The 56961-nt window shown below is 72.8% G+C and carries 45 protein-coding genes and 1 riboswitch; of the genes, 22 read left to right on the forward strand and 23 right to left on the reverse strand.

What is annotated here, in order from left to right; translation table 11 throughout:
- Window positions 1–266: 266 nt before the first annotated feature.
- The gene (locus VF746_15825) at window positions 267–1394 is read right to left on the reverse strand and encodes a S8 family serine peptidase (protein HEX8693891.1); all 1128 of its coding nucleotides are present in this window, start codon (window positions 1392–1394) and stop codon (window positions 267–269) included.
- Between the two features lie 316 nt (window positions 1395–1710).
- Between VF746_15825 and mprF the strand changes: the two genes are divergently transcribed.
- The 3 genes from mprF to VF746_15840 all read left to right on the forward strand — a co-directional run bounded on the left by mprF (window position 1711) and on the right by VF746_15840 (window position 5911).
- Window positions 1711–4320 carry a bifunctional lysylphosphatidylglycerol flippase/synthetase MprF gene (gene mprF / locus VF746_15830; GenBank protein HEX8693892.1) on the forward strand — a complete coding sequence of 870 codons (2610 nt, stop codon included), beginning with the start codon at window positions 1711–1713 and terminating at the stop codon, window positions 4318–4320.
- Between the two features lie 282 nt (window positions 4321–4602).
- Window positions 4603–5328 (forward strand): AcvB/VirJ family lysyl-phosphatidylglycerol hydrolase, encoded by a 726-nt coding sequence (locus VF746_15835; GenBank protein ID HEX8693893.1) that lies wholly within the window; start codon window positions 4603–4605, stop codon window positions 5326–5328.
- Between the two features lie 268 nt (window positions 5329–5596).
- Complete coding sequence (locus VF746_15840; GenBank protein HEX8693894.1) at window positions 5597–5911, forward strand: hypothetical protein; 315 nt, start codon at window positions 5597–5599, stop codon at window positions 5909–5911.
- Between the two features lie 82 nt (window positions 5912–5993).
- On the opposite strand, the gene VF746_15845 is transcribed toward VF746_15840, so the two are convergent.
- Window positions 5994–6992 (reverse strand): M23 family metallopeptidase, encoded by a 999-nt coding sequence (locus tag VF746_15845; protein ID HEX8693895.1) that lies wholly within the window; start codon window positions 6990–6992, stop codon window positions 5994–5996.
- A gap of 257 nt (window positions 6993–7249) precedes the next feature.
- Between VF746_15845 and VF746_15850 the strand changes: the two genes are divergently transcribed.
- The 14 genes from VF746_15850 (at window position 7250) to VF746_15915 (ending at window position 25663) form a co-directional block, all read left to right on the forward strand.
- Window positions 7250–8461 (forward strand): MFS transporter, encoded by a 1212-nt coding sequence (locus tag VF746_15850; protein HEX8693896.1) that lies wholly within the window; start codon window positions 7250–7252, stop codon window positions 8459–8461.
- Between the two features lie 906 nt (window positions 8462–9367).
- Window positions 9368–10096, forward strand: a complete 729-nt coding sequence (locus VF746_15855; protein ID HEX8693897.1) for a hypothetical protein — start codon at window positions 9368–9370, stop codon at window positions 10094–10096.
- Window positions 10093–10905, forward strand: a complete 813-nt coding sequence (locus VF746_15860; protein ID HEX8693898.1) for an alpha/beta hydrolase — start codon at window positions 10093–10095, stop codon at window positions 10903–10905. The genes VF746_15855 and VF746_15860 overlap by 4 nt, the downstream gene beginning before the upstream one ends.
- 255 nt (window positions 10906–11160) lie before the next feature.
- Window positions 11161–13545: an Ig-like domain-containing protein gene (locus tag VF746_15865; GenBank protein HEX8693899.1), complete on the forward strand. Its 2385-nt coding sequence runs from the start codon at window positions 11161–11163 to the stop codon at window positions 13543–13545.
- 676 nt (window positions 13546–14221) lie between these two features.
- Window positions 14222–16615: an FdhF/YdeP family oxidoreductase gene (locus tag VF746_15870; protein HEX8693900.1), complete on the forward strand. Its 2394-nt coding sequence runs from the start codon at window positions 14222–14224 to the stop codon at window positions 16613–16615.
- Complete coding sequence (fdhD, locus tag VF746_15875; GenBank protein ID HEX8693901.1) at window positions 16612–17499, forward strand: formate dehydrogenase accessory sulfurtransferase FdhD; 888 nt, start codon at window positions 16612–16614, stop codon at window positions 17497–17499. The genes VF746_15870 and fdhD overlap by 4 nt, the downstream gene beginning before the upstream one ends.
- 14 nt (window positions 17500–17513) lie before the next feature.
- Window positions 17514–18182 (forward strand): hypothetical protein, encoded by a 669-nt coding sequence (locus VF746_15880; GenBank protein ID HEX8693902.1) that lies wholly within the window; start codon window positions 17514–17516, stop codon window positions 18180–18182.
- A 235-nt stretch (window positions 18183–18417) separates the two neighbouring features.
- Complete coding sequence (locus VF746_15885) at window positions 18418–18930, forward strand: hypothetical protein (GenBank protein HEX8693903.1); 513 nt, start codon at window positions 18418–18420, stop codon at window positions 18928–18930.
- Window positions 18931–18935: 5 nt separating this feature from the next.
- Complete coding sequence (locus VF746_15890) at window positions 18936–19451, forward strand: hypothetical protein (GenBank protein HEX8693904.1); 516 nt, start codon at window positions 18936–18938, stop codon at window positions 19449–19451.
- Window positions 19452–19488: 37 nt separating this feature from the next.
- A complete protein-coding gene (locus VF746_15895) occupies window positions 19489–20001 on the forward strand; it encodes a hypothetical protein (protein HEX8693905.1) in 513 nt (170 codons plus the stop codon).
- 277 nt (window positions 20002–20278) lie between these two features.
- A complete protein-coding gene (locus VF746_15900) occupies window positions 20279–20917 on the forward strand; it encodes a hypothetical protein (GenBank protein ID HEX8693906.1) in 639 nt (212 codons plus the stop codon).
- A gap of 112 nt (window positions 20918–21029) precedes the next feature.
- Window positions 21030–21428 (forward strand): hypothetical protein, encoded by a 399-nt coding sequence (locus VF746_15905; protein HEX8693907.1) that lies wholly within the window; start codon window positions 21030–21032, stop codon window positions 21426–21428.
- Window positions 21429–22423: 995 nt separating this feature from the next.
- Window positions 22424–24628 carry an EAL domain-containing protein gene (locus VF746_15910; protein HEX8693908.1) on the forward strand — a complete coding sequence of 735 codons (2205 nt, stop codon included), beginning with the start codon at window positions 22424–22426 and terminating at the stop codon, window positions 24626–24628.
- A 276-nt stretch (window positions 24629–24904) separates the two neighbouring features.
- Complete coding sequence (locus VF746_15915; GenBank protein ID HEX8693909.1) at window positions 24905–25663, forward strand: TIGR04255 family protein; 759 nt, start codon at window positions 24905–24907, stop codon at window positions 25661–25663.
- Between the two features lie 956 nt (window positions 25664–26619).
- Here VF746_15915 and VF746_15920 read toward each other — a convergent pair.
- Window positions 26620–27666, reverse strand: coding sequence for a hypothetical protein (locus VF746_15920; protein HEX8693910.1), 1047 nt, complete (start codon window positions 27664–27666; stop codon window positions 26620–26622).
- A 118-nt stretch (window positions 27667–27784) separates the two neighbouring features.
- Between VF746_15920 and VF746_15925 the strand changes: the two genes are divergently transcribed.
- Both VF746_15925 and VF746_15930 read left to right on the forward strand, forming a co-directional pair.
- Window positions 27785–28528 (forward strand): DUF72 domain-containing protein, encoded by a 744-nt coding sequence (locus VF746_15925; GenBank protein ID HEX8693911.1) that lies wholly within the window; start codon window positions 27785–27787, stop codon window positions 28526–28528.
- A gap of 29 nt (window positions 28529–28557) precedes the next feature.
- Window positions 28558–28800 carry a hypothetical protein gene (locus VF746_15930; protein ID HEX8693912.1) on the forward strand — a complete coding sequence of 81 codons (243 nt, stop codon included), beginning with the start codon at window positions 28558–28560 and terminating at the stop codon, window positions 28798–28800.
- Window positions 28801–28963: 163 nt separating this feature from the next.
- Here VF746_15930 and VF746_15935 read toward each other — a convergent pair whose 3' ends face one another.
- Together VF746_15935 and VF746_15940 are read right to left on the reverse strand one after the other, a co-directional pair.
- A complete protein-coding gene (locus tag VF746_15935) occupies window positions 28964–29719 on the reverse strand; it encodes a metallophosphoesterase (GenBank protein HEX8693913.1) in 756 nt (251 codons plus the stop codon).
- A gap of 77 nt (window positions 29720–29796) precedes the next feature.
- A complete protein-coding gene (locus VF746_15940; GenBank protein HEX8693914.1) occupies window positions 29797–30546 on the reverse strand; it encodes a hypothetical protein in 750 nt (249 codons plus the stop codon).
- 133 nt (window positions 30547–30679) lie between these two features.
- Between VF746_15940 and tnpA the strand changes: the two genes are divergently transcribed.
- A complete protein-coding gene (gene tnpA, locus VF746_15945) occupies window positions 30680–31081 on the forward strand; it encodes an IS200/IS605 family transposase (GenBank protein HEX8693915.1) in 402 nt (133 codons plus the stop codon).
- 174 nt (window positions 31082–31255) lie between these two features.
- On the opposite strand, the gene VF746_15950 is transcribed toward tnpA, so the two are convergent.
- From VF746_15950 to VF746_15970, 5 genes are read right to left on the reverse strand one after another with little or no spacing between them, the layout of a single operon-like run.
- On the reverse strand, window positions 31256–32314 hold the full coding sequence (locus VF746_15950; GenBank protein ID HEX8693916.1) for a hypothetical protein: 1059 nt from the start codon (window positions 32312–32314) through the stop codon (window positions 31256–31258).
- 16 nt (window positions 32315–32330) lie between these two features.
- Window positions 32331–34493: a TonB-dependent receptor gene (locus VF746_15955; GenBank protein HEX8693917.1), complete on the reverse strand. Its 2163-nt coding sequence runs from the start codon at window positions 34491–34493 to the stop codon at window positions 32331–32333.
- The gene (locus VF746_15960; GenBank protein ID HEX8693918.1) at window positions 34483–35325 is read right to left on the reverse strand and encodes an ABC transporter ATP-binding protein; all 843 of its coding nucleotides are present in this window, start codon (window positions 35323–35325) and stop codon (window positions 34483–34485) included. The genes VF746_15955 and VF746_15960 overlap by 11 nt, the downstream gene beginning before the upstream one ends.
- Window positions 35322–36308, reverse strand: a complete 987-nt coding sequence (locus VF746_15965) for an iron ABC transporter permease (protein HEX8693919.1) — start codon at window positions 36306–36308, stop codon at window positions 35322–35324. Before VF746_15965 ends, VF746_15960 begins: the two co-directional genes overlap by 4 nt.
- Window positions 36305–37252: a helical backbone metal receptor gene (locus VF746_15970; GenBank protein HEX8693920.1), complete on the reverse strand. Its 948-nt coding sequence runs from the start codon at window positions 37250–37252 to the stop codon at window positions 36305–36307. Before VF746_15970 ends, VF746_15965 begins: the two co-directional genes overlap by 4 nt.
- A 162-nt stretch (window positions 37253–37414) precedes the next feature.
- A riboswitch (cobalamin riboswitch) is annotated at window positions 37415–37549 on the reverse strand.
- A 488-nt stretch (window positions 37550–38037) separates the two neighbouring features.
- Here VF746_15970 and VF746_15975 point away from each other — a divergent pair.
- Window positions 38038–38694 carry a hypothetical protein gene (locus tag VF746_15975; protein HEX8693921.1) on the forward strand — a complete coding sequence of 219 codons (657 nt, stop codon included), beginning with the start codon at window positions 38038–38040 and terminating at the stop codon, window positions 38692–38694.
- A gap of 628 nt (window positions 38695–39322) precedes the next feature.
- Here VF746_15975 and VF746_15980 read toward each other — a convergent pair.
- From VF746_15980 to VF746_15990, 3 genes are read right to left on the reverse strand one after another with little or no spacing between them, the layout of a single operon-like run.
- Window positions 39323–40132: a hypothetical protein gene (locus tag VF746_15980; GenBank protein ID HEX8693922.1), complete on the reverse strand. Its 810-nt coding sequence runs from the start codon at window positions 40130–40132 to the stop codon at window positions 39323–39325.
- Window positions 40133–40142: 10 nt separating this feature from the next.
- Complete coding sequence (locus VF746_15985) at window positions 40143–41129, reverse strand: Gfo/Idh/MocA family oxidoreductase (protein HEX8693923.1); 987 nt, start codon at window positions 41127–41129, stop codon at window positions 40143–40145.
- Window positions 41129–42751, reverse strand: coding sequence for a GMC family oxidoreductase (locus tag VF746_15990; GenBank protein ID HEX8693924.1), 1623 nt, complete (start codon window positions 42749–42751; stop codon window positions 41129–41131). The genes VF746_15985 and VF746_15990 overlap by 1 nt, the downstream gene beginning before the upstream one ends.
- A 273-nt stretch (window positions 42752–43024) precedes the next feature.
- Here VF746_15990 and VF746_15995 point away from each other — a divergent pair, with 273 nt between their 5' ends.
- Entirely contained in the window at window positions 43025–43174 is a 150-nt protein-coding gene (locus VF746_15995) for a hypothetical protein (protein ID HEX8693925.1), read from the forward strand.
- Between the two features lie 328 nt (window positions 43175–43502).
- Here the strand turns inward: VF746_15995 and VF746_16000 are convergent, their stop codons facing one another.
- The 10 genes from VF746_16000 to VF746_16045 form a co-directional block, all read right to left on the reverse strand.
- Window positions 43503–43598: a zinc-binding dehydrogenase gene (locus VF746_16000; GenBank protein ID HEX8693926.1), complete on the reverse strand. Its 96-nt coding sequence runs from the start codon at window positions 43596–43598 to the stop codon at window positions 43503–43505.
- 30 nt (window positions 43599–43628) lie between these two features.
- Window positions 43629–44648: a cellulase family glycosylhydrolase gene (locus VF746_16005; protein HEX8693927.1), complete on the reverse strand. Its 1020-nt coding sequence runs from the start codon at window positions 44646–44648 to the stop codon at window positions 43629–43631.
- Window positions 44649–44957: 309 nt separating this feature from the next.
- Window positions 44958–45974, reverse strand: a complete 1017-nt coding sequence (locus VF746_16010) for a zinc-binding dehydrogenase (protein ID HEX8693928.1) — start codon at window positions 45972–45974, stop codon at window positions 44958–44960.
- 171 nt (window positions 45975–46145) lie between these two features.
- A complete protein-coding gene (locus VF746_16015) occupies window positions 46146–46424 on the reverse strand; it encodes a type II toxin-antitoxin system RelE/ParE family toxin (GenBank protein ID HEX8693929.1) in 279 nt (92 codons plus the stop codon).
- Window positions 46409–46612 (reverse strand): hypothetical protein, encoded by a 204-nt coding sequence (locus VF746_16020; GenBank protein HEX8693930.1) that lies wholly within the window; start codon window positions 46610–46612, stop codon window positions 46409–46411. The genes VF746_16015 and VF746_16020 overlap by 16 nt, the downstream gene beginning before the upstream one ends.
- A 103-nt stretch (window positions 46613–46715) precedes the next feature.
- A complete protein-coding gene (locus VF746_16025; GenBank protein HEX8693931.1) occupies window positions 46716–47657 on the reverse strand; it encodes a hypothetical protein in 942 nt (313 codons plus the stop codon).
- Between the two features lie 533 nt (window positions 47658–48190).
- Window positions 48191–51424, reverse strand: a complete 3234-nt coding sequence (ppk1, locus tag VF746_16030; GenBank protein HEX8693932.1) for a polyphosphate kinase 1 — start codon at window positions 51422–51424, stop codon at window positions 48191–48193.
- Window positions 51425–51642: 218 nt separating this feature from the next.
- Window positions 51643–54219 (reverse strand): BamA/TamA family outer membrane protein, encoded by a 2577-nt coding sequence (locus VF746_16035; GenBank protein HEX8693933.1) that lies wholly within the window; start codon window positions 54217–54219, stop codon window positions 51643–51645.
- On the reverse strand, window positions 54216–55469 hold the full coding sequence (locus VF746_16040; GenBank protein HEX8693934.1) for a metallophosphoesterase: 1254 nt from the start codon (window positions 55467–55469) through the stop codon (window positions 54216–54218). Before VF746_16040 ends, VF746_16035 begins: the two co-directional genes overlap by 4 nt.
- 35 nt (window positions 55470–55504) lie before the next feature.
- Entirely contained in the window at window positions 55505–56662 is a 1158-nt protein-coding gene (locus VF746_16045; protein HEX8693935.1) for a DUF4956 domain-containing protein, read from the reverse strand.
- Window positions 56663–56961: the final 299 nt, after the last annotated feature.

Genomic DNA, 56961 nt, shown 5'->3' on the forward strand with positions numbered 1-56961 from the left:
GGGGCGAGGCATGCCTCGCCCGCTGCCAGTTGCAACGTCAAAGTTCGTCGAAGCGGGCCGGGCATGTCGCCGCGTGATGGCCTTCGGCCATCCGGGCGAGGCATGCCTCGCCCCTACGGGAACTTCGATCGCGAATACCGAGCAAGATCGTCAATCAGCATCAGCCGCTCGCGGCCCCCCGCACTCGCGCGCGGCGCTCGCCAACGAAACAGCCGGGGCCCTCGCGAGCCCCGGCTGTCGTCGTATCCGCCTGCTCCCGAAGACGATCAGCGGCTGGCGATCGGGTCGGGGTTGCCGTCGGGGTCGCACTTGGCGGAGCCGCTGGTGCGGATGCTCCCCAGCAGCAGGATCCCCGCCACGTGCGGCGCCGCCATCGAGGTGCCGCTCATGCTGGTGGTGCCGCCGCCCTTGCGGGTGGAGACGATGCTCACGCCCGGCGCGGCGTAGTCCACCGGCGGGTTCCCCCAGTTCGACCAGCTGGGCATGCAGTCGCTGCTGTTGATGGCCGAGATGGTGTAGACGTTCGCCGCGTTCAGGCGGGCCGGCGTCTCGTTCCCCGCGAAGTCGCCGCTGTTGCCGGCGGCCAGCGCGAACTTGATCCCCTTGCCGGCGGCGTCGCGCACCGCGTTCTCCAGGGTGGCGTTGGAGCCGATGCCGGTGAGGCTCATGTTGGCCACGTCGCCGTTGGCGCCGTGCGCGGCCACGTAGTTGACGCCGTTGACGATCCCCTCGTAGCTGCCGCTGCCGCTGTTGCCCAGCACGCGCACCGAGCAGACGTAGGCGTTGGCCGCCACGCCCACCACGTCGATGCCGTTGTTCTTCGCCGCGATGGTGCCGGCCACGTGCGTGCCGTGCCCGTTGCCGTCGGCGGGGCTGGTGCCCGCGAAGTAGGTGTGGCAGGCCTTGCTGGTGTTCAGGTCGGCGTGCGCCATGTCGATCCCGGTGTCCAGGATCCACGCCGTCTTCCCCGTGCCGTCGCCGGCGCCGCCCACGCGGGTGATCCCCCACGGCGTCACCTGGCCGCCGCTCCCGCCGCCGCCCGGCCGCGCCTGGATCTCGATCGGCCGGATGAGCTGCACGAAGCCGTCCCGCTCCACCAGCTTCACCCGCGGGTCGCTGGCGATGGCCGCGACGCGGTGCTCGGGGATGGCGGCCGAGAAGCCGCGCGCCGCGAACTCGCGGACGAAGCGCACCCCGAAGCCGTGCTCGCGGGCCAGCTCGCCGGCCGTGCCGGCCACGTCGGCCACGTTGTCCTGGAAGGTGACCAGGTAGATCGGCGCGTTCTCGGAGCGGGCGGCCAGCGGGCCGCCGGGCGCGGCCACGGGGGTGCCGCCTTCGCAGGCGGCCAGGCCGACGGCCGCGGCGAGCGCGGCGAGCGGGATGGAGCGGCGCATGGACGTTCTCCTCCTCTGCGGTGTCGCCGTGCGGCAGGGAGACGGGATGCCCGGGCCCCGCGCGGGGGTGCACCGGTGCCGCTCGCTGCCGCGGGAACGCCCGCCGCGTGCGGCAACCGCGGTGCCCGCGCGCCGTCTTTTCGCAACAGGAAGCGGTCAAAACACTTGGCACTTTCCGGGGCGCCGGGGGCCGCGCACCCGGCTGCACCAGAACGGTGCGGGCGGTAACGAGATGATGCACGCCGCGCGGCTTCCTCGCCGGTTGCGGCCCGCAGCTTGCCGCTCCCCGGGCCGACGCCTCCGACCCAGACCCGCCGTGGACCACGCCGCCCCCGCCCCCGAGCCGCTCGCCGCCGAGCAGCCCGCCCCGCCGCCGCGCTGGGGCGCGCTGCGCCGGTGGCTGCCGCCGCTGATGGGGCTCGCCCTGTTCGCGGCGGGGATCGCGGTGCTGCACGCGGACCTGCGCCAGGTGAGCTACGCCGAGGTGCGCTCGACGCTCCGCACCCTGCACCCGTCCGCGCTCCTCCTGGCGGCGCTCTTCACCGCGCTCAACTTCGCGGTGCTGGTCGGATTCGACTGGCTGGCCTTCCGCTACATCGGGCGGCGGGCGGCGGCGTGGCGGGTGGCGGTGGTCTCGTTCACCGGCTACGCCATCAGCAACGCCGTGGGGTGGGCGCTCGTCTCCGGCACCAGCGTGCGCTACCGCTTCTACTCGCGCTGGGGGCTCACCGCGGGCGAGATCTCGCGCATCATCGTCTTCTACTCGGCCTCGTTCTGGCTCGGCCTCCTGGTCCTGGGCGGCTACGGGCTGGCGTTCGACCCCCACCCGGGGATGGCGGAGCTGGCCGGCGGCACGGCGGTGAGGCTCCTGGGCGCGCTCCTGCTGGCGCTGGCCCTCGCCTACGCGGCGCTCGTGCTGATCCGCCGCAAGCCGGTCCGCGCCGGCCCCGTGGAGCTGCCGCTGCCGCCCGCGTGCACGGTCTTCCTCCAGTACCTGCTCTCGACGGTGGACTGGGCGCTGGCCGGGGCGGTGCTCTACGCGCTGCTGCCGGAGACGGGGCTCACCTTCCCGGAGCTGCTCTCGGCGTTCCTGGCGGCGCAGCTCGTCGGGCTGGTGAGCCACGTCCCGGGCGGGGTGGGCGTCTTCGAGGGGACGATGGCGTTCCTGCTGCGGGGGCACCTGGCGCCGGAGCAGCTGGTCTCCTCGCTGCTCCTCTACCGCCTGGTCTACTACGTGGCCCCGCTGGCCCTGGCGCTCGCCATCCTAGTGGCCGACGAGGTGCGGCTCCGGCGGCACGTGCTGGCGCGCTGGGGGAGCGCGTTCGGGGCGCTCACCGGGCAGGTGACGCCCAAGGTGCTGGCCGTCTTCACCTTCCTGGCCGGCGTCGTCCTCCTGGTGTCGGGCGCCACCCCGGCCGAGCGCGAGCGGATGCAGGTGCTCGACCGCTTCCTCCCGCTGGTGGTGCTGGAGGCGTCGCACTTCCTGGGGAGCGTGGCCGGGGTGGGGCTGCTCTTCATCTCCAACGGCGTCTTCCGGCGGCTCGACATCGCCTGGTACATGGCGGTGGGGACGCTCGTGGCGGGGATCGCGGCGTCGCTGCTGAAGGGGGCGGACTACGAGGAGGCGGCGTTCCTGGCCGTCGTCCTGGGCGGGCTGGTGGTGAGCGGCCCGGCGTTCGACCGGCGGGCGCGCTTCTGGGCGGCGCGCTTCTCGGTGGGGTGGCTGCTGGCGGTGGTGGCCGTGGTGGGCGCGTCGATCTGGCTGGGGACGTTCGCCTTCAGCCACGTGGAGTACTCGAGCGACCTGTGGTGGCGCTTCGCGCTCAACCAGGACGCGCCCCGCACCCTGCGCGCGTCGGTGGGGGCCACGGTGGCGATCCTGGTGTTCGGGGTCCTGCGCCTGATGCGTCCCGCGCCGCCCGACGAGGTGCAGCCGACCGACGGGGAGCTGGAGGAGGCGGGGCGGCTCCTGGCCAGCCAGTCCTCCACGCCGCCGTACCTGGTGTACCTGCGCGACAAGGCGCTCCTCTTCAACCCCGAGCGCACGGCGTGCCTGATGTACGCGGTGCAGGGGAAGACGTGGGTCGTCTACGGCGACCCGCTGGGCGACCCCGCGGCCACCCCCGGGCTCATCCGCCAGTTCTTCGGCCGCTGCGACGACTTCGGCGCGATCCCCGTCTTCTACCAGGTGCCCAAGGAGAGCCTGCACCGCTACGCCGACTTCGGGCTCACCTTCGTGAAGCTGGGCGAGGAGGCGTGGGTGCCGCTGGACGCCTTCTCGCTGGACGGGGCGGAGAACAAGCCCTTCCGGCTGGTGCTGAACCGCTTCGCGCGCAGCGGGATGACGTTCCGCGTGGCGCCGCCCGGGGAGGTGCCGGCGCTGCTGGCGCGCGCGCGCGAGGTGTCGGACGACTGGCTGCGCGGCAAGGCGGCGGGCGAGAAGGGGTTCTCGCTGGGGTTCTTCGCCGAGGACTACCTGCGGCGCTTCCCGATGGCGCTGGTGGAGGACGGGGACCGGCTGGTGGCGTTCGCCACGGTGTGGCCGGGGCCGGACGGGACGGAGCTCTCGGTGGACCTGATGCGCTACCGCTCCGACGCGCCGAAGAACGTGATGGAGGTGCTCCTGCTGCAGCTGATGCTGTGGGGGAAGGAGCGCGGCTTCCGGCGCTTCAACCTGGGGATGGCGCCGCTGTCGGGGCTGGAGATGTCGGCGCTGGCGCCGGTGTGGACGCGGGTGGGGAGCTGGCTCTTCGAGCGGGGGGGCGCGCTCTACAACTTCCAGGGACTCCGGACCTACAAGGAGAAGTTCCACCCCGTGTGGGAGCCGCGCTACCTGGCCTACCCCGGCGGCCTGAACCTGCCGCGCATCATGGCCGACGTGTCGGCGCTGATCGCGGGCGGGTACCGGCGGATTTTCAGGAGATGACCGACGAGTGCGAAGTGCGAAGTGCGAGTGCGAAAGTGCGAAAGTGCGAAAGTGCGAGAGTGATCGGATGAGCGCGTGAGACAGGCTCGGGCCGAACGAGGGACCCGCGATCCGCATCGGCGTCATCCCGAGGGGCGCGGTAGCGACCCGAGGGATCTACTCGCCGCCGCGCGTGGGTTGCTCCCGGCGCGAGAGCTTGCTCGCCACCGATCCGTCACCCGGCGCGGACGCGGGTTCGTCGCGAGGCGGCTCGGGGGCGCCGCGGCGGCGGCGGCGCTGTCCGTGGCGACGGGGTGCAGCAGCGTGCGCGTCCCCCTGGTGCCGGGGGACTCCGCGGCGCCGGTGCGCTCGCTGCCGGTGCGCGAGATGCCGGCGCGGCGCGGGGCGGGCGAGGGGGCGGTGTTCGCCGTCGTGCTCACGGGCGACGGGCCGGTGCGCGGGCTGGGCGACCGGCTGGGGCGGGAGCTGGCGCGGGAGGGCTTCCCCGCGGCGGTGTGGAGCAGCCTGCGCTACTACTGGAGCCCGAAGACGCCGGAGGAGGGCGCGGCGGACCTGGACCGGCTGATCCGCCACTACGCGCGGGTCTGGGGGAAGGCGCGCGTGGTGCTGGTGGGGTACTCGATGGGCGCCGACGTGCTCCCCTTCCTGGTCAACCGCCTCCCGCCCGACACGCGCGCGCGGGTGGCCGGCGTGGCCCTGCTGGCGCTGGCGGGCGACGCGGTGTTCCAGTTCCGCGTGGAGCAGTGGTGGGGCCCCACCAGCGCGCCGACGCTGCCCACGTGTCCCGAGCTGGAGGGCCTCGCGGGCCTCCACGTGCTCTGCGTCTACGGCCGCGGCGACCCGATGACGGTCTGCCCGGCGCTGCGCGGCACCCCGGTGACCGTGGTCGAGCTGAGGGGCGGCCACCACTTCACCGCGGACCACCGGCGCCTGGAGCACGTCGTCGTCCGCCTGGCGCGCGAGGCGGAGGCGGCGGGCGGCCCCGAGCGCGATCCCACGCTCCCGTAGGGGCGAGGCCTGCCTAAGGCCTGCCTCGCCCGTTTCGGGCGGCGAAGCCGCCGGGAGGCCCCCTCCCCCGCGCGACTGACAAGGTGGAGCGAGACGCGGTTGAAGCCTCGCGGGATTCGCGAGGCTTTCCGTGGTTCCAGCGGGTGTCTTCAGGCACCCGCGCGTCGGGCGGCCGCGATGGGACCGGGGGGCGCACGAAGCTTGCATTGCCCGCGGGCGCTGTGTGCCCTCGGGGTGATCGTACAAATCTTCAGAACCGGGAGGACCCATGCGGAAGGTGCTGATCCTGGCCGCCGCGCTCGTGCTGTGCGCGGGGCCCGCTCTCGCCCAGCAGCAGGCGGACGCCGCGGCCACGCCCGCCCAGGTGGCCGTGAAGGCCGCGCAGGCGCCGGTGGCCGACGCGCCCACGCAGCCGGTGCCGCAGCCGTCGCTGTTCCTCACCACGGAGCAGATCCGGCAGCAGGTGCAGGCCGCCCAGGCGGAGCGCGAGGGGCGCGAGGCGCAGCTCGGCAGCACGAGCTGGTGGTACCTGGTCGCCGCCATCGCGATCGGCGTCATCGTCGCCCTGCTGATCCTCGACTGAAGCACGCGGGAGGCCCCGCCGGTGCCCGGGCCCGGCGGGGGCCTTTCGCGTCTGCCTCGTCTTCTGCCCCGGGCCCGTCCGCTCAGCGCGGGCGGATCGTCTGCCCCTTCACCGGCTCGCCGCGCTCGACGGGGCGGCCGTCGGCCACGTAGCCGGTGAACTGGGCGGGGAGGCCTTCGCCGCGCCCGAACTCGCCCGCGTTCTGCAGGTGGTAGTGCAGGTGCGGCTCGCTGGTGTTGCCGCTGTTGCCGCACTCGCCCAGCTTCCGCCCCGCCTCGACCCGCTCTCCCGCCCGCACGGCCACGCTCCCCCGCTTCAAGTGCGCCAGCAGCGAGAACTCGCCGCCTCCGTGGTCCAGGATCACGTGGTTCCCCGCCGGGTGCGCGCGGTCCATCCGCCCCGGCGCCTGGTCCGCCAGGCTGTCGACTGCGGTGACGACGGTGCCCGCGGCGGGCGCCAGGATCGGCCGGCCGAAGCAGTAGTACTGCTCCAGCGCGCTCCCGTCGCCGTCGTGCGTCTTGCCGCCCCGCATCACCACCAAGTCGTAGGCGAAGCGCTGGTCGGCGGCGATCACGTGGTAGTTCTGCTCCTCGGTGCGCCCGCCCCAGAAGACGTACCACTCGCCCTCGAACGGCAGCCGCAGCGTCGTCTTCGTCGCGTAGTCCAGGAAGCGGCTGGGCGCGGCGTCGCGGTGGGGGCGCACCATGAAGCCGGCGATGCGGCCCTCGCGGTCGGTGGACCAGCGGAGCTGCAGCTGCGGCCCCTGCTGGAAGCGGACCACGCGCACGTAGGTGACGATGCCGTCGTCCTCGCGCGCGCTCTCGCGCACGACGGCGGCCTCGGCGCCGAGCTGGCCGGCGAGCTGCTCGCGGGCGGCGGCGAGCTGTGCAGCCGTGGGGACGGCGGCGCGCATGGCGGGGGTGAAGAGCGCCCACAGGGTGTCGGTCTTCCCCTCGTAGAACCACTGCGTGTAGGTTCTGCCCGTGCGCATCCGCGCGGTGTCGGCGGCGGCGCCGTCCTGGGCGGCGGCGGGGGCCGCGGCGAGCAGGGCGGCCAGCAGGCAGGGGGTCACGTGGCGCATCGGCGTCTCCCGGTGGATTCGGTCCCGGTCTTCCTCTACAGTACGTCCGTTCCTCCTCGCCGGGGAACGGTCTCGTTCGCCGCCCGGCGGAAGGACACGCCGTTTCGTCCGCTTCCTGCGCCCGGCCTCTCCTTCTCATGCCCGAAAACCCCCGGGCCTCACGCAGAGTCAGCAGAGTTAGCTGAGAAAACCCTTCCCGTGACTCTGCTGACTCTGCGTGAGAAAAAGCTTTTGCCGGCTTCTGGTGGCGGATGCCGGTGAGCGCGCGGGAGGCCTCGCCGCCGCGGGGCGGGGTGCTGCGCGGCAACGTGCTGTGGCTGAGCGTGGTCTCGTTCCTGAACGACGCGGCCAGCGAGATGATCTACCCCCTGCTGCCGCTGTTCCTGACCGGGACGCTGGGCGCGGGGGCGGCGTTCCTGGGGGTGGTGGAGGGGGTCGCGGAGAGCGCGTCGAGCCTGCTGAAGCTGGTGAGCGGGTGGGTGGCGGACCGGGTGGGGCGGCGCAAGGCGCTGGTGGCGTGGGGGTACGGGATCGCCGCGGTGGGCCGCCCGCTGATCGCGGTGGCGGCGGCGCCCTGGCAGGTGCTGGCCGTCCGCTTCGCCGACCGGGTGGGGAAGGGGCTGCGCACCGCCCCGCGCGACGCCATGCTGGCCGAGTCGGTGGCGCCGGAGGTGCGCGGCCGCGCCTTCGGGGTGCACCGCGCGGCGGACCACGCGGGCGCGGTGGCCGGCCCCCTGCTGGCCGCCGGGCTCCTGCTGCTGCTCCCCGGGCGGCTGCGCCTGGTCTTCGGCCTGGCGCTGGTCCCCGGGCTGGTCACCCTCCTGGTGGTGCTGTGGAAGGTGCGCGAGCCGCCGCGCGCGGTGGCCGCGGCCGCGGGGGCGGACCGGCCGCCCCTGCCGAAGCTGAAGGACCTGGGGCCGGTGCTGCCGCGCTACCTGGGGGTGCTCGTCCTCTTCACGCTCGGCAACGCCTCGGACGCCTTCCTCCTCCTGCGCGCGAGCGACCTGGGGGTGGCGGCGGCGCTGGTGCCGCTGCTGTGGGGGGTGCTGCACGTGAGCAAGGCGGCGTGGAGCGTGGTGGGCGGGCGCCTCGCGGACCGGGTGGGGCCGCGGCCCGCCATCGCGGCGGGGTGGCTGGTGTACGCGGCCGTCTACGCCGCCTTCGCCGTGGCGGGCGCCGAGTGGCACGCGTGGGCGCTCTTCGCGGTCTACGGCCTCTTCTTCGGGCTCACCGAGGCGCCCGAGAAGGCGCTGGTGGCGGCGCTGGCGCCCGTGGGCGCGCGGGGGAGCGCCTTCGGGGCGTACCACTTCGCCATCGGCCTGGCGGCGCTGCCGGCCAGCATCCTCTTCGGCGCGCTCTGGCAGGGGGTGAGCCCCGAGGCGGCCTTCCTCACGGGCGCCGGACTGGCGCTCGCGGCCGCCGCCCTGCTGCCGCTGGCGGTGCCGGCGGCGCGGGTCGAAGGCGGCTGAAGCCGCGGCTACAACGGCAGAAAGCCTCGCCGGCCGGCTCGGTGCCGCCGTGGGTTCGGCGCGCGCGAGGCTTCAACCGACCCGGGGCGGGCACCGGCGCCGACCACCGGCCGCCGCTCGACACGACCAGGCGTGAGGCGGAGACGGCGCGGGCTCCGGAGCTGCGCAGCCGTCCGCCGGTGTCCATCAATTGACAGGCAGGCTCCGTCCACCGCGTTCATGCGCCGCTCCTCTCTTTCCCGGAGGTCCCTATGCCCCGGCTCCCTCTCTTCGGCAAGCTGAAGGCGAACGTCGTCGACCTGGCGAATCGGACCGCCAGCCTGTTGCGCCCGCCACGGGAGCAGCGCGTGGACAGCGGCCCGCGCCCCGACGCGCTCACACCGGAGCTGGAGGCCGCGCTCCGCAGCGTGGACGTACGGGACCGCATCGACTACGTCCTGCGCCCCGCCGTCGGGACCGCGCTCATGGTGGCCTCGGCCGTCCGGAAGGTGCTGGCTCCCGGAGACGCGGACCCGGAGTGGCTGGGGGTCAGCCGCGGCGACACCGGAGTGATGCAGTGGCACCTTCCGCACGTGGAAGAGAAGGGGAATACGGGCTTCCACGTGTGGCTGCGGAACTGGAAGGAAAAGCGCCGGGATGCCGTCCTCGTCAGGCTGGCCGACTTTTCGCTCGAGGCGGCCGAGGCGATCGAGCGTGCGACCAAGACCGACGGCATCAAGCTCGTCCCTCCGAACTTCACCCTCGACGGGCCCGTGCTGAACCCCGGCGAATTCCCGTCCGGGGAGCGCGCGGTGCTGCTGATCCACGGCTTTTTCGACCGGCTGTTCGGGTTCATCTTCCTCCCGCTGTACGACCCGCGGAACGGCGCCCCTGCTGAAGTTCCTGCACCAACATTACCCGGGGCGGGTGTTCGGATACGACCACTACACGGTCACGGTCGATCCCGTCACGAACGCAACGAGGCTCGTCGAACTCCTCCCGCGGCGCGCGCAGCTCGACATCATCTGCCACAGCCGGGGCGGGCTGGTGACGCGCGCGCTACTCGAACATCCCCAGGTCCGCCCTCAACTCGATGCGAAGGAGATCACCATCCACAAGGTGGTCTTCGTTGGCTGTGCGCTGCAGGGCACGGAGCTCGCCCGCAGGGAAAAGCTGGCCCACCTGCTGACGATGTTCTCCACCCTGACGCTGCAGCGGCGGGACGCGGCGGCGCCGCCGGAAACCCACAGGACCCACGTCATGCAGCTGCTCCTGAGCGTGGCGCAGTCCGCCGTGGCGCCGGTAGTGGGGCTACCCGGCGTCGAGACGCTGCGGCCCGGGAACCGGTTGATCGAAATCCTCAACGCGTCGGCGGCGGAGCGGATGGGCCGCTATTCCTACGTCCGGTCGAGCTTCGGCGCGGGAGCGGGCTTTCCCGACAAGGAGCTGGCGCGCATCGCCGGCCTGGTGTTCGGCGAGAAGGCCAGCGACCTGGTGGTCCCCTTCGACGGGATGGCGAGCCTCGGCCCCGCGCGCTCCGATCCCGAGCCCGACTGCTGCGACCTGGGCGACACGGACGACTGCAACCACCTGGAGTACTTCTGCTTCCCGAAAGTGCAGGCGTTCGTCCAGGACAGGCTCTCGAGGGGGGATTGACCGCACGGGCGGCGGCGGTGAGGGAGGACGGCTTCCTCCGCGCCGGGGGGAAGCGGCTGGAGTACGCGCGCTGGGCGGCGGCCGGCGAGGGGGCGCCCACGCTCGTCTTCCTGCACGAGGGGCTGGGCTCCGTCTCGCTCTGGCGCGACTTCCCGGCGCGGGCGGCACAGGCCACCGGGTGCGGCGCGCTCGCCTACAGCCGCGCCGGGTACGGGCGCTCGGACCCCGGGCCGGGCCCCTGGGGCGTGGACTTCATGCACCGCGAGGCGGAGGTCCTCCCCGAGGTGCTGGACGCCGCGGGGGTCGGGGACGCCGTGCTGGTGGGGCACAGCGACGGGGCGTCGATCGCGCTCATCCACGCCGGGAGCGCCCCCTCGCCGCGCCTTCGCGCGCTCGCGCTCCTGGCGCCGCACGTGTTCGTGGAGGACGTAACGGTGGCGAGCATCGCCCGGCTGGCCGAGGCGTGCCGCACCACGGACCTCCCCGCCCGCTTCGCCCGGCACCACGGCGCCAACACCGCCGCCCTGCTGGACGCCTGGACCGGGATCTGGCTCGCGCCGGAGTTCCGGGCCTGGAACATCGAGGAGCACCTCCCCCGGATCGAGGTCCCCGTCCTGGTGGTCCAGGGCGAGGCCGACGAGTACGGCACCGCGCGGCAGGTGGAGGCGGTGCGGCGCGGGGTGTCCGGTCCCGTGCGCGCGCTCCTCCTCCCCGGGGCGGGGCACTCGCCGCACCGCGACGCGCCGGAGGCGGTGCTGGCCGCGCTCGCCGCCTTCGTGGCGGAGCCCGGCGCACGGGAAGTGCCCTGAACAACCGTTCCCGGGGCGCGCGCCCAAGCGGTCCATCCGGGGGGCGGGGAACGTTTGACGGGTGCGGGGAGCCGTTTCCTGGACAAACTGCTGCCCGCGGCGGATCGACAGACTTGCGACGCCCTTGCGGGCCGACCATATTCGACACTCCTCCCCGCCGGGCCTGCCGTTCGGCCCCCGGCGCCTTCCGTCCCGCTGGCTTCCTCCTGGCCTATGCGACCCAACCGCCAAGCCGGCCTGAACCGACTGCTCTTCGTGGCGCTCGCGTTCGGGGCCGCCGTGTTCGCTGCGTGCAGCGACCGCAACCCCCTGCTGCGCGACGGCGCCGTCGGGCCCCCGCCGCCCGTGCTGGCGGCGGTCCAGTGCCACGTGAGCGTGGCCTCCAAGCGCTTCACCTGCGACGTGCCCGTGGCCAGCTCCAACGCGCGGGGCGACGTGATCGTGGGCGGCCAGAACCTGTTCGTGCGGCTGACCTCCACGAACGTGTCGTTCGACGTCGACACGCTGCGCGCCGACGTCACGCTGCAGAACCTGATGTTCCAGCCGATCGGCACCACCGACAGCACCACCATCGACGCCGGGGGGAACAAGATCTTCTTCCACTCCGGGCCCACGGTGACGGCCGGCTCGGGGACGGTGGAGGTGGTGACTCCCGACACCGGCACCTTCACGGCCACCAACCAGCCGTTCTACCGCTACGTGGGGATCCTGCGGCAGAACGAGACCAGCGGGCCGGAGGAGTGGAAGTTCCACCTCTCCCCCGGCGTCGAGGGCTTCTCCTTCATCGTGTACGTCTCGGCGCCGATGCCGCGCGAGGACGGCTACATCGACGTGACCCCCGCGCACCCTTCGCGTCCGGTGGGCGGCACCGTGCAGCTCACCGGGGTGCCGCGCACCGCGGCCGGCACGCTGTGGACCGACACCATCACCTGGAGCTCGCAGGACCCGTCCATCGCCACGGTGAACCCCACCACGGGGCTGGTGACGGCGGTGGCGGTGGGGACCACCCGGATCATCGCCACCAGCACCTCGCGCCCGGGCCGCACGGGGTACACGCAGTTCACCACCAGCCCGGCCGGCGCCGCCGACCAGACGCCGCCCACGCTCACGACGCTCTCCATCACGCCGCGGGTGGTGGCCGGGGCGGACTCGTCGTCGACGGTGGTCGTCACCTTCTCGGCTACCGACGCGGGCGGCACCACCCCCTCGGGGATGGCCACGGTGATCAGCGCCGTCACCTTCATCACCCCCAGCGGCTTCTTCGTGGGCGACGCGGGATGCCTGCGCACCGCGGGGACCGCCAGCAACGGCACCTGGCAGTGCACGGTCAGCGTGCCGCAGTTCAGCGACCCGGGGAGCTGGAAGATCTACTCGCTGGTCCTCACCGACCAGCAGAGCAACGTGCGGGTGTACTCGGCCGAGGACCTGCGCGCCGCGGGCTTCCCGCAGACCGTCCTGGTGAGGGGCGTCACCGACGCGGCGGGGCCGTCGCTCACGGCCTTCTCCTTCGCCCCCGACACGGTGGACGTGACCTCCACCCCCGACACCACCATCGTGACGCTCTCGGTGACGGACCCGATCGCGGGCGTGGGCTCGCTCTCGATCTTCCTCACCAGTCCCACCGACAAGAACTCCGCCGTGAACTCCGCCTGCACGCTCGCCAGCGGCACCGAGAAGAACGGCACCTACACCTGCCCGGTGGTGATCCCGCAGTTCGTGGAGGCGGGCGACTGGACCGTGACCGAGGTGGCGCTCCAGGACAAGGCGGGCAACGACTCGATCTTCGACACGGCCGCGCTGCAGGCCCGAGGGTTCGAGACCGACCTGCACGTGCTCAGCAACGAGGACGACACCGCGCCCTCGCTCACGGCGTTCTCCTTCGCGCCCGACTCGGTGGACGTGCAGAACGCCCCCGACACGGTGACCGTGACCCTGACGGCCACCGACGCGCAGGCGGGAGTGGGCAGCGCCTCGGTCGAGTTCCAGAGCCCGGGCGGCGGCGGGGTGATCCTGTCCAGCGGCGCCTGCACCCTCACCAGCGGCACCGCCCAGAACGGCACCTACTCCTGCCAGGTGATCGTGCCCGAGGACGCGCTGGACGGTACCTGGACGGTGCGGCAGGTGACGCTCACGGACAACGCGGACAACACCGCCGTCTTCAACACCGCCGCGCTCACGGGGGCCGGCTTCTTCGTGGAGCTGGAGGTGGTGGGCTCCGCCGAGAGCTCGCCGCCGTCGCTGGTCGACTTCAGCTTCTCGCCGGACACCGTCTTCGACATCGACGTGGCGCCCGACACGGTGACCGTGCTGGTCACGGCGAGCGACCCGGGCTCCGGGGTGGACAGCGTCTCGGTGTCGTTCACCAGCCCGAGCGCCGCCACCACGATCACGGTGGCCGACTGCCCGCGGATCAGCGGCACCGACGCCAGCGGCACCTGGGAGTGCCTGGTGGTGATCCCGCAGGGCTCGGAGAACGGGAACTGGACCGTGAGCTCGCTGCGGCTGAAGGACTTCTCCGGGAACATCGCGACGTTCGGCACCGCCAGCCTCACGGGGCGGGGCTTCGAAACGGTCCTGGTAGTCACCAACAACCCGGCGCCACCGCCCCCCGCGGCCCTGCGGGCCAGCCGGCAGCGGTAGGGTAGCCGGAGCGCAGTTTCGGCGGAGCCCCGCTTCCCGGCGGGGCTCCGCTTTTTTCAGTGCGCGAAGTGCTAAGCGCGAAGTGACCAGCTTCGGCGCACTTCGCACTTCGCACTTCGCACTTCGCACTGCGCACTTCGCACTTCGCACTTCGCACTGCTGTTTGGGCGTGTCCCTCCGCTGCGCTCCGGGCCGGGCTGCGCGCGCGGTAGGGCACGATACGACTGTGCCCAACCGCGCCGGGCCGCCGCCGCCACGAAACCCCTGTGGCGGCGGCGTCCCGGCCCTGTCGGGCGCGCATCCCTCACGCGGGGTTCCGTCGCGCATGCGCCGCACCGAGAAAGGCGGCTAAAGCCGCGGCTACAACTACAGAAAGCCTCGCAAACCCCGCGAGGCTTCAATCGCGCACCCACTCCGCCCCGCGCCCGGTTTCGTCGCGCGCAGCGCCGAAGTCCCTCCCCCAGGTTGTTTTGGGGGAGGGACAGGCGCCTCAGGCGCCAGGGAGAGGGCCCCCCGCCTCCGCGCCTCCGCCGATCGAAGCACACGATCTCCGCCGCCACTTTCGCACTTTCGCACTTCGCACTCCGCACTTCGCCCCACCCCCTTGCGACCCCCGCTCCGCGCGGACACCTTTCGTGGCAACCCCTTACGAGCCTTTCGCCCGCGTGGTCCGCCGATGTCCAGGCCGCCGCACTCCGACCCGAGCCCGACTGCCGCGCCCGCCCCGGGGAAGCCCGCCGGCGGGGCGCCGTCCATCGTGAGCACCGTGCGCCAGCTCGCCCGCGAGAAGGCGCTCCTGCGCGGCACGCGGGCGCTGGGCGTGATGAACCAGCACCAGGGGTTCGACTGCCCGGGGTGTGCCTGGCCCGAGTCGCCCGAGCACCGCTCGGTGTTCGAGTTCTGCGAGAACGGCGCGAAGGCGGTGGCCGCCGAGGCCACCTCGAAGCGCGCCGACGCCGAGTTCTTCCTCCGCCACACCGTGGACGAGCTGCTGGCCGAGAGCGACCACTGGCTGGAGCAGCAGGGCCGCCTCACCCAGCCGCTCATCCGCCGCGCCGACTCCCCCCGCTTCGAGCCGATCGGGTGGGAGCAGGCGTTCGCGCGCGCGGCCGAGGTGCTCAAGAGTCTTCCCGACCCGGACCAGGCGGCGTTCTACACCTCGGGGCGCACCAGCAACGAGGCCGCCTTCCTCTACCAGCTCCTGGTGCGGAAGTACGGCACCAACAACCTCCCCGACTGCTCCAACCTCTGCCACGAGTCCAGCGGCGTGGGGCTGCGCAAGACGCTGGGGGTGGGGAAGGGCACCGTCCAGCTGGCCGACTTCGAGAAGGCCGACGCCATCTTCGTCATCGGCCAGAACCCGGGGACCAACCACCCCCGCATGCTGATCGCGCTGCAGGCGGCCCGGCGGCGCGGGGCCGAGGTGGTCGCCATCAATCCGCTCCGCGAGCGGGGGCTGGAGGCGTTCATCCACCCGCAGGAGGTCGCCCCGACGCTCCTCGGTCATGCCACGCAGATCGCCACGCTGTACCTGCAGCCGCTCCCCGGCTCCGACGTGGCGGTGCTCAAGGGGATCATGAAGCACGTGCTCGACGCCGAGAAGGCGGCGCCGGGCCGCGTGCTGGACCACGGCTTCCTGCGCGCCCACGCCTCGGGCCTCGAGGAGCTGGTGGCCGACCTCCACGCCACGTCGTGGGAGGAGATCGAGGAGGAGACGGGGCTGGCGAAGGAGGAGCTGCGCCGCGCGGCCGACGTCTACGTCCGCTCGCGGGCAACCATCGTCTGCTGGGCGATGGGGCTCACGCAGCACCCCAACGCCGTCGACAACGTGGTCTCCATCTCCAACCTCCTCCTCCTGCGCGGCAACGTGGGCCGCCCGGGCGCGGGGGCGTGCCCGGTGCGCGGCCACAGCAACGTGCAGGGCGACCGCACCGTGGGGATCGACCACGCCCCCGGCGCGCCGCTCCTCGACAGCATCCGGCGCGTCTTCGGGTTCGAGCCGCCGCGCTCCGCCGGGCTCGACGTGGTGGAGACGATCCGGGCCATGGAGGCGGGGCGGATCCGCTTCTTCATGTCCATGGGCGGCAACTTCTTCTCCGCCTCGCCCGACACCGCCCTGCTGGAGCGGGCGATGCGGACTCCCGAGCTCTCCGTGTACGTGCTCACCAAGCTCAACCGCGGCGCGCTGGTGCACGGGCGCGAGGCGATGATCTGGCCGTGCCTGGGGCGCACCGAGGTGGACGTGCAGGCGTCGGGACCGCAGTTCGTCACCGTCGAAGACTCGATGTCGGTGGTCCACATGTCGCGCGGGAAGAACCGGCCCGCCTCGCCGCAGCTGAAGAGCGAGCCGGCCATCGTCGCGGGGCTGGCGAAGGCGCTCTTCCCCGAGGGCGCGCCGGACTGGGACGCGCTCGTGGCCGACTACGACCGCATCCGCGACCTGGTCGAGCAGACGATCCCCGGCTTCGAGCGCTACAACCAGCGGGTGCGCGAGCCGGGCGGCTTCGTCCTCTACAACGGCGCCGCCCACCGCGACTGGAAGACCACGAGCGGGCGCGCCGAGCTGCGCGTCGTCCCCATGCCGCGGGTGCGGCTGCCGGAGGGGCAGCTCAGGCTCTTCACCATCCGCTCGCACGACCAGTTCAACACCACCATCTACGGCCTGGACGACCGCTACCGGGGGATCAGGGGCGCGCGCCGCGTGCTGCTGATGCACCCCGCCGACATGGAGGCGCGCGGCATCCGCGTGGGCGACGAGGTGGACGTGCGCTCGCACTGGGGCGACGGCGTGGAGCGCCTGGCCCCGCGGCTCCGGGCGCACCCGTACGACCTCCCGCGCGGCTCCTGCGCGGGCTACTTCCCCGAGCTGAACGTGCTGGTGCCGCTGGGGTCCACGGCGCGCGAGAGCAACCAGCCCGCGGCCAAGCTGGTCCCCGTCACCGTGGCGCCGGCGACCTCGCCCGTGCGGGTGGTGGGGCGCGACGAGCGGCTGGTGGAAAACCAGGAGACGGGGGACGGGGGGCAGGGGACGGCCGGCCCCACCCCCGAGCCCGTCGCGGTCGAGGCATGACGGAGCGCAGGGCGAGCACCGTCCGCCGCACCGTCGAGCGGGTCTCCGTCGGCGAGGACGGCGGCCCCACGCGGCGCGCGCGCACCGACGCGCTCGCCACCGAGGAGCCGCTGGAGATCCGCGTCGTCCGCGCCGAGGACGCGCGCGGCGGGCGTATTCCGGAATCCGCCGCGACTCGCGTCGCGGTGACCATGCGGACCCCGGGGGCGGACTTCGAGCTGGCGGCCGGGTTCCTCTTCTCGGAGGGGCTCGTCGACGGTCCGGAATCCATCTCCGCCATCCGCTACTGCGTGGAGGCGGAGCAGCGCTATAACGTCGTCAACGTGGTGCTGGCCCCGGGCGCGGCGTTCGACCCCGCCCGGCTGGCGCGCAATTTCTACGTGGCGTCCAGCTGCGGCGTCTGCGGCAAGGCCTCCATCGAGGCGGCATTGGGGCCCGCATGCGCGCGCGTGGAGAGCGACGTCTCCGTAGCCCCCGAGGTGCTGGTCTCCCTGCCGGAGAAGCTGCGCGCCGCGCAGGACGTGTTCGAGCGCACGGGCGGGCTGCACGCGGCGGCGCTCTTCACCCCCGGGGGCGAGCTGCTCGCCGTGCGCGAGGACGTGGGGCGGCACAACGCCCTGGACAAGCTGGTGGGCGCCTCGCTCCTGGCCGGCGGGCTGCCGTGGACGGAGCGCGTGGTGCTGGTGAGCGGGCGGCTCAGCTTCGAGCTGGCGCAGAAGGCCGCGCGCGCCGGCGCCGCCGTGCTGGCGGGGGTCTCGGCGCCGTCGAGCCTGGCCGTCGAGCTGGCCGAGGACGCGGGGGTCACGCTCGTGGGCTTCCTGCGCGGCGGGCGCTTCAACGTCTACGCCGGGGGGGCGCGCGTGGCCCCCGCGGTGCACACCTGAGCCGGGGGAGGCGGATGCGGGCACGCTCGAGCGGGTGGTGGGCGGCGGCGATGGGGATCGTGGCCCTGGCGGCGTGCGGGAGCGGCGGCGAGCTGAAGGAGGCCACCGAGCGGCGGCGCCTGCAGCAGGCCGGCGCCGACAGCGCGGGCGACTCGGCGTCCGCGCGCGACGAGGGGCGGCTCCCCGCCTTCTCCAGCGACTCGCTCCCGGCCGCGGCGGCGCGCGACACCCAGCCGAGGGCGCCCACGGGGCAGTGGACGACGGGGGAGCTGGACTTCCAGCGCCCGGAGGTGGTGGCGACGGTGCGCGGGATGCGCGCGGCCCGGAACGAGGGCTTCGACCGCATCGTGATCGACTTCGGCCCCGGCGCGCCGCTCCCGGGGTGGCACGTGGAGTACCTGGACGGCCCCGCCACGCAGTGCGGCTCGGGAGAGGAGGTCGCCGTGGCGGGCGAGGGGCGGCTGCTGGTGCGCCTGCGCACCGCCCAGGCCCACGACGACGACGGCAACGCCACCATGTCCATGCGCGAGGGCGATTACAACCTCCCGGTCCTGCGCCAGATGGCCTTCACCTGCGACTTCGAGGGCGACGTGGACCTCGTCTTCGGCGTCGCCGCGCGCAGCCCCTTCCGCGTGCTGGAGCTGCAGAACCCGTCGCGGCTGGTGGTGGACGTGCGGCACTGAAGTGCGAAAGTGCGTGAGTGCGAAAGTGCGAAAGTGGTGGCGATGCTGAACCTGTCCCGATCTTCGTCAGTCGACCGTTCTCGTACTTGAGCCTTCAGGCGCGGACCGGACCCCGCGTCCGCTGGTCGTGCCGTCCCGAAGGCAGTCCGTTTTTCGGCGAGCTCGCAGGGTCCATTTTGCCGCGGGCTGTCCTGCCGCTCACCGCGTTCCCGCCCATTCCGTGTTCTCGATCTCGATGAAGCCGCGATTTTCGGCCCTCGCCCTCGCGCTCTTCGCCGCCGTCCCGGCCGCCGCGCAGCAGCGTACGACGCCGCTCGAGACCGCGCCCGCCGCGCCGGTCCTGCGGGCCGACACGGTGCCGGACACCGCCGCGGTCAGGCCGATGCGGCGGGGCGAGCGGCTGGCCATCCGCACCGCGGGCGGCAGCCTGGGGTGGCTCCTGGGAGGGGTGGGGGGCGTCTTCGCCGGGCTCGCGCTCGAGGGCGAGAGCGAGGGCGAGTGGGACGGGCTGGACGATGCGGCCATCGGCTTCCTGGTCGGCACCACCGTGGGAGGCGCGGTGGGCGCGGCGCTCCCCAGCTACCGCGGCGAGTGCAGGTTCGGCGCGCGCTTCGCGCGGGGGCTGCTGGGCTCGGCCGTGGGGACCGCCGTCGGCCTGGCGTTCGCGAGCAGCGCGGACGACGCCGTGCCGCTCCTCTTCATCCCGGTCACCGGCGGGCTCGGCGCCGCGCTGGGGGCGGACTGCTGAATCCCATGAGCCTCCGCGTCCTCCCCCTGGCCTGCGTCCTCCTGGCCGCCGCCCCCGCCGCCGCGCAGCAGCGGACGGCGGCGCTGGAGACCGCCCCGCGCGTCCGGCTCTCCTCGGGCGACACGGTGCTCTCGGGCGACACGGGGCTCTCCGGCGACACCCTGCCGGCCAGGGCGGGGCGCTCGCAGCGGATGGCCGTCCGCGGCCTCGCGGGGAGCCTGGGGTGGGCGGCGGGCGCCCTCGGCGGCGGGTACGCGGGCGCCGCGCTCACCGGCAACGGGATCGACGGCGACGTCGAGGATTTGACGGGCGCCATCTTCGGCGCGGCGCTGGGCGGCCTCTTCGGCGGGGCGCTCGGCGCGGCGATCCCCGAGTACCATCGCGAGTGCGGCTTCGGCGCGCGCTTCGGGCGGGGGCTGCTGGGCTCCCTGGTGGGCAGCCTGGCCGGGGGCGCCACCCGGTCCATGGTGCTCGTCCCCGTCATGGGCGGCGTCGGCGCCGCCTACGCCGCCGACTGCTGACGCGCCCGCCGGGCAACCCTTCCGTCGAGGTCCTCCCATGCGCCTCCGGCTCCTCCCCCTCGCCTTCGCCCTCCTGGCCGCCGCCCCCGCCGCCGCGCAGCAGCGGACCGCCGCGCTGGAGACCGCTCCCCGCGCCACGCTCCTCCCGGGCGACACGGTGCCGGACAGCGCGGGCGTGAAGCGGAGGCCGCCGGCCGAGCGGATCGCCGCGCGCAGCGCCACCGGCAGCCTGGGGTTCGTGGCCGGGGCGGTGGCCGGCGCGTACGCGGGCGGCACCGCGCTGAACGAGGGGGGTGAGGACGGCGGGCTGGTGGGGGCGGTCCTCGGCTCCGCGCTCGGCGGCGTCGTGGGCGGCGGGCTCGGCGCGGCGATGCCCCGGTACCGTGGCGGAAGGTGCGGCCACGGCGAGCGCTTCGGCCGCGGCCTGCTCGGCTCCCTCGTGGGCGTGCTGGTCGCCAGCGGCGTGGCCGGGGACCCGGACAACGAGGCCAACCTGGCGCTCTTCCCCCTCTTCGGCGGCCTCGGCGCCGGCCTCGCCGCCGACTGCTGAAGCTCTTCGCGATCCTGATCGGGTGATCCGCAGGGTCGAGGCATGCCCCGACCGGCGGATGCCGGCTCGCGCGCGGCAGGCGGTCTTTCGCGCGGACGCTGTCAGCGCTCGGACTCGCATGCTCGCCCCTACAAAACACGTCGCGCCGAGATTACCCGGGCCCGGATCTGCTCCCCCGCCGTCTTCCTTCCGCATTCTCCCGCAACACCTTATCTTCCTTCCGGCCTCGACCCGCCTCTCCCCTTCGCGCTCCACGACCGCCGTCTCTCCGAAGGCAATGAACGGTCTGCGCATCTCCCGGCCGCCCGAGTCCGCCGCGCTGCGCTCCGGCACCCCCGAGACCGGCTCGCCGCCGACGCGCGGCTCCGGCGCCACCTTCGTGTCGGCGGGGGTGTCGGACTTCGCGAGGTGGTTCGCGCCGCTCAAGCCGCACTTCCGGCGCTGGCGGTGGGTGCTGCACGCCGAGCCGCACGTCTTCCGCTTCCCGGACGACTGGTACCGCGACTACGACGAGGCGCGCGGCGACTTCGCCAGCCCCGAGCTGAGGGCCGCCGAGCGGGCGGTGCTGGAGGAGCGCGACGACTGGCGCCTGGTGGAGGGCGCCTACCTGGAGGCGGTGGCCGACACGCTGCTGGACGACTGGGCCGACTTCTTCGCCCTGGCGGCGCCGGTGGGCGGGCTCGACGCCTTCCTGGAGCGCTACTGGGCCGCCCGGTCGCCCGAGGCCGCCCACGCGCTGCTCTCCTCGGCGGCGGCGCTCCACTTCTCGTGCGTGGACGGCGCCGTGTGGGAGGTGCACGCGGCCGACGACGCGCTGCTGGACCTGGTCCGCCGCCACCTGGAGGGCGTCCCCGGCGCCCGCGCCGCCGACAGCTCGCTGATGCAGAGCCTCAAGCGCTACGACGCCGGCGCCTGAGCGCCGGGCCATTCACTCTTTGCACGCGCCGAAACCCGGGGCGCGGGCGGGCCGTACGGGCCGCACCGCCGCGCCGGAGGGGCGAGTGGATTTCGAAAAGCTGGGAGGAGAGATGCTCGAGGAACGCCACGTGTCGTCGCCGCTCGTGCTGGTGCGCGACGCCGCCATCTTCTACGTCAAGCTGCTGCTGGACGGCCTCAAGGACGTCGTCCTCATCCAGGTGGGGCTGCTGGCGTTCTGCGTCGACCTCATCTTCATGCTGTTCACCGGCAGGCGCCGCAGCCGCTTCTTCTACTCGGTGCTGGCGCTGGGCGAGAAGATCGACCTGTGGCTGAACCTGTACGGCGCGGCCAAGGGCGCGGGCACCAACCCCGACGGCCTCTTCGGCGAGAGCCGCGCGGGCGACGACACGCTGCTGGGCGAGCTGGAGCTGCTGGCGCGCAAGGAGGAGCGCGCCGCCGCCCGCCCCGCCGCCCGGATCCGCCCGCGACCGGGCATCGGCGGCGCGTAGCCGGCGACACCATCGGACGAGACAGGGCTCCCGCATTGTCGCGGGGGCCCTCTTTTCGTAGCTCCGCGTCGTACGAGATCCGGATGGACGACGGTTGGTGAAGCGAGCGGGCATCCGCGCCGCTACCGCGCCCAACCCACCTGCCGGGGTGAGAAGATTCTTCGGCCCTGCGACGATCCGTGCGGATGCTGGTCCGGTGTGGCCGGGCCTCAGAATGACGCCGGATACCAACTGATCTTCCGGATCTGGCGTCAGTCATCCAAGACCGGAAAACAGCCGGCCTCACGCAGAGCAGCGGAGTCAGCGGAGAACACGTCGTTCTCCGCTGACTCTGTTGCTCTGCGTGATTCTGGTCTTCTCAATATGGATCTTCCGCCGCCGCGGGCCGTCCGGAGCCGCTGCCGTGGATTGCGGCGGTTCGTGCAAAACACGGCGGCGTCCTGCAATCCACCGGCGGCGAAGCGCGGCACGGCCGCGTCGAAAGCTCGCACCCGGGAGAAAAGGATGGGAACATCCGTCGTAGCGCTGTATCGAATCTTCCTGCATTGGAAAAAAACCGAACGGAGCCGCCGGGGAGAGCGCCTCCCGATCTTGCTGTCCCCGCGCGGATCCCGCCGTGCGCGCACCCTGGCCGGCCGTTTGCTCTACAGCGCCCCCGTTTCACCGGAACGACCCATCGACCGACACGACGGACGCCGGCCCGGCGGTATGACACGGGGTCGGCGTCGGAAGCCGTCCGCAGCTGGTGGAAGTCGTTTCCGTCCAAGCGGTTGCTGCACGCCACGCGGTCGCGGTCCCGCAGTGCACTTCAACCCCGAATGTCGTCTTTCGGGCTGCAATCCGTATACGGTATTCACCAGCGTGTGACGCGGCGCCGGACCGAGTCGTCAGCCCCACCGCATCACCCTGACAGAGCGATCCACCGGCGCCCGAGCTCCGGCCGGCGTCCGCGTCCGCAGCACTGCCGGGACGTGATCCCCCACACCGCCGATCCAATGTCCGTCACGAGCCCCGAAGCGATCCGCATCCCCGCGCTCGGCCCGCACGCCCCCGCGTCGCAGGCCACGCTGGAGCGGCTGGCCGCCTTCGCCGAGCGGATGCTGGAGGTCCCCGTCTCGCTGATCTCCCTGGTCGACGGCGAGCGCCCCGTCTCGAGCCCCGAGGGCAACGGCGACGCCTGGAGGGCGCGGCGCCAGGCCCCGCTCGCTCGCTCGCTCGACCAGTACGCGGTGCGCTCGGGGCGGCCGCTCCTGATCGAGGACGCGCGCATCCACCCGCTGGTGCGCGAGAACCCGGTGGTGTGGATGGGCGAGGTGGCGTACGCCGGGGTGCCGATCCGCGCCGCCGACGGGAGCGTCACCGGGAGCTTCTGCGCCATCGACACCCGCCCGCGCGCCTGGACCGACGAGGAGATCGACCTGCTGGACCACCTGGCCGACTTCGCCGCGCTGGTGATCGAGCGGCGGGCGAACCCGGGCGCGTCCGAGGCGACGTTCGTGGGCGCGCTGGGCCCCACGCGCGGCCGGCTCAGCTTGCGCATGCTGGAGAAGGCGGTGGAGACGATGCAGATCGGCGTCACCATCACCGACGTCGAGGGGCGCATCCTCTACACCAACCCGGCCGACGCGCGGATGCACGGCTACCGCATCGAGGAGCTGCGCGGCAAGCACGGCCGCATCTTCGCCCCGCCCGAGAACGCCCGGCCGATCGAGCGCACCCGGCTGGAGGAGGTCACCAGCTGGAGCCGCGAGACGGTGAACCTGCGCAAGGACGGCTCGCTCTTCCCCGTGCTGCTGCGCTCCGACGTGGTGAAGGACTCGCGCGGCCGCCCCGTGGGGCTGGTCACCTGCTGCGAAGACATCACCAGCCGCAAGGAGCTGGAGCGGCAGCTGCTGCGCAACGCCTTCTTCGACTCGCTCACGGGGCTGCCCAACCGCGGCCTCTTCACCCACCGGCTGGAGATGGCGGTGGAGCGCGCCCGCCGCGGCGAGGCGAGCTTCGCGGTGGTGATGGTGGGGCTCGACCGCTTCAAGGTGGTCAACGAGGGGCTGGGCCGCCGCGCCGGCGACGAGCTGCTGGGGAAGGTGGCCGAGCGGCTGCGCTGCTGCGTGCGCCACGCCGACGACCTGCTGGCGCACATCGGCGGCGACGAGTTCGCGCTGCTCCTGGACGGGATCGAGGGGATCGGCGAGGCCACGCGCGCGGCCACCTGCGTGCAGGAGGCGCTGGCGAGGCCGTTCGACGTGGGCGGCACCGAGGTGTTCACCGGGGCCAGCATCGGGATCGCGCTCAGCTACTCGGGCTACGAGCGCGCCGAGGACGTGATGCGCGACGCCAACCTGGCCATGTACCGCTCCAAGGACGCGCACAAGGGGCAGTACGAGGTGTTCGACCGCGACATGCACGCGGCGGCCATGACGCGCCTCAGGCTGGAGATGGACCTGCGCCGGGCGCTGGAGCGCGGCGAGCTGAGGGTGCACTACCAGCCGATCGTGTCGCTGGAGACGGGGCGGATCGCGGGGTTCGAGGCGCTGGCGCGCTGGGAGCACCCCGAGCGCGGGCTGATCCTCCCCGACGACTTCATCCCCCTGGCCGAGGAGACGGGGCTGATCCTGCCGATCGGGATCTGGGTGCTGGAGGAGGCGTGCCGCGAGCTCAAGCGCTGGCAGGATCGGGCCGGCGCGCGCCGGGCGCCGCTCACCATGGCGGTGAACCTCTCGGCCAAGCAGTTCGCGCAGCCGGACCTGGTGGACCGGGTGGAGCGGGTGCTGCGCGGGACGGGGGTGGCGCGCGGGACGCTCAAGCTGGAGATCACCGAGAGCGTGATCATGCAGCACACCGACTCGGTGACCGACACGCTGCACCGGCTGAAGGCGCTGGGGGTGCAGATCCACATCGACGACTTCGGCACCGGCTACTCGTCGCTGGGCTACCTGCACCGCCTCCCGCTGGACGCGCTCAAGATCGACCGCTCGTTCGTGCGCCCGGGCGCGGGCGAGGACGCGCTGCACCTGGTGCGCACCATCGTGGCGCTGGCGCACGCGCTGGGGGTGGCGGTGGTCACCGAGGGGGTGGAGACGGAGGAGCTGCTGAAGGAGCTGCGCACGCTGCGCTGCGAGTACGGGCAGGGCTACCTCTTCTCCCGGCCCCTCTCGAAGGAGGCCGTGGAGGCGCTCTTCGCGGAGGATCCGCGCTGGTAGCGAGTAGAACAAGTGCACGCATCAAAAGCCCGCCTCCGCGATGTGCGCAGGCGGGCTTTCTCGTTCCTTCATGTGAGGATATTGAACTCACTAGGCCCACGGTCCTGTTTAACCACCACTATCCCACTCCGACAGCCAAAGGGGGAGACAAAGGTCCTCTAACGAGAGAGGCTTCGCGCTCGTGAAAAATCGGTGAGAAGATTACCACCTGTCTTGCTTACGCGGATACGTGAATGCTATCCTTACGCACCAGCAAGACTGGTCGAGGTCTACCTTGTGAGCGAGAGAGAGCTGACTGTGAGTTATGTTAAGCCGATCCTTATCGAAATCTATTCTGAAACCCACTTTGAGTCTGGTAGCTTTCCTCCCGATCAATTCTTCGATGTTGTACCACGACTGAAGGAGATCGGGTTTTCCGAGGTCGAGATTGGAGAGGTCGGACTCATTGCCGTTGATGCCGAAGAGCAACAAGTTACCCACTCGAATGTGCCGCGGATTCGCTGCTGGACTAAGGATCGGTCACGGCTCGTTCAACTCTCCGAAGATGTGGTTGTTGTAAATCTAGTAGGTGAATATCCCGGCTGGGATGCTTTCAGGGACCTGTTTTCCTCAGCACACGACACTCTCCCCGACCCGCTCGTATCTCGAAAAGTCGAGTCCCTATCTCTAAACACGATTGACAGACTTCGTGTGCCTCGACAAGGCTATAGGCTTGGTCGATACCTCGCTTGCGGGGGTAAATTCCTTCCGGAGTGGTACAGTGAGTCCACGGAGGCAGTTGATATCACCTTAGGACGCGGGATTCTACAAGAAGATGGGTTCAATCGACAGTTTCGGTTCAAAGTTCGAGTGAAAGCGGAGGTCTCAGCCGAGATCCGTTCTACTTTTCACGATCTCGTTCAAGCGCAGTTGAGTCTACATAAGGCACTCGAGAAACTTCACGATGAATCCTCGAGAGCCTTTGAGGAGATGATCACTAACGAGACCCGGCATTCCGTCATGGGAGGAGAGAAGAGCTATGCCAATAACCGCTGAGCCTAAAACCGACGTGGCGATCCACGATTTCATTGAGGAGCTACCAGTTTCCTACGCTCACCTACCCGGTGAACTGACTATACAAACTCCTCATGATCTCTCGATCACTACTCCGTTGCTTAGCGCTACGATCAATTTCCACTCCGAATCGATAGCCGCAGCGCGATTGGAGCAGATGAAGTCCGCTGCAGTGGCTGAGTTGGAGCGTTACGCCCGGTATCGGCGCGGGTGGGATGGCTATTCGGGGGAGCCATTTGCGCGTAAGCTGATCGACGATAGCATCAGGATTATCAGAGTAGCAGCAGCCTTCTTTGCAGAGGCTGGAGTACTTCCGACAGAGTTGACGACCGGGCCCGCAAGTGATGGATCCTTGGATATCGAGATTAGGACAGAGTCGAAGCGGCTGATTCTCACACTCTATCCTAACAGCCGAGAGGTTTACGTCTACCGAGAGGACGATGGAAACGCATCCGAGGAAGTCCGCAGCTTTTCACGGCCTCTTTTGGTCGAACAGCTTCTTTGGCTGGTTAGTTAGGCGTGTGTTTCAACGCCTATGGAAAGAGGTTCCTGGACCGATTCCTGATCGAGAAATACTTTGGAGATCAATCTACAAACGAGACCAGTTATATGCTGACGGAAGCATCAAACCAGCGTTCTTTCGTGATCGTAAGGGACTGTCGTGCGATCTTGCGCGGTTCAGTACGGTTGAACGGTCACGGAGAGGCTACGGCCATCCACCGCAATGGCCAGATGAGTCTGGGTTGGTGGAGTTTACCGTAAAGGCGGTTCGGAACAATGATAGTGATGTTGAGCATCGTCCCACTCGCGAGCCCTTCATAAATTATTCGCATTGCCAATTCACGTCACAACTCGGAAGCGGTCAAGCAGAGAATTTAGCTAAATCGGTCGAATTTCGCGTTCGGCCACGACTAAGGTAAAGTCTTCGAAGAAACCGGTCAGTGAGACTTGCCAGGTAAGTCTCCATTTCTATGCAACCCGGGTAACGAGATCACCCACGCTCCCTCCAGTACCACCTCCCCCAGCTCCGACGGCGACAGCGGGTCGTCGCGGTCGATGACGACCCAGGCGGAGGCGTCGCCGCGCGGCAGCACGCCCTCCACCTTCCCGTCGAACGCCGTCCCGTCCTCCCGCGTCACCGGTGCCCAGCGGCCGCCGTCCGAGTCCAGCACGCCGAGCGCGGAGCCCACGACCGGGCCGTCGCGCACGGCGTCGGGCGAGTCCTCGGCCGCCGCGGAGAAGAGGACCGCGCCGCCCAGCGCCGCCGCGTCGGTGAAGGTGAGCGGCAGCCCGCCGAGCCCGCCCAGATCGTACTGGACGACGTCTTCCGGCGCGGGCGGCGGCGAGGCGGCTGGGTCGCGCAGGTAGGCGAGGAGCGCGGAGAGGCCGAGGTCGCACGAGGCGTTCACCGGGATGAGCCCGCCCCGGGGCGCGCCGTTGCCGCGGTTGAACAGCCGCAGCACGCCGCCGAGCGCCACCGCGCCCTCGACGTTCAGCTCGCTGCCGGAGAAGCCGCGCGCCGCGCGCAGGCCGGCATAGAGCGCGGAGGCGTCGACCACCCGCACCCCGGGCCCGGCGCCCCCCGCGTCGCGCAGGACGGCGATCCGCTCGCGCAGGGGCGTGGAGCCGGAGCCGAAGGCGAGCAGCAGTTCCTCCCCGCCGTCCGCGACGGCGACGCACGCCTCCAGGTCCAGCTTGAAGCGCTTGTTGCCGCGCAGGTCGTCGAACTGCCGCAGCCCGCCCTCGCCCGCCGGCAGGGTGACGACGTCCGCGCCGCCGCCCGCCGGGTCGAGGAGCACCACGAAGTTGGCGTCGTCCTGGATCACCGCGATGCGGCCGCCGAAGCGCGTGAGCCCCGAGGCCGCCCGCACGTGCGCCGGCCGGTCGAGCGACGGGTCGGCGCCGGCCGCGTAGCGCAGCGGCTCTGTGCGCACGAGGCGGGCGGCGAGCGCCGGGTCGCGGCGGACGGGGATGCGTGGCGGCATGGCTGGGCGCGGGTCGATTGCGGCGTCGGCGAGGGGAAGGTAGAACGGGCGCACGCTCCTCGCATCATCCGAACCCGGCGCAGGCCACGGACGGCGGAGCGAGCCAGGTGATCGGGGGATGACGATGGACGGCGCGGAGGGGCCGGCGGTGCGCGTGGGGTGCGCGGGGTGGACCGTCCCGCGCGATCACGCGGCGCGCTTCCCCGGCGAGGGGAGCCACCTGGAGCGCTACGCGCGGGTGTTCGGCGCGGCGGAGATCAACTCGTCGTTCCACCGGCCGCACCGCCGCTCCACCTACGAGCGGTGGGCCGCCTCCACGCCGCTGGATTTCCGCTTCTCCGTCAAGCTGCCGAAGGAGATCACGCACAAACGGAAGCTGGTGGGCGCCGCGGAGCCGCTGGAGCGCTTCCTGGCCGAGGCCGGCGGGCTGGGGGAGAAGCTCGGCCCGCTCCTGGTGCAGCTTCCGCCCAGCCTGGCGTTCGATCCGACGACCGCCCCGGGCTTCTTCGCCCTCCTGCGCGGCCGCTGCGGCGGCGACGTGGTGCTGGAGCCGCGGCACCCGTCGTGGTTCGGGGCGGAGCCCGAGGCGCTGCTCGCGGCGCAGCGGGTCGCGCGCGTGGCGGCCGACCCCGCGCCGGTGCCCGAGGCTGCGGCGCCGGGGGGCTGGGCCGGGCTCGCCTACTTCCGCCTGCACGGCTCGCCGCGGACGTACTATTCGGCGTACACGCCGGACTTCCTCGACGCGCTCGCGGCCCGGCTGCGGCCGCTCTCGCGCGCGGGGCCGGCCTGGTGCATCTTCGACAACACCGCCGCGGGCGCCGCCGCCGGCGACGCGCTGCAGCTGCTGCGGCGCCTGGCGTAATCCCCATCACCCATTTCCGCGAGGCACCGATGCGCAAGCTGACGCTGGACCTGGACGCCCTCACCGTCGAGACGTTCGAGACCACGGAGGACGCAGGCGCGCGCGGCACCGTGCGCGCGCAGGAGACGCTGGAGAGCGAATGCCAGTGCCCGTCGGCGAGCTGCCCGGGGTGCGGGAGCGTGGAGAGCTGCACCATCTGCGGCTGCGACACGCCCGGCTACACCTGCGAGGAGCGCTGCTGGCCGCAGACCGAGGTGCAGGCCGCCGTCTGATAGTGCTTTGCCGGGAGTCGTTCGAAATCGAGATCCGAATACCGAAAAGCCTCACACGCAGTCAACGGAGTCAACGGAGGATCTCTGGTGTTCTCCGTTCCCTCCGTTCCTCCGCGTGAGGCTTTTTTCGGTATGGGCCGGAGATGACGTGAGCGGGGCGGCGTCATCTCCCGGCCGCGACTTCCACCACCAGCGCGGGGTCGAAGCCGGCGACGGGCTCGTCGGGGTAGCCGCGCTGGTTGCTGAGCACGCGCGTGCCGCCCAGCTCGTAGTCCACGCAGTAGTGCGTGTGGCCGTGGATCCAGAGCGCGGCCGAGCCGTCCAGCATCCACTCCAGGTCGCTGGCGTACGCGGCGGTGACGGGGTGGTCGCGGTACGCCGGGTTGACCGAGCGCAGGCTGGGGGCGTGGTGGGTGACGACCACGGTCGGCCCGGCGAACGGCATCTCCAGCACCTCGCGCAGCCAGCGGACGCTCTGCAGGTTCAGGCTGCGCGCGTCGCCGGGGTGGAAGCGGCGGAACTCGGGGCTCTTCCGGATCAGCCGGAAGTCGTTCATCGCGGCCCGCGCCTGGGCGGCGCAGTACATCCGGTCGCCGTACAGGTCGAAGTCCGTCCACAGGGTGCACCCCAGGAAGCGCGCGCCGCCCAGCTCCACGGCGCGGTTCTCCAGGAAGTGCACGCCCGACCCTTTCGCCTCCGCCGCCAGGCGCTCGCCCAGCTTCGGGATCGCGTCGCGGTAGTACTCGTGGTTCCCCGCCACGTACAGCACCGGCCGCCCGCGCGCCCACTCCCGCGCGAGCGCCAGCCCCTTCGTCCCCGTGCCCACGTCGCCCGCCAGCACCAGCACGTCCGCGTCCGTGTGGGGCGGGTCGAACGGCGCGAACTCGGTGTGCAGGTCGCTGAGGACGTGGAGCTTCATCGGGCTCGGGCCGGATCGGCAGGTGGATCGGGCGAATGAATTCGCTGCAACGACCACACGAAGTTCGCCTTCGCGGACTACGGACTGTCGCGCTGACGGGGGAGTGGTGCGCGCAGGCCACATCCGTGCACGGGGGCCGGACCCGGCGGCGGCGAGGGGTCCGGCGCGGTGGCGACGCTCGCGGCCGGGCCGAGCGTGCGCACTCCGGCCCGCGCCGCGGCGTCGGCCACGGCCGCGGCGACCTCGGCGCCGTTGTGCAGGAACCGCAGGTTGATCGACCGCTTCCTGCCGCCGGCCAGGTGGAAGCGGAGGCGCGCGGGCTCGAGGGCGACCGACTCCACCTGGCTCCACTGCAGGTCGAAGCGGCGCAGCGGCCCGGCGCGGTAGGCGACTCCCTCCCCGTCCATCCGGATCAGCCGCTTCCGCGCCCGCCGTTGCACCAGGCGCGGCTGGACGAAGCCCATCAGCAGCGTGATCACGCCGGTGAGGAAGGTGGGGCGCGAGAACTTCCCGCCCGCGTCCACGCGCTGCCACACCTCGACGAAGATCACCGCGGCCGCGAAGAGGTTCACCCAGCTCACCGCCGCGTCCTGCCCCTCGCCGCGGCGCAGCGCGCGCACCTCGCGCACGATGGCGCCCAACAGCAGCACGCCCGCCGCGAGCTCGACGTAGCCGAGGGTGCGGTCCGCCCCCGCCGCGCGCAGGGCGTCGAGTCCCGCACTGAGGATGGTGAACGCGGCGAACCCCTGCGTCAGCAGCTCCAGCGCCGCGGCGAAGTGCTCGCGCCTGTCGCGCAGGGGGATGACCACGGGCTCGGGAGAGGGCAAGGCTCGACCTGCGGTGAAGGGCGAATGAATTCGCTGCAACAACCACACGAAGTCCGCCTTCGCGGACTACCAGCTCATGCGCGTGGTCGGGTTCCGGCGCGCGCCATCGGGCATCCTCGCACCCTGACTTCCGATGCGCGAACCGTTTACCCAGCTCTACGTGCACCTGGTGTGGGCGACGTGGGACCGCTTGCCGCTGCTCGACGCGGAGCTGCGGCACGTGGTGGACGCCGCCATCCGGCGCGAGTGCGTGGACCTGAAGGTGGAGGTGGTCGCGTTCGGCGCCGTGGCGGACCACGTGCACCTCCTCGCGCGCATCCCCACGACCCTTTCCGTCGCGGCCCTGGTGAAGCAGGTCAAGGGCTCCACCTCGCACCTGATCACCCAGAAGCTGCGGGTGCCCTTCAAGTGGCAGGGTGGCTACGGCGCGTTCACGGTATCCAGGAGGCTGGTCCCGCAGGCGCGCGACTACGTCCTCAACCAGGAGCGGCACCACCGCGACGGCACCCTCGTCCCCGCCGCCGAGCCCGGCTGAGCACAATCGCAGACACGGATGCCGGATCCGCGCACGACACCCCCTCCCACACGACAGCCGGTAGTCCGCGAAGGCGGACTTCGTGTGGTTGTTGCAGCGAATTCATTCGCCCGATCCCCCGGCACCCGCGCCGATCCCGGTCCGAATCCACCACCGCCCGGCCGTCCTTCTCCCCTAATTCTCGAGCACCGTCGCGAAGGCGATGGCGAAGGGGCAGATGCCCGTCGCGACCGTGCGCTCCAGGGTGCCCGAGGGGGTGAGCCGGTGCGCGGCGCCCGCGGTGCGGCAGTCGCCGGGGTTGGTCGTGTGCAGCTTGCCGTTGGCGTCGAACGCCACCGCCGACACCGGGGGCGAGCCGCCGGGGACCAGCGGGTTGTTCAGCCCGCGGACGAACGTCCGCGTGTCGGGGTCCCACACCAGGACGCCGGTGCCGTAGACGCCCACGTACAGGTTCCCGTCCGGCCCCACCGCCAGCGAGCCCGGGAACTCGCCGAAGCCCGTCACCAGCCGCTCCTCGCGCAGCGTGGCCAGATCCACCACCGAGAGCGAGCCGTCGCCCTGCCCGAAGCGTCCGGAGTTCAGCACGTACAGCCGGTTGCCGCGGATCACCGCCGCGGAGGGGTTGAGGCCCGTGAGCGGCGCCGTGCCCACCACCTGGAACTGGCTGGTCAGCACCGTCACGCTCCCCGGCCCCGCGGGCGAGAAGTTCACCAGGTTGGCGTTGACCACGTAGACGCGGCTCCCGTCCGACGCCACCGCCTGCGGGTACGTCCCCACCGCCACCTCGGGGCTCGCCGTGCCGGCGACGACGTCGATCGGCGAGACGGTGTTGCGGTTCGGGTTCGCCACCACGGCGATGCGGTCGGTCACGAACGCCGCGCCCGTGGCGCCGGAGTTGGCCGGGAGCGGTACCTGGCGCAGCACCGCGCCGACCCCCAGGTCCACCACCGCCGCGAACGGGTAGACGCCCATCGGCACCACGGCCACGGAGCCGCGCGCCGCCAGCCCCACGGGCGAGCCCTGCGGCCCCAGGCCGATGGTGCGCACGCTCGCCGGCGCCGGTCCCTCGGCGGGGAAGATGGTCAGCGAGTTCTCCACGCTGTTGAGCACCACCTCCAGGTAGCCGGGGTCCGGGGTGTTGTCCACCGGGTTGTCGCAGGCGGCGGAGAGCGCGAGCGCCGGGACGGCGAGCAGTCCGGCGAGGCGGCGGCGGAGGCTTCTGGCGATCTTCATCTTCTTCCCGGTCGTTTCAGGGAGTGGGGAGGTCCGCGCGGCGGACGCGCAGGTCCAGGCGGAGCCGGCGCCCGGGCTCGGGGAAGCCGGCGATCAGCGACGAGGTCTCGTCGAAGAGGCGGTCGACGTGCAGCGCGGCTTCGGCGGCCCAGCGGCCGATCCGCCACTCGCGCGCGAGGTCCAGGTCCACGCTCCAGAAGCCGGGGAGCGCGTTGACGCGGGCGGCCGCGGGGTAGCGGAGCCCCGTGTAGCGCGCGGCCGCGCCCGCCCGCCACGCGCCGGGCGACCACTCGGCGGAGAAGAAGCCGAAGTGGCGCGGCCGGTAGGCGAGTTGCACCGCCTCGCCCGCCCCGGTGGAGTCGTAGACGATGCGGGCGGCCGACCACGAGCCCACCAGCCGCAGGTCCGCGGCGGGGAGGGCCGCCTCGGCGCGCGCGTCGAGGCCGCGGCGGTCCACGTCCACGTTGCGCGGGCTCCAGCGGAAGGCGAAGTCGGGGAGCCAGACGATCATCCCCCGCACGTCCCCCGTGTACGCGGCGACGGACGCCGTCAGGTCGAGGCCGCGGAGCGACGGCGACCAGGAGGCGCCCAGCTCCCACTCGCCGGGGACGCGCTCGGGGCCGAGGTCGGGGTTGGGGCGCACGCCCACCCCCTCGCGGAAGAACTGGTCGCCGAGGGAGGGCGGGCTGTAGCTGCTGCGGTTGGCGAGCTGGAGCCGGAGCGCGCCGGCGCCCGCGCCGAGCGTCAGCGACCGGCTGAGGTACCAGTCGTCCGTCACCCCGTCGCGGTCGATGCGCCCCTCGGCGGAGAAGGTCACGTCCGCCGCGCCGGCGGTCCGCCCCGCCAGCAGGTGGACGAAGGCGCCGAAGTCGCGGCGGGTGCGCGGGGCCTGTCCGCCGAGCGCGCCGGCGTCCACCCGCTGCAGCGAGCCCTCGACACCGCCGCCGAGGCCGCGCAGCCACCCGTCTCCCGCGGGCGCGTGGTCCGCATCCAGGCGCGCGGTGAGCGAGCGGACGCGGGTGGTGTCGTCGTACGCCAGGCCGAACGGCGGCTGGGGGTCGGCGTAGCGCACGCGCTGCACGGCGCCGGTCACGAGCGCGCCGAGAGACGAGCTCCCGGCCGCGCGCCGCCAGCCGAGCGAGCCGCGCCCGCGCCCCATCTCCTGCCGCGCGTGCGGCGACGGCGTATGCCCCATCCCCGGCAGCCCGCGCTCCAGCGCGTCCCACCCGCCGCGCGCGCGCAGCTCGCCCCCGCCGGTCCGGGCCGACAGCGCGCCGAACGCGCTCCACTCCCCCAGGTCCGCGTTCTCGCGCCGGACCACGGTGGGGTCGTTGACGTCGCGCGGGTGGTCGAACTCGCCGCCCACGCGCCGCAGGTGCCCGCCCGCGCTCCAGCCGAGCCCGCCCGTGCGCGCGCCGACGTCCAGGCGCCCGGCCCACTCGCCCAGCGTCCCCGCCGAGACCTCGGCCGACTGCCGCGCGCCGGCCGCGCGCGTCTCGATCAGCACCACGCCGGCCTGGGCGCGGGGGCCGTAGCGCGCGGCGCGGGCGCCGGGGAGCACGGCCAGGCTCTCGATCGACCCCGCGGGGACGGCGCTCAGGTCGGCCTCGCCGCTCACCGGGTCGTTGAGCGGCGCGCCGTCCACCAGCACCAGCACCGCGTCCGGCGCGCTCCCGCGGATGCTGATCGTCCGCGCCCCCGTCGGCCCCGCCTCCCGCACGACGACGCCCGGCGCGCGCTCCGCCACCTCGGCCGCCGTCCGCGCCCCCGACGCCTCGATCTCCGCCCGCGTGAAGCGCGTCCCCTCCGCCGTCTCCCGCGCGGCGGAGACGCGCAAGGGGTCGAGGGCGACGGGGAGCGGGTGCAGCGCGACGTCCAGCCGCGCCGTCCGCCCGTTCTCGACCTCGATCCCCACTTCCCGGCCCGCGTAGCCCGCCCGGCGGACCAGGACGCGCCAGGCGCCGGGCTCCAGGCCGCGGATACGGAAGGCGCCGGAGCCGTCCGTGCGCGCCGCCTGCCCCGTCGCCGGCAGCTCGACGGAAGCCGCCTCCACGGGCGCGCCGGTCGCCGCGTCGCGCACGGTGCCCGCCAGCTCGCCGGGGAACTGCGCTGCGGCGGGGATCGGCGTCGTCGCGACGAGCGCCATCGTCAGCAGGAGGAGGAGGCCGCTACGCCGCATGGGAGTCCTCCCGGAAGTGCTCCATCCCCGCGCACGCCTCGCCGGAGAGGGGGACCACCTGCGGCGCGCCCTCGTCCGGCCCCGGCCCGGGGTGGGGGACCACGCGCACGGGCCAGCCGTAGACGCGCTCCACCGTCTCGCGCGTGAGCACCTCGGCCGGTGAGCCCTGCGCGGCGACGCGGCCGCGGTCCATCAGCACCAGGCGGCCGGCGTAGCGCGCGGCCAGGTTCAGGTTGTGGGTGACCAGGAGGACGGTGGTGCCCGCGCGCGCCAGGTCGCGCAGCAGCTCGAACATCGCCATCTCGTGGCTCACGTCGAGCGCGGCCGTGGGCTCGTCGAGCGCCAGCGCCGCCGGCTCCTGCGCCAGCGCCCGCGCCAGCCGCGCCCGCTGCTTCTCGCCGCCCGAGAGCGTCGACAGGGGACGCCCGGCGAAGGCCAGCACGTCGCAGCGGCGCATCGCGCGCTCCACCGCCTGCCGGTCCGTGTCGCGCTCGCGGCGCCAGGGGCCCAGGTGCGGGTAGCGCCCCATCGCTACCAGCTCGCGCACCGTCACCGGGAACACCGTCTCCTCCCCCTGCGGCACCACGCCCACCGCGCGCGCCATCTCCTCGCGCCCCCACTCGCCCACCGGCCGGTCCTGGAAGACGACGCTCCCAGAGTCCGGCCGCAGCACGCCCAGCAGCAGCCGGAGCAGCGTCGACTTCCCCGAGCCGTTCGGCCCCAGCACGGCCGTGCACGCGCCCGCCGGCACCTCCAGCGTCACCCCGTCCACCGCGGGGCGCGAGGCGCCGGGGTAGCCGTAGCGCGCGCCCTGGCAGCTCCACCCGCTCAACTCGTCCTCCGGCGCAGCAGGTAGACGAAGAACGGCACGCCCACGAACGCCGTCACCACCCCTACCGGCAGCTCCGTCGGCGCGGCGACGGTGCGGGCGAGCGCGTCGGCCAGCACCAGGAAGGCGGCGCCCAGCAGGAGCGAGGCGGGGAGCAGGAAGCGGTGGCCGCCGCCCCACAGCATGCGCACGACGTGGGGGACCACGAGCCCCACGAAGCCGATCACCCCGCTCACCGCCACCGACGCCGCGGTGAGCAGCGACGCCGTCCCGTACGCCAGCAGCTTGGTGCGCTCGACGCGCGTCCCGAGGTACGCCGCGGTTTCTTCCCCGACGGCGAGCAGGTCGAGCGGGCGGGCGAGGGTGAAGAGGACGACGACGGCGGGGACGAACGCGGCGGCCAGGACGCCGATCGAGCGCCAGGTGGCCCCCGACAGGCTCCCCATGATCCAGAACATCGCCGAGCGGAAGGCGTCGGCCTCGGCGAAAGTGAGGGCGAGGAGGATGCAGGCGTTGAAGAAGGCGCCGGCGACGACGCCCGCCAGCAGCAGGATGCGCGTGTCGAGCGTGCGGCCGACGGAAGCGGCGATGCGGAAGACGAGGACGACGGCGAGCACCGCGCCCAGGAAGGCGAAGAGCGCCACCACGCCGCCCGAGGCGAGCGACCCGGTGAGCACGATCGCCGCCACCGCGCCCACCGCAGCCCCGCCCGAGACGCCCATGATGTACGGCTCGGCCAGCGGGTTCCGGACCAGCGCCTGGAAGGTGGCGCCGCTCGCGGAGAGGCTCCCGCCCACCAGCGCCGCCAGCACCGCGCGCGGGAGGCGCAAGCCGCGGACGATGGCCACGGTGGCCGGGTCGCCCGCGCCGCGCACGCCGTCGACCACCTCGCGCACGGAGAGCGGCACCGCGCCGACCCGGACTCCGACCAGGAGCGCGAGCGCGGCCGCGGCGGCCAGCAGCAGCAGGCGGAGCGCGGGCCTCATCGCGGCGCCGCTTCCGGGTGCAGGGCGTCGCGCAGCGCCCGCGCCGCCTCGCCGATGCGCGGGCCCGGGCGGTTGACCACGCGGTCGGGGATCGTCACCGCCCGGCCCTCACTGAACGCCCGCAGCTCGCGCCACCCGGGCGTACGGCGCAGCTCCGCCACCCGCGCGCCGCCCGCGCCCGCGTCGGGGACCACCAGGAAGTCCGGCTGGCGGCGCACCAGCTCCTCCAGCGACACGTTCGGCCAGAGCGCCGTCGCGTCGGGGAACGCCGGGCTCCCGCCGGCCGTCTCGATCAGCTGGGTGATGAAGGTCTTCGGCCCGGCGGTGGTCGGCGGGTCGTACCAGGCCACGTAGAACACCGTCGGGCGCGGCCGGCCCTCGACCGAGCGGCGCACGGCCTCCAGCTCGCCGCGCAGGGAGGCGGAGACCGAGTCGGCCGCGCGCTCCAGCCCGGTGAGCCGCCCCAGGTTGCGGATGGCGCGGAAGACGTCGGTGGTGTCCTCCGTCTTCACCGCGAACACGGGGATCCCCACCCCGGTGAGGCGGTCGCGCAGCGCGGCCGGGCCCTCCGTCTCCCACCCGATCACCAGGTCCGGCCGCAGCGAGACGATGGTCTCCACGCTGGGGGTGAGCCCCCCGCCCACGGAGGGGAGCGAGTCGATCCCCATTCCCGCGTCGAAGTCGGTGCGCCCCGCCAGCCGGTCGCGGGCGCCCAGCGCCAGGAGCGTCTCCGTCGCGCTCGGCATCAGCGCCACGATCCGCCGCGCCGGCCGGGGGAGCGTCACCGTCCGCCCCGCGTCGTCGACGACGGAGACCGCGCCCTCGGCCGCGGACTCCGCCGCCGGACGCTGCCGGTCGTCCGAGCACGACGCGAGCGCGAGCACCGCCGCGGCCAGGAAGGCGGCGGCGTGCGCCGGGCGTCGGAGGTGGGACCAGGGTGGCAACAAGAAACCCGTCCTTCCCATGGCTCACGGGAGGAACGGGTGCGATTTGCGGAACGGGCGCCCGGAAAACGGACCGGGAAGAGAGGAGATGCGCCGCCTGCCGCCGGATCGACCCCGCTCCCCTCCCGCGAGGGGTTGTGTGCGCGGGAGCGAAAGGGGCCGGTCTCCTGGCTCGAGGCAGCTGCCGCTCGCCTTCCCGGGAGGATCTCCCAGTGGCGGTTGAGCGGGCCGGGCCGGCGGAACACTTCGCCGGGCCTCTTACAGTGGCGGGGCCGCGCCGGACTCACACCGGCTTCCGAATGGCCCCCCTCGCTTCTGTGTCGGGCAAGCTAGCCCCGGGCGTCCGTCCCTGCAAGCCCGTCGTTCGGACGGGACCACCCTCCCTCAGCGCGCCGGGACCGGATCACGAGGGTTTCGGGGGAAACGCGAACGGTCGGTTCCCTGGGAAAGTCTACAACGCTCGCCGGCAGCGACGAGCTCGCCGGCCCACGGCCGGGCTGAACGAAATCGGCACCGCGCCCGCGAGAAGGGGCGCGGCCCTCTCCTCGTGTCCGCCCGTGTCCACCCGGAGAGACAACTATGGCGCTGTGAACGACTTCAGCCGCCCCCGCCGGGGCGCCGGCGCCCCTGCCCCGGTACACTCGCCCCGCGATTCGCGTCCGTCCGCTCCATGGAACGGCACGTTCGCCCCTTCGTCCTACGCCCGCCGCGCGCGGAAGGCCAACTTCTATCCACGGCCGGCGACGGCCGCACCGACCCACCACGCCCCACCCAGGAGAAGGCCCGTGACCCTCCCAGAGGCCCGGACGGGCACGCCAGCACCCGAACCGACGCCGGCGCGCTCGCCGGGCGTCCTCCACTTCGGCGCGCGACCGGCCCAGCCGCCCTCGGCGGCCGCGCGCTTCACCCCGCGCGGCCAGGGCGACGCACCGCGCCTGTCCGCCGATGTCTCCCGTTCACCCGAATCCGCGCGGAGCGCCCGCGCCGCCCTGGCCGCCGCGCTGCGCCAGGCGGGACACCTCCCCCCGCGGCTGCGCCAGGCGCTGGCCCTGGCGTGCGAGAACGAGCGGCCGATCTGCACGGTCGGCCGGCTGGCGAGCTTGAGCGGCTGCGACCGCCGCACGCTCTGGAACCAGTGGCGCACCGCCGTGGGCCGCGAGGCGCCGGTGCGGCTGGAGGACTTCCTCCACTGGCAGCTCCTGCTGCGGGCCACGGCGCTCAAGGAGCCGGCGCTCGCCTGGGCCGACGTGGCCGACCGGCTGGGCGTGCACCCCCACACCGTCGCGCGGCTGGCGCGGCAGCTCACCGGCCGCACGCTGCGCGAGCTGAGCGCGTGCACCGAGGCAGGGATCGCGGCGGAGTTCGAGCGCGGCTTCCTCCCGCACCTGCTGGGCGCGGAGCCCGATACCCCTTTTGAGGCCCCCGCCCGCCGGGCGAGCTGAAGCCGGGGTCCGGCAGGCGGAAGCAGCCGGCGGAGCACGACGGACGGTCAGGACGGACGGACGAAGAGCCGGCGTGGGGTGTGTGGCCGCTCCCGGGAACTGGGTGAGGGGCCCGGAGCACCACCCCCGCCGGCTTTTCTTGTCGATGGGAAGCCATTCCAGATTCTGCGATTGATTGTGCAAAGGAGATGTCATCCTGAGGGAGCCGCTGCGCCGAACCTGCCCTCGGCAACGATGTTTGGCAGCGACCGAAGGATCTACTCACCCCAGAGCGAGGCCGGCTTCTGCGCACTGCATCTGGCCACCAGACACGCGGAGTAGATCCTTCGGTCGCGTCCCACCATTGGTGCGGGAGCAAATCACGCGCGGACGCTCCCTCAGGATGACTTCGTGTGTGGCATGGAATGCACAGTCGATTTCGGAAGGTCGTATCAGATCACACTTCTCCACCGCGCAGCGGGGGAGGGAGCGCGCCCTCTGGCTGCGACGAACGAGCAGCCGAGGGTCGCGCGGGGAGGGGGCCTCCCGTCGGCCCACGAAGAACGGCCCCTCTCCCGTCGCCGGGAGAGGGGCCGCGCTCTTTCATTCACGCACTTCGCACTCAGGACTTCGCACTTCGCACTTGCAGTTACGGCAGCATCCCCTCGCGCGGGCCCAGGAAGCCGAGCACCAGCAGCGTGGCGACGACGGCCCAGATGCAGGCGTAGAGCACGGCGACGATCTTCCGCTTCTCCAGGATCTGCGGGTAGAGGATCGGCTTGCCGGCGAACTTGCCGCGCGGCTTGTTGGGGAAGAAGAACGTCTTGTACGTCTCGATGGTGGCCACCGTGTAGCCGATCCCCGCCAGCCCGATGAACACCCAGTTGTCGGTGAAGAAGGCCATCACCGCGCTCCAGGTGGTGGCGATGGCCGGGCTGCGGAAGAACTTGAAGGTCTCGAACCCCTCCAGCGGCGCGTCCTTCCACGCCCCCCCGAACGCGCTGAACCACCCGCCCGCGCTGGCCAGCAGCAGCACCGCCCACTTCGGCGCGTTTGGGTACGCCGCCTGGAGACGCGTCACCCCCCAGACGGTGAGCGCGATCACGGCGACCACGGCCAGCAGGATCGACCAGCGCACCGGCCGGCTCCGGACCGGCTTGCCGAAGACGCCGAACTGCATGGGGATGAAGTACTTGCTCTGGTCTTCCTCGCGGATGAAGGTCTTCCACAGCTCCACCACGAGCCGCTCCAGCGCGTAGACGATCCCGAAGAAGACGGCGGCGTGCGCGGCCGTGTCCACCGGGAAGCCGGTCGCGCGCTGCAGCGCCGCGGCCACCAGCGCGGCCACCACGATGCTGCGGAAGTACTTGAGGAAGGTGAAGCCCTCGTGCGGCGCGTCCTTGTACATCCCCCACGAGGAGGTGTGGGCGCCCGCCAGCAGACCGATCAGGATCGACATGGCCACGGGTTCAGAGGGATCGGAGGCCCGGGACGGAGAGGTCCCGGCCGAGTGAGCGGTAGGCGGCCTCCAGCAGCACCAGGTCGCGCCGGGCCGCCTCGAAGCCGAAGCGCGGCTCGCGGTTCTCGCGGAGCGCGGGGACGAAGTCGCGCCACATCCCCGCGTAGCCGGCGATGTCGGCCGAGGGCCCGCGCAGGCGCCTCCGGCGGCCGCGCACCAGCACGAAGACGCCGTTGGTCTCGAAGGTAGCCGTCCCCTCCGAGCCGTAGACGGCCGAGAGGTGCAGCCCCTTGAGCGCGGAGGCGATCTCCCACGAGTAGTACAGCGTCCCCACCGCGCCGCCGGCGTAGCGGAAGGCGACGACCATCGTGCGGTCGGGCCCCGCCTGGCTGCCGGGGCGGAAGGCCTGGAGCCCGTCGACCTCCAGCCCCAGGTTCGCCATGAAGTTGATCCAGTGGATCCCGCCCTCGAAGAGCGCGCCGGGGCCGGAGAGCGCGGGGTCGCCCCGCCAGTCGGCGACCTTCTGCTCCTTGAGCGCGTTGACGGTGACGATCTTCACCTCGCCGAGCGCGCCCGAGGCGATCACCTCGCGCAGGCTCTCGGCGAGCGGCTTGTAGAAGTAGTTCTCGGCCACCAGCACCCGCCGCCCCGCCGCGTCGCGCGCCGCGCGCACCGCGTCGAAGTCCGCCGCGCGCAGGAAGGGCGGCTTCTCCACCACCGCGTGCTTCCCCGCCTCCAGCGCCGCGAGCGTCAGGTCGAGGTGCGAGCTGGGCGGCGTGGCGACCACGACGGCGCCGACGCGGGGGTCGCGGACCGCCTCCTCGTACGAGCCGAACGCGCCCGCGCCGCCGAAGCGCCGACCGTACTCCTCCGCCTTCGCCCGGTCGCGGCTGGCGAAGAAGAGCGAGACGCCCTCATGGGATTTCAGCCGCTTGGCGTGGATGCGCGTGGCGAAGCCGCACCCCAGGAAGGCGATCCCCAGTCCGTCCCCCGCCATCAGGCCGCCCCCGCGTCCACGGACGACAGCGAATCCGCCGTGACCCCCCGCGCGAGCGCCCGGCCCACGCGCAGCGCGTTGGCGGCGATGGTCAGGCTCGGGTTCACCCCGGCGGAGGTGGGGAAGACGCTGCCGTCGGTCACGTAGAGGTTCTCCAGCCCCCGGAAGCGGCAGAGCGGGTCGAGGGCCGACGTCCGCTCGTCGTCGCCCATCCGCACCGTCCCCACGGCGTGGGAGAAGGTGGAGACGGGCCAGGTGACGGCGAAGCGCGCGCCGGCCCGCCGCAGCACCTGCTTCGCCTTGCGGACCAGGAAGGCGCGCGCCGCCAGGTCCCGCGGCGTGTAGCGGTGCTCCACGACCAGCCGCGGCAGGCCGAAGGCGTCGCGCTCGGCCGGGTGCAGGCGCACACGGTTGCCCGGCCGCGGCTGGTCCTCTGCGATGGCGAGCAGGCCGGTGAGGTGCGCGGCCGCGGGGGCGCCGATGCGGGCGAGCGGCTTCGGCAGCACGTACTGGAGGAGTCCCGGCGCGGGCCCCATCACCTGCTGCAGGTTCCCCAGCTTCCCCGCGGGCGCGCCGGGCTCGCTCGCGCCGAAGTAGAAGTCGTGGATGGCGAGCTGCTTGTGGTGCTCGTCGGCCGGGTTCGGCCGGCGCGCGAACACGCCGAAGGTCATCGCGTTGCAGTGCCGCATCAGGTAGCGCCCGACCGCGCTCCCACCCGGGTTCAGCCGCTCCAGCCCCGACGCCAGCAGCAGGTGCGGGCTCGCCAGCGCGCCCGCCGCGAGCACGAAGGCGCCCGCGCGGAAGGCGACCCGCGTGCCCGTCTTGCGGTCGACGCACTCCACCGCCGCCACCCGGTCGCCCTCGGCGAGGAGCCGCACGGCCGCCGTGTCGGTGACGAGCGTCATCCCGCGCGCGACCAGGGTGGGGATCACGCGCGTGGCCAGGTCGTTCTTCGCCCCGATGGCGCAGGCGAAGGTGTCGCAGGTGGTGCAGCGCCGGCAGACGGCGCCGATCTCGGCCGCGTGGTTGATGGCCAGGGGGATGCGGAACGGGTGCAGCCCCAGCGACTCGGCGGCGCGCCCGATCCGCCGCGAGGTCTCGCTGAGCGGGGCGGGGGGCTGGGGATAGGGGGCGCTGCGCGGCGGCTCGGTGGGGTCGCGCCCGGCCTCGCCGGAGACGCCCAGGAGCCGCTCGGCGCGGGTGTAGAACGGCTCCAGCTCCGCGTAGCCGAACGGCCAGGCGGCGCCGCTGTCGTCCACGATCTCGCGCCCGGGGTGGAAGTCGCCCTCGCGGAAGCGGAAGCTCGCGCCGCCGTAGAAGACCGACGGGCCGCCCACGCAGGTGCACAGGTTCTGGCGCCCGGCGCGGCGGCCGCCCAGCACGTCGTAGGCGCTGTCGGCGGCGTAGAAGGGGGTGAGCGTGAACGCGCCGTCGCCGGCCCAGTTGTGCGGCCCGCGCTCCACCCAGCCGCCGCGCTCCACCATCAGCACGCGCCAGCCGGCCTCCACCAGCTCCAGCGCCGCGAACGCCCCGCCGAAGCCGCTGCCGATGACCACGGCGTCGTACTCGGTGCGGGCTGCGTCTGTGGGGGGCGTGCTCGGGTACGGCTGGAACTGCGGCACGGCGCGTCTCGCGGGGAATCATCAGGGAGAAAGACGGCGGAAGATGCCGGTTGCGGCGCCTCCGCACAAGCCCCGGGCCCACCCGGCGAGGCGCCGCGCCGGACCCGGCCGGAGGCGGACGCCGCCCCCCGCTGGTCCAGGGATGCGGCCCTGGCACGAGCATTGACGCAGGGCAGGATCGCGCCGCGAGAACCGCTTCACGACGGGAGATGGTGGGACCGCGGCGAGCCGCGGCGGCCGTGCACCGCGGCCATCTCGCAAAGGAGGGACAAGATGAAGAAGCTGCAGCTGAAGCCGGAGGACCTGCGCGTGGAGTCGTTCCCCGTCCCGGACCTGCCCTCGGAGGAGAGCGCGATGACGCCGACCGGGCTTCCGCATACCTGCCCGGAATGTCCGCGGACCCGCAACGTCCTCTGCTACTGACGGACGCAGGCCGGCGATCCTCCGGCGCAAAGCCTCACACGGAACTAACGGAGTCAACGGAGTCGACAGAGAACCCCGCAGTTCTCCGTTAACTCCGTTGACTCCGTGTGAGACATTCAGTTACGGATCTCGATCTCCGGACGATCCTCTGCAGGATGGTGTCATACCACAGTGCAGAGCGTAGTTCTGGTTCCAAACAGAAACAGATTGAGATCTCACAGAGGACACGGAGGACACAGAGAGCTTCGATCTCCCTGCTGTTCCTCCGTGTCCTCCGTGAGGGACCCTTTCAGAGCCGGGTACCCGAACAATCCTCTGCGAAATGGTATCACACCCGCACCACGATCTTCCCCACGCTCCGCCGCGACTCCATGAGCCGATGCGCCTCGGCCATCTTGTCGAAAGGGAAAGTCGCCCTCACCACCGGCCGGATCCCGTGCCGCGACGAACGCCGTCAACTCCTCCCACGCCCGACGTCCGCACGTCCGCTCCAGCCTCTCCTGATCACCGCCTCCAGCCGGTTCCCCGGCGCGTCTACGTGGTTCCTTGGGTTCGGCCCATGACGGTAATTCATCTCGTCCCAGCCAAGGCATTTTGCCGGGTCCCATAGCCACAGCGCGTGATTGACACCGAGCTCTTCCAGGCGCTCGAAGTGTCGCTCCAGGAAAGCCTCCGCTCCCGGCTGCCACCGGTGTACACCGAACTCGTTGACGGCCAGTGGAGCTCCGGTGTCGCGTTTCCATGCGGCGATGCTGTCGTACATGGTGTCGAGCGCACGAAGCACATCCGGAGGCAGCGGTCCCGGCGGGACAGGGGTGTCCGACGATGGGCCTGGACACTCGAAGTCGGCATCGGCCGACTCGCCGTAGACGTAGTCGTTCGGCGCGTACAGGTGGATCGTGAAGACGAGACGGTCCCGGTACACGTCGAATGAATCCAGGGGGAGCCCCCGCAGTGCTTCCGGATCCCCGCCGGACGCCACGCTGACGAGAATGGGGGTGGTGGAGTCTACGCGCCGAATCGCGCGCACTATCCGTCGAGCGAGCCGATACCACCGCTCGCTGGGCACACGGCGCGGATTGTCCGGACCCAGCAGAGGCTCCACCATCAGGTCGTATCCCACGACAGATGGGCGGCCACGGTACCTGGTCGCGGCTTCCGCCCACATCCGGACCCACGTGGATTCCGCCTCGGCTCTCTGCCACAGGTCCGTGATCTTCGGCTCCTCCGAAGGGTCGAATACGAATTCGCTGCGGCCGGGCCCCGTACGGAACGAGATCACCACCTTCAGGCCAACGCGCTCCGACCACGCAACCATCGAGTCCAGCGACTGCCAGACCCGGGAGTCGGGGTGATACCGCCGCGGGCGTCCGGTCAGCCGCTCACCGTACGGGCCTGGGACGGAGAGATTCACGTAATTGGCGCCCCAGGCCGCAAGGGAGCGCAGGTCCTCCGCCGAGTATCGCGGGAACACGGATCCGGTGTCGGTCTGTGGGCGCCGCTGCCACGTGTTGGCCCCGTGGAGCTGCGTAGGCCCGGTCCACAGATCCCATTTCGCGGACCCGGTGCTCCCGGCTCGCAGGGTTGCGCTGTCGTTCACGGCACCGGGACCCGGGGCGGTTCCTCCGCCGCAGCCCAACCATGCGCCGAGTGCCAGCACAAACGCCGAAGTACGCAGGCTCATGCTACACTCCTGGACAAGTTTCCGAGACTGCTCTGGTCGATTCGCCTCCGGGACGCGCGGAGCGCCCCCCGCGGCTGCTGCATGAAGCTGCCGTCATACTCACACCCGCACCACGATCTTCCCCACGCTCCGCCGCGACTCCATGAGCCGGTGCGCCCCGGCCATGTCGTCGAAGGAGAAGGTCGCTCCCACCACCGGCCGGATCCCGTGCGCCGCGACGAACGCCGTCAGCTCCTCCCACACCCGCGCGAGCCGCGGCGGGTCGTCGAGGAGGTAGCCGATGTGCGTCGCCAGGAGGCCGTGCGACGCCGGCGCGAGGGAGCGGATGTCGGCCCTGGGGAGGTCGCGCCAGGTGCGCAGCCAGGAGAGCGGGTTCCACCGCTGCAGCGCCAGGCTCGCGAAGCCGGCGACCACCACCCGGCCGAACGGGGCGAGCACCGGCCAGACGGCGCGGAAGACCTCGCCGCCGACCACCTCCAGCGCCACGTCGAAGCGGCCCGGGCCGGCGGCCGCCCGGAGACGCTCCTCGAAGCCGGGGCGGCGGTAGTTCACCGCCTGCTCGGCGCCGAGCGCGCGGATCGCCTCGAGCTTCGCGTCGCTCCCGGCCAGGCCCACCACGGCGCAGCCGAAGCGGGCGGCGAGCTGGACAGCCGCGGTGCCCACGCCCCCGGCGGCGGCGGTGACCAGGACGCGGTCGGTGGGGCGGAGCCGCGCCATCTCCATCAGCGCGACCCACGCGGTGAGGTAGTTCACGGGGAACGCGGCGTTCTCCTCGGTCGAGAAGCCGGGGATGGCGGGGAGCGCCTGCCGCTCCGGCACCACCACCTTCTCCGCGTACGCCCCGTGCTGCGCGCCGACGACGACCCGTTCGCCGGCCGCGCGCCCCTCGACGCCAGCGCCGAGCGCGTCGATCGTGCCGGCCGCCTCCATCCCCAGCGTGTACGGCATCGGCGGCGCCCAGCCGTAGAGGCCCTTGCGGGAGAGGATCTCGGCGTAGTTCACGCCGACCGCCGCGACGCGCACCCGGACCTCGCCCGCGCCGGGCGCCGGGTCGGGGACCTCGCGCACGCGCAGCACCCTGGGGCCGCCGTGCCGGTCCAGGACGATCGCCCTCATTCCGCGCTCGTTGGTGCAGGCCCGAGGTTCGGGGCGATCTGCCGGAAGACCCGCTTCGCTTCCGGAGTGAACGTCGTGCCCATGAACACGTGGAAGCCGCCCGGTGTCAGCCCGGGCTGGAAAAGCAAGTGCCCACGGGACGGATCCGCGGGCGTCGGCGGCTCTTCAGGTTCAGCTCATTCGCGCATGCACCACGCGAAAGACCGTAACCAGACCGGGTGACACGCGATACATCACGCGGTAGTTGTAGACGATGATCTCGCGGACGTCGGGATCCTGCCATTCCGCGAACATCCGTCCCGAGTAAGGGAAGTCGGCCAGCCGCTCGGTGGAGTCGAGCAGCTTGCTGGCGACGATCTCCGCACGCCTGGGGGAATCTTCCGCGATGTACCTGGTGATGGACTCGAGATTGGTCTGCGCCGAGGCAGCCCAGATCACCCGGTGAGCCACCGCTTCACCTCGGCCCTCATCTCCTCCTGCGTCCGGTACGGCCCGGCATCGGCCGACTCGAGGCCCGACTTCACCTGCTCCAGCACGTAAATGTGGTAGCGGATGTCTTCGAGGGTGACGTTGTCCGGCAGGCGCCGGAGCAGGTCGATCACCTCTTCCTTGGCGGAGACGGTCGTCGTGGTGCTCATGGAGGGTTCGCGCGGGGTGGACCGGTCGCTCATCGGAACTCTACCTCCGCGGCAGGTTCGGGGAAAGCCTCCGCCACGACTCCGCCACCGGCCGAACGCTTCCTCACGGCAGCTTGCACGCCAGCCGCGACAGGGAGCCGGGGAGGTGGTGGCCGCCGCCCTCGCTGGTCAGCGTCACCGCGCCGTCGTTCTCCAGCTCCACGGCCTCGCCCTGGGGCTCGCCGAGTGGGGTGAGGTCCACCTGCGCCGCCGGCTGGCCGCCGCCGAGCAGGTCCGGGGTGCGGTAGAAGGCGAGCGTCGAGTAGGTGCGCACCGCCACCCACCGCCCGTCGGGCGAGGCGCTGGCGCCGGTGACGCGGTCGCCCGGCTGCCGCGGGCGGGGGGCCAACCGCCGCACCCGCTGCAGCGTGGCGGCCTGCCCCGCGGCGAGCGGCGTGGGCCAGCGGTAGAGCTCGATCGGGTCGCGGGTCCCCTTGGTGACCAGGTACACCTCGCCGCCGGGGAGGACGAACAGCGCCTCGGTGTCGGGGCTGCCCTGGGGGAACCTCGCCGTGAAGCGCTCGGCCGGCGCCGACTCGCGGTCGGTGGGGGCCGGCTCGGGGACGCGCCAGAGCGCGACCACGTCGTCGTCGCCGTCGTTGTTCCCCGTGTCGGCCAGGTACAGGCAGTCGCCGCCGGGGCAGGGGCCCAGCGCCGCGTCTTCCCAGTCGCGGTTGGTAGCGCCCGTGACCTGCACCGCCGCGAGGTTCTGACCCGACGCGTCCACCGCGAACACCACGGGCTGGTTGCCGGAGTCGTCGTGCGTCCAGTAGACGCCCGCGTGGCGGCGGCTGGCGGCCAGCCCGCTCGTCTCGTCCGCCGCGTCCGGCAGCGTCACTTCCTTCGCCACCACCTGGCACGCCGCCTCGGCCACGGTCTCCTTCGCGGGCGCATCGTTGCAGCCCGACGCGGCGAGCGCGGCCAGCACGGAGAGAAGAACGCCGGCTCGCTTCGCGGGCGGCGGAAGGTGCGGGATCGTCGAGGTCGTCGCCGTGGGGCGGGTCATGCAAACTCCGGTTGATCAGGATCGGTGCCGTCTGCCCCGGGCCGCACGTGCAAGGTCGGCACCGCCAGAATCTCACGGAAGACACAAGAGGGCACGGAGAACTTCATCCGCTGTTCCTCCGTGTCCTCCGTGTCCTCTGTGTCCTCTGTGTCCTCTGTGAGAATCGAGCCGTTTCTCTGGTATTCTCTCACGGCACCGGGGGAGGAGAGTACGCGGCCGCGCCGGCCCCGGTTCCGGACCGCGCCCTCATACCGTTTTTCGAGATTCGCTGTGCATCGGGAAGCTGTCATTCCGAGTGGAGCCCGATGCGCTGAGCTCACGTTCGCCACCGAAGTCGGCCGGGCTCCCGAGGAATCTACTCGCGGCCGGCAGGAGGCCGGACCGATGCATGGAGCCAGCGTCCGGGCGGGGTGAGTAGATTCCTCGGGCACCGCCCAGCTGAGGTGTGAAATCCGGATCGGTGCCGCGGCGCCGCTCGGAATGACATGGTTCGCGAAAGGACCGGATTGCACACCGATTCCTGGAATCCGGTATCACAGCTCGTGGGTGAGGATCGGGCGGCGGCCGGGGTCGGGGGGCGGGACGACGGAGTCGCGGGGGGCGCGGTCGGGGCGCTGGTAGTAGGTGCCGTCGGAGCCCAGCTCCCAGGCGTCGGGGTCGTTCAGCTGCCGGTCGAGGATGGCGTCCAGCTCGGCGCGGTGGGCGGGGTCGCGCACGGGGGCGGCCACCTCCACGCGCCGCGACAGGTTGCGCGTGCGCCAGTCCGCCGAGCCGATGTAGTACTCGGGGTCGCCCGCGTTGGCGAAGCGGAAGATGCGCGCGTGCTCCAGGTAGCGCCCCAGGATGCTGAAGACGCGCACGTTCTCCGACAGCCCCGCCACCCCCGGGCGCAGCGCGCAGATGCTGCGCACGATCAGCTCCACCTGCACCCCGGTCTGCGACGCCTGGTAGAGCGCGGCGATCAGCTCCCGGTCGGCCAGGCCGTTCATCTTGGCCACGATGTGCCCGCCCATCCCGGCCCGCGCGTGGGCCGCCTCGCGCTCGATCATCTCCAGGAAGCGCCGCCGCATGTTGTACGGCGCCACCAGCAGGCGGGCGAAGCGCGGCTCGCCGCCGGCGCCGGTCAGCACGTTGAAGAGGTCGCTCACCTCCTCGCCCAGCGACGGGTCGGCCGAGAGGAGGCCCAGGTCGGTGTACGCGCCCGCCGTGGCGGCGTTCAGGTTCCCCGTCCCCACGTAGACGTAGCGCCGCGCCGCCTTCCCCTCGCGGCGGACGACCAGCGCCGTCTTCGCGTGCACCTTGAACCCCGGGATGCCGTAGACCACGTGGATCCCCGAGGAGCGCAGGTAGCGCGCCCACTCCACGTTGCGCTCCTCGTCGAAGCGCGCGGTCAGTTCCACCAGCGCGACGACCTGCTTGCCGCGGGCGCTGGCGCGGCGCATGGCCTCCACCAGCCGCGAGCGGCGGTTGGTGCGGTAGAGCGCCAGCTTGATGGCGGTGACGTCGGGGTCGTCCGCCGCCTCCAGCACGAAGCGCTCGACGGTGGCCTCGAACGAGTCGCGGGGGAAGCGCACCAGCACCTCGCGCTCGCGCAGCACGTCCACGATCGGCACCCCGGGGTCCAGCGGCTCGGCCGGCTCCTCGGGGGGGAAGCGCAGGTCCGGCGCTTCGAGCGAGGCCAGCTCGCGCACGCCGCGCAGGTCGATCAGCCACTCCACCTCGTAGACGTCCTCCTCGCCCAGCGCCACCGCCTGGTCGGGCGCCTCGTACTGCAGCTCGCGCAGGAGCAGGGCGCGCAGCCGCCCGGGCATGCAGTCCTCCACCTCCACCCGCACGACGGGGCGGAAGCGGCGGCGGCGCACCTCCTCCTCCACCGCCTGCAGGAGGTCCGCCGTGCGGGAGTGGTCCAGGTGCAGCTCGGCGCTCCGGGTGACGCGGAAGGTGCAGGCGCCCTCCACCTCCATCCCCGGGTAGAGCCGGTGCAGGTTGGCGATGATCACCGCCTCCAGGGGGAGGAAGCGGCGCCCGCCCTCGATGGCCACGAAGCGCGGCAGCCCGTCGGGCAGCTCCAGGATCCCCAGCCGCTCGCCCCCCGTGAGCGGCTCGCGCAGGATGGCGATGAGCGAGGGCCGCTGGTTGCGGATGTGGGGGAAGGGGTGCCCGGGGCCGGCGGCCTGCGGGGTGAGCAGCGCGTGCACCTCGCGGTCGTAGTACTCGCGCAGCCACGTCCGCTCCCGGCGCTTGAGGTCCGCGGGGCGGACGACCTCGATCCCCTCCCCGGAGAGCGCCGGGAGCAGCTCGTCGAACAGCAGCCGGTAGGCGCGCTCCTGCAGCCGCCGGGCGCGGGCGCCGATGGCGTCGAGCTGCTCGCGCGGCCCCACGCCGTCGATGGTGCGCTCGTCGCTCCCGGCGTACGCCTGGCGCTTGAAGGCGGCCACGCGCACGCGGAAGAACTCGTCCAGGTTGCCGCCGAAGATGGAGAGGAAGCGCACCCGCTCCAGGAGCGGCAGCCGCCCGTCGGCGGCCAGCTCCAGCACGCGCCGGTTGAAGGCCAGCACGGAGAGCTCCATGTTGAGCAGCGTCCCCGGCGGCAGCTCGGCCGCGGCCTCCTCGTCGGCCGGGGCGGCGGACGGGGCGGTGAGGAGCGCCTCCCGCGCGGCCGCGCCCTCGTCGCCGTCGGCCGCCGGCGGGGTGGCGGGGAGCCCGGAGCGGGCGAGGACGTGCAGCGCGGCCAGGGTGGCGCCGTCGCGCAGGGCGGGCGATCCCACCGCGTCCAGCAGCTCGCCGGCGTCCGCCCAGGCGACCGCCTCGGGGTCGGGCGGGCGGGCGTCGCCCAGCTCCTCGGCGATCCACACCTCCGTGGCGGGGCGGCGGGGGGAGCCGGGGCCGGTCCCCAGGAGCCGCACCCGGCCGTCCGCGCCCTCGAAGGCGGCGCGCAGCACCCGGCGCGCGGCGTCGATCCCGCTCCCCGCGCCGCCGGGGAAGCGCAGCAGAGCGCCCTCCTTCACCAGCGCCACCCGCCCCGCGCGCCAGGGGACCACCGCCACCCGGCGGGCGGAGCGCACGGCCTCTTCCAGCCAACCGGCCTCGGCCTCGTCCAGCTTCTGCCGCCAGCGGTGCAGGGGGTCGCCGGTGAGGAGCCGCAGCGCGAAGACCTCCTCCAGCGCCCGCACCGCGTCGCGCCCCTCGCGCGGGTCCTCGGCGAGGCGCACCTCCACCTCGTACAGGTCCGCCGCCAGGTCGCCCTCGCGCACGGTGCGGACGGCGCACTCGATCTCCACCGCCACCTCGCCGTCGTCCAGCGCGATCGCCGCCGGGCGCAGGCGCCGCCGCGTCTCCACCTCCAGCCCGGCGACCAGGCGCGCGGGGTCCACCAGCGCGCGCAGGAGCTGCGCGGGCTCGGAGAGGCCGGCGAAGAGCTCGCGGGGGTCGCCCGGGCCGGCGCTCACCTCGGCGCGGCGCGGGGGGCCGTCGCGGGGGTCGGAGACCTGGACGGCGAGCGTCTGCCCGTGGGGGCGCAGGCGCAGGCGGACCAGCGCGCCGCGCCGGGCCAGGTCGCCGTCCTCGGTGTCGTAGTAGACGTCGCGGAAGGTCTCGTCCTGGGCCTCGCCGCCCCGCAGCGGCTCGGGGAGGGTGCCGGCGGCCAGCGCGTCCAGGGTGTCGGGGTCGGGCGCCTCGAAGCGCACCACCAGCGCGCCCGGCCGCGCGCCCCAGGACGGCAGGAGCGGGCGGCGCGGGGCGGAAGCGGAGCGGGGGGCGCGCGCCATCGGGTTCAATTCCGGAAAGACATCAAGCCTCACGCAGAGTCAGCAGAGTCAGCAGAGAAACCCCTCCGCTGACTCTGCTGACTCTGCGTGAGAAAATTCTCTTGCCGGACCCGGCAGAAGTCTCGGGCTCGAAGATCATCCATCTCTCATCCAGTGTGGGTCCAGCACTTCGCACTTCGCACTTCGCACTCAGGACTAAGGACTAAAACACCAAGGACTCAGAACGGCATCCCCACCTTGAAGTGGACGCGCCCCACCTCGCCGTGCGCGTAGGCCACGGAGACGGTGCGCGCGTGGTCGAGGAACGAGAAGAAGAGCCCGCCGCCCACCGCCGTGTGCCAGTCGCCGTCGGAGTCGCCCTCGAACCACACCCGGCCCGCGTCGGCCAGCGCGAAGGCGCCGAGCGTCCCCTTCACCACCAGCTCGACGCGCGCCAGCGGCTGGCGCAGCTCGGCGCTCCCGTACGCGGCGGCGTCGCCCGCGAAGCGCTCGCCGCGGTGCCCGCGCACGGTGGAGCTGCCGCCCAGGAAGGCGGCGTACTGCAGGGGGAAGTCGCCCCACAGCCGCTCGCCCCCCGCCCGCAGCGCCAGCGTGGGCCCCCGCCCGGGGGGCGAGAGGTACGCCGTCCCCACCGCCCGCACGTCGCCGAAGGCGCCCGCGTCGCCCGTGGCCAGCGGGTAGCCGGCGCCCACCAGCTCCAGCGTGAAGCCGTGGCGGGGGAAGCCGGAGGTGTCGCGCGCGTCCACGTGCACCCCCGCGCGCGCCCCGGCGAGCCCGAACGAGTGGTCGCCGGAGGGGGCGAGAGTCGCGGGGGCGAGCGGCTCGGGCTGCGGGTCGGTCCAGCGCAGCTCGGTGCCGAACGAGGCCTCCGCGTCCGGCGAGAGCGTCCAGCGGTGCTCGGCGTCCAGCAGGAGCTGCCGCTCCCAGACGCGCGCCAGGTCGGTGTCCACCTCCGGCGCGTCGTTGCCGAAGCCGTGGAAGGAGACGGCCGCGATCTCGGTGGCGCGCAGGAGCACCGACAGGCTCCGCCGCGAGCCGACGGCCACGTAGTCGCCCTGGTACTCCGCCCCGAAGCGCGTGTGCTGGGGCGCCCAGAGGAGGGCGACGCTCCCCTTGGCGGCGTACGGGAAGCGGCGGAACCCCCAGCGCGTCCAGCTCGGCCCGAACCCCACCACCGGCCCCGCGTGCCGCCGCCACGCGAGGGTGGGCGAGAAGAGCGAGGAGCTCCTCCCCCACTCGCGCGGCGGGGTGCGCCCCTGCCCGCGCTCGAACTTCGGCGGGTCCCAGCGGCTGCGGTCGATCCGGGTGCCGGAGCGGGGGAAGAAGCGGTCGTCGCCCTGGTAGTCGTAGAACGCCACGTGACCGCCCGTGCGCGTCTCGTCGCGCAGCTCGTCGTCGCCCTGGCCGCCGATCAGGCGCACGATCGTCTCGTCGGGCCCCGCGCCGAAGACGCGCGCCCGGTCCTCGCCGCCGTACAGGAAGAGGCGCACCTCGCGCGTCTCCGCGGGGACGAAGCGGCGGCGGAAGTACTCCGGGCCCTGCTCGCCGCCCGAGCGGAGCACCACCTCCACGCCGCCGTCGGCCAGGCGCTCCACCGCGGCGAAGTCGGCCGCCTCCTTCGCGTGCACCTCGGCCTCGCGCGCCAGCTCGGCGTAGAAATCGCCCGCCAGCCCGGGGAGGAGGTCGCGCCGGCCGCGCAGCGTCGCGCGCAGCTCCGCCCCCTCGCGCGCCACGTACGGGGCCGGCAGCCGGGCGAGCGCGTCGTCGATCACCCGGTCGGTGAGCCGGGCCTTCAGCGACGCGGCCACCGAGTCCCACACGGCGCGGGGGAGCTCGCCCAGGAGCCGGCGGTCCATCAGCTGGGCGTTCAGCATCAGCCCGCGCAGCTGGCCGCCGTAGTGCGGGAGGAAGCGGACGGCGTTGGGGACCTGCGAGCGGGCCAGGTCGATCAGGAAGCCGTCGTAGTCGGCGAAGACGTAGTCGCGGTCGCGGGGGATCGGCCGCCACCGGTGCGCGCCGGCCGAGTCGAAGCGCGCCCAGTTGTACTGGTCGTCGTGGCGGTCCCAGTCGCCCAGGAACATGTCCATCAGGCGCACCGCCAGGTACTCGCGGGCGTCCATGCGGTGCCCGGCGCCCGAGCCCAGCGCCTCCAGGAACTCGTCGGTGTCCTCGATGGCGGCCGCGCGGGCCAGCACGGGGTGGCCGGTGCGCCCCGCGGCCGGGCGCTCCTCCACGGTCCCCAGCATCCCCGCGAACTCCTGGCGGAACTCGCCCAGGCGGGGGTCGTCGGGCATCAGGTAGAGCCGGGCGCTCGGGTGCAGGATCCCCACGGCGTCCAGCAGCACGTCGGAGGCGAGCTGGCCGGCGGGGACCAGCGAGGAGACCTGGTCGTCGAGCACCGACTCGACCAGGGTGCCCTTGAAGTCGGCGTGCAGCGAGCGGCCGGGGTCCTTGTTGACCGAGCGGAAGGCGTACTCGCGTCCGTCGCCTCCCTGGAAGCGGAGCGAGATCGTCTGGTTGCCGCCGCCCCGGCGCGTGGGCGTGAGCCCGCCTGCGAACGCGCCCAGGTCCAGCACCTCCACCTGCACCGGCTCGGTCCACAGGGGGCGGTACTCGCGCCCCAGCAGCCAGCGCTTGAGGGGGCCCGCGCGGTACTCCTCGCCCGCGACGACGGAGGTGGTGCCGGAGGACGGGGTGCCCGACTGCGCGAGGAGCGCGGCGGGGAGGCAGAGCGCCGCGGCCAGCGCGGCCGCGGCGGGTCGGGTCGTGGCGAGCCGGACGTCGGCGATGGTCATGGGCGCGTCCCGGAGCCGGGTGGCGGGGCGGGGGCGGGGGCCGGCGCGGGGCGCTCGGCGGCGCCCGGGACCACCGGCGCCGCGCGCTCGATGCGCTCCTCCTCCACCCACGTCGAGAAGTCCTCCTGCGCCTTCCCCTCGGCGTCGACCACCTGCACCGAGAGCCGCACCCGGCCGTCGCGCAGGAAGCTGAGCCGCATGTAGCCGCTGGCGCGGCGGGTGTAGCGGGTGCCGGTGATGGCCCGCACCCGCGTGGTGTGGTTGTAGATCCCCCCGCCGCTCACCAGCTGGTAGCGCGCGGGGTCGCGCCGGAACACCTGCAGGTTGTGCTCGTGCCCGGCGGCGTAGAGCATGGGCGGCGAGGCGGCGAAGGCGCGCTCGAACGACCTGATCAGGGTGCGGTACTCGCGCCCCGACACGTCCTGCCGCGCGAAGAAGCCGCCGAGGCGCGCCCAGGGGTGGAAGGGGAAGAGGTAGGTGGGCCAGTCGAAGTACCCGCCGTGCTCGCCCCCCGTCGCGATCGGGTGGTGCCCCACCACCACGGTGCGGCGCGTCCCCGCGCTCGCCAGGTCCACCCGGAGGGAGTCGATGATCTCCTCCTCCGTGCGGGCGCGGCAGTGGGAGCCGCTCCCGTACGGCTTGCCGGGCGCCGGGCCGTGCAGCCACCACTGCGTGTCCATCACGATCAGCCGCAGGTAGTCGTCGAAGTCCAGCACCGTGGGCCCCGGGCACGCCTCGCCGGGGAAGAAGCGGATCAGGTCGCGGCCGTGCGCCTCCACGAAGCGCTCCTCGCGCAGGATGGCCGCCCACCCCTGCGGGCTGCCGGCGTCCCAGTCGTGGTTGCCGGGGATGAAGATGCCGCGCGTGCCGGTCTCCAGCAGCGGCTCCATCTGCTCGCGCAGGATGCGCTCGCCCTCGGCGCGCTCGGCCGTGGCGCTGTCGACCAGCCCGCGGGGGTAGACGTTGTCGCCCAGGTAGACCACCAGCGTGCGCTGGGGGTCCCATTTCAGCTCCTCGCGCAGCGCCTCGAGCACCGGCTCGCCCCCGGGCGCGGGGAGCCCCGCGTCGCCGATCAGCACCAGCCGCATGGCCACCGAGTCGTCGGGGACGCCCTCGATCACGTCGCCGATGCCGAGCATCGGCCTGGCGCACGCCGCCAGCACGGCCAGCCAGAACGCGGCGGCCAGCCCGGCCAGCCGCCGGAGCCTGCCCCTCCCGGCCGTCGTCTTCCTCCCGATCTCCCCCGACACTCCTCCTCCCGTCGCCCTGGCTCCCGTCGCCCGCCTCACGAGTCCTCCTTCCCCTGCTTGCGCTTCTTGCGGCGGGTGCGGAAGGGGAAGTACTCGGCCGCGTCCACCTGCACGCTCCAGCGCTCGTCGAGCGCCCCCACCAGGTCGGGGGGCGTGGTGCGCCGCTTGAGCCGCACGAGGTATTCCAGCGTGTGCATCCCGTCGCCGCGCGGCACCACGTCCACCAGCCGCCAGTCGCTCGCCAGGTCGGCCAGGGCCTCCTGCACGGTCATGCGGGCCACGTCGGGCTCGCCCGAGTGCACCAGCAGCACGCCGTCGGTCTTCATGTCGCCTTCGTGCTGGAGCATCTTGCGGCGGATGGCGCGCTGGGCGGTGGGCTGCTCGGCCACCAGGAACTCCGAGGGGCCCACGCTGAGCACGCCCGTCCTCCCGAAGCTGCCGCTGTAGATGGAGCCGATGTTGTACTTCCAGACGGTGAGCACCACGTAGTTGAAGGCCAGCGACATCATGAGCGCCACGTCGAGCGCCTGCACCCCCGCCGAGAGCCCGATGCCGATCACCAGGAAGATGTAGACGGCGTCGCGCGGGTCCTTGAGCGTGTTGCGGAAGCGCACCGCGGCCACGATGCCGGCCAGCGAGAACGCCAGCGCCAGCGACCCCTTCACCACCAGGGCGATCCCCGCCACCACGATCGGGAGGATGATGACCGAGGCCACCAGCGCGGGGTCGTAGCGGAAGCGCTTGGTGACCATGTACACCCACGCCACCGGCAGCACCAGCGAGAGCGCGCCGGCGATCACCAGCAGGGTGGTGAGCGAGCGCTCCAGCGCCTCGCGCAGCGAGAGCCGGGCGCCCACCTCGTCGGCGGTCATGGGCCCGGCGGTGAGCGGGGCGCCGTCGCGGCTGGGGAGGATGGTGGGCGCCACGAAGGCGTCGCGCACGGGGGGGATGAAGTAGACCAGCAGGGTCATGATCCCCACCAGCACCAGGTAGTACGCCAGCAGCTGCAGGTACGGCGCCTTGCGCCCGCCCTCCAGCATCCGCTGCATCGCGCCGGGGCGCTCCCCGTCGCCGTGCGGGGTGCGGATCGCGCCCGACGCGGTGGACGAGCCGCCCTGCGGGTAGGGGCGCGCCAGCAGCGTCTCCGACTCGTCTTCCGGCGCGCGGCGCGCCGGGGCCTGCCTGTTCGCCATCCTCGCGGGAATTCTAAGTGACGGTAGCAACTGCGGTTTCGGGCCCGTTGAACCGCCGTCCGCGCGCGAAGGTTCCCCGCGCGGGCGGCGGCGGCGAGGTTCAGCAGGAAGCACGCCGCGGCGGGGGAAAGTGCGAAGTGCGGGGTGCGAAGTGCGAAGTGAGAGTGCGTGAGTGCGTGAGTGCGGAAGTACGGAAGTACGAACCTGCTCGGGTCCGGCTCCGAATCCTGCTTCCGCGATATGTTCTCCCTCTCCCGCGCAGCGGGGGAGGGCCGGGGAGGGGGCACCCACCCGCGGGC

This window comes from Longimicrobium sp., from assembly GCA_036389795.1.
Taxonomy (GTDB): domain Bacteria; phylum Gemmatimonadota; class Gemmatimonadetes; order Longimicrobiales; family Longimicrobiaceae; genus Longimicrobium.

Excerpts from the sequence above, each read along its gene's own strand:
- VF746_16020 (HEX8693930.1), bottom strand. The coding sequence starts at position 46,612 with ATGAGCACCACGACGACCGTCTCCGCCAAGGAAGAGGTGATCGACCTG.
- VF746_16010 (HEX8693928.1), bottom strand. The coding sequence starts at position 45,974 with ATGAGGGCGATCGTCCTGGACCGGCACGGCGGCCCCAGGGTGCTGCGC.
- VF746_15930 (HEX8693912.1), top strand. The coding sequence starts at position 28,558 with ATGCGCAAGCTGACGCTGGACCTGGACGCCCTCACCGTCGAGACGTTC.
- VF746_15905 (HEX8693907.1), top strand. The coding sequence starts at position 21,030 with ATGCTCGAGGAACGCCACGTGTCGTCGCCGCTCGTGCTGGTGCGCGAC.
- VF746_15980 (HEX8693922.1), bottom strand. The coding sequence starts at position 40,132 with ATGTCGATCCTGATCGGTCTGCTGGCGGGCGCCCACACCTCCTCGTGG.
- VF746_15995 (HEX8693925.1), top strand. The coding sequence starts at position 43,025 with ATGAAGAAGCTGCAGCTGAAGCCGGAGGACCTGCGCGTGGAGTCGTTC.
- VF746_15880 (HEX8693902.1), top strand. The coding sequence starts at position 17,514 with ATGCGGGCACGCTCGAGCGGGTGGTGGGCGGCGGCGATGGGGATCGTG.
- VF746_15985 (HEX8693923.1), bottom strand. The coding sequence starts at position 41,129 with ATGGCGGGGGACGGACTGGGGATCGCCTTCCTGGGGTGCGGCTTCGCC.
- VF746_15885 (HEX8693903.1), top strand. The coding sequence starts at position 18,418 with ATGAAGCCGCGATTTTCGGCCCTCGCCCTCGCGCTCTTCGCCGCCGTC.
- VF746_16035 (HEX8693933.1), bottom strand. The coding sequence starts at position 54,219 with ATGACCATCGCCGACGTCCGGCTCGCCACGACCCGACCCGCCGCGGCC.
- VF746_15955 (HEX8693917.1), bottom strand. The coding sequence starts at position 34,493 with ATGCGGCGTAGCGGCCTCCTCCTCCTGCTGACGATGGCGCTCGTCGCG.
- VF746_15920 (HEX8693910.1), bottom strand. The coding sequence starts at position 27,666 with ATGCCGCCACGCATCCCCGTCCGCCGCGACCCGGCGCTCGCCGCCCGC.
- VF746_15895 (HEX8693905.1), top strand. The coding sequence starts at position 19,489 with ATGCGCCTCCGGCTCCTCCCCCTCGCCTTCGCCCTCCTGGCCGCCGCC.
- VF746_15925 (HEX8693911.1), top strand. The coding sequence starts at position 27,785 with ATGACGATGGACGGCGCGGAGGGGCCGGCGGTGCGCGTGGGGTGCGCG.
- VF746_15825 (HEX8693891.1), bottom strand. The coding sequence starts at position 1,394 with ATGCGCCGCTCCATCCCGCTCGCCGCGCTCGCCGCGGCCGTCGGCCTG.
- VF746_15910 (HEX8693908.1), top strand. The coding sequence starts at position 22,424 with ATGTCCGTCACGAGCCCCGAAGCGATCCGCATCCCCGCGCTCGGCCCG.
- tnpA (HEX8693915.1), top strand. The coding sequence starts at position 30,680 with ATGCGCGAACCGTTTACCCAGCTCTACGTGCACCTGGTGTGGGCGACG.
- VF746_15935 (HEX8693913.1), bottom strand. The coding sequence starts at position 29,719 with ATGAAGCTCCACGTCCTCAGCGACCTGCACACCGAGTTCGCGCCGTTC.
- VF746_16025 (HEX8693931.1), bottom strand. The coding sequence starts at position 47,657 with ATGACCCGCCCCACGGCGACGACCTCGACGATCCCGCACCTTCCGCCG.
- VF746_16045 (HEX8693935.1), bottom strand. The coding sequence starts at position 56,662 with ATGGCGAACAGGCAGGCCCCGGCGCGCCGCGCGCCGGAAGACGAGTCG.
- ppk1 (HEX8693932.1), bottom strand. The coding sequence starts at position 51,424 with ATGGCGCGCGCCCCCCGCTCCGCTTCCGCCCCGCGCCGCCCGCTCCTG.
- VF746_15950 (HEX8693916.1), bottom strand. The coding sequence starts at position 32,314 with ATGAAGATCGCCAGAAGCCTCCGCCGCCGCCTCGCCGGACTGCTCGCC.
- fdhD (HEX8693901.1), top strand. The coding sequence starts at position 16,612 with ATGACGGAGCGCAGGGCGAGCACCGTCCGCCGCACCGTCGAGCGGGTC.
- VF746_15870 (HEX8693900.1), top strand. The coding sequence starts at position 14,222 with ATGTCCAGGCCGCCGCACTCCGACCCGAGCCCGACTGCCGCGCCCGCC.
- VF746_15890 (HEX8693904.1), top strand. The coding sequence starts at position 18,936 with ATGAGCCTCCGCGTCCTCCCCCTGGCCTGCGTCCTCCTGGCCGCCGCC.
- VF746_15840 (HEX8693894.1), top strand. The coding sequence starts at position 5,597 with ATGCGGAAGGTGCTGATCCTGGCCGCCGCGCTCGTGCTGTGCGCGGGG.
- VF746_15965 (HEX8693919.1), bottom strand. The coding sequence starts at position 36,308 with ATGAGGCCCGCGCTCCGCCTGCTGCTGCTGGCCGCCGCGGCCGCGCTC.
- VF746_15900 (HEX8693906.1), top strand. The coding sequence starts at position 20,279 with ATGAACGGTCTGCGCATCTCCCGGCCGCCCGAGTCCGCCGCGCTGCGC.
- VF746_15845 (HEX8693895.1), bottom strand. The coding sequence starts at position 6,992 with ATGCGCCACGTGACCCCCTGCCTGCTGGCCGCCCTGCTCGCCGCGGCC.